This is a genomic window from Exiguobacterium sp. MH3, from assembly GCF_000496635.1.
Taxonomy (GTDB): Bacteria; Bacillota; Bacilli; order Exiguobacteriales; family Exiguobacteriaceae; genus Exiguobacterium_A; species Exiguobacterium_A indicum.
Genome location: NC_022794.1, coordinates 2,885,001 through 2,941,887 on the forward strand (window position 1 = coordinate 2,885,001; position 56,887 = coordinate 2,941,887).

Sequence of the window (56,887 nt, forward strand, 5' to 3'; positions counted from 1 at the left end):
ATTAAAAATGGTGTGTCATGCAGGATTCGAACCTGCGACCCTCTGATTAAAAGTCAGATGCTCTACCAACTGAGCTAATGACACATAAAAACTGGGCTGGAAGGGATCGAACCTTCGCGTGCTGGAATCAAAATCCAGTGCCTTACCACTTGGCTACAGCCCAAAAATGGCGGTCCTGACGGGATTCGAACCCGCGATCTCCTGCGTGACAGGCAGGCATGTTAACCGCTACACCACAGGACCGCAATTTGAAGTTGTAAACAACTCTTTAAAAAGAAATGGTGGAGGATGACGGGATCGAACCGCCGACCCCCTGCTTGTAAGGCAGGTGCTCTCCCAGCTGAGCTAATCCTCCATATGGTGACCCGTACGGGATTCGAACCCGTGTTACCGCCGTGAAAGGGCGGTGTCTTAACCGCTTGACCAACGGGCCATATCGTAATTAATAATTATTCTCAAGAAACATTTTCACATAAGAGGTCTGGCGGAGATGGAGGGATTCGAACCCTCGCACCAGTTTCCCGGCCTACACCCTTAGCAGGGGCGCCCCTTATAGCCACTTGGGTACATCTCCAAAAGAATGGCTCCGCAAGTAGGATTTGAACCTACGACCTACCGGTTAACAGCCGGTTGCTCTACCGCTGAGCTATTGCGGAACGTTACGTTCTGTTCGGAACACTTTTATATAGTAGCAACTTTTTTTCTTTCCGTCAATGCTTTTTTAAAAAAGTTTTTAGCGACGATAAGTTGTTTAGTTGCTGTCGTTTTGACGACTTCTATAATTTATCATGCTCCGAAATGAACGTCAACTACTTTTGTAAAAAATCTTTCCACGACATCGACCACATCGATATCTTTCCGTATTCATGCGTCTTTTCCTTCTATATAACGTGCTGCATTTCTCACATTCATAAAGATAGGATTTTTTTTCGTCTTCTTGTCTTCTCGGACTGTATCGAAGCCCATCGTAGCGCTCTAACCATTCCTTGAAGTCTTGATCTTGATGACGGTGTCCCATTCCTGCTAGATGTAAATGGTAGTGACACAGTTCATGAATCACGATTCCGCGGAAGACTTTCATATCATCGATATATCGTTTATTGAAGTCTAAATGATGATCGCCTAAGAAATAGCGACCACCTGTCGTCTTCAGCCGTGGATTAAAATAAGCTTTATGTCGAAACGGTAAGGAAAATACGTCGAGCGACAGTTGCTCGACGTATCGTTGTAATTGTTCATTCGTCATTTCGGCGGAACCAGTGTCAAACCAATCCGTCCCCGCTCTGGTTCAACATTCGTCACCCATACTGTCACGATATCCCCGACAGCGACGACATCAAGTGGATGCTTGACACGTTTACGACTGAGCTTCGAGATATGAATTAAACCATTCTCTTTCACTCCGATATCAACGAACGCACCAAAATCAAGAACATTCCGGACCGTCCCTTGGAACTCCATCCCGACTTGGATCATATCCATCGATAGAACATCTTGGCGGAGCAACGGTTTATCGAGCGCTTCCCGAGGGTCACGACCCGGACGTTGTAACGCTTCGATGATGTCACGTAATGTCGGCTCTCCGATCTCGAGCGTCTGTGCCATCTCCGGTAATGACAATGTAGACAATTGTTCCCGCACCGCATCCGTTCCAACTTGATCCAGCGTTAAGCCTAGTGTCTTAAATAACTTCTCGACTGTTTTGTACTGTTCCGGATGAATCGGCGTCCGGTCGAGCGGATGCGTACCTTCTAGAATTCGTAGGAATCCTGCTGCCTGTTCGTAGGCTTTTGCACCAAGACGAGGAACTTTCAATAATTCCTGGCGTGTCTTAAACGTCCCAAGTTCCGAGCGGCGTTCAACGATTTTTTTCGCCGTCGCCTTCGTGATTCCTGCGACATAACTCAAAAGCGGTTCTGACGCTGTATTAACATCAACTCCGACTTGGTTGACGACCGTCTCGACGACAAAATCAAGCGTCTCCTTCAGTTTCGTTTGCGAGACATCATGTTGATATTGACCAACGCCAACAGACTGCGGGTCGACTTTGACGAGTTCAGCCAGCGGATCCTGCAGGCGACGCGCAATCGAAATCGCGGATCGTTGTTCAACCTGAAGCTCTGGGAACTCTGTCCGGGCAATCTCTGAAGCGGAATAAATACTTGCCCCTGCCTCGTCGACGATCGTAAAGGCGATATCTTTTTGCCCCTTCATCCAGTCCGCAACGAATGCTTCTGTTTCCCGCGAAGCAGTTCCGTTCCCAATCGCAATCAATTCGATCCCGTATGTATCGACGAGCTGCGAAAGAGTTTGACGTGCTTCTTTCGCTTTTTGTTCTGACATCGTCACGTGGATGACGCCGACTTCCTTCATTTCACCTGTCGGATCGATGACTGCCCACTTACATCCTGTCCGGTAAGCCGGATCCAGTCCCAACATGACTTTCCCTTTCATCGGTGGCTGCATGTAGAGTTGGCGGAGATTCTTACCAAAGACGTCAATCGCTTGGATCTCTGCCTTTTCCGTCAGTTCGTTCCGAATTTCTCGTTCGATGGCAGGGAAGACCGATTTTTTATAGCCCGTCGTGATCGCTGCTTCGACGATATCACGTTTCTTCGGCGCCAGTTGTGCGTATGAACGAAGCAATGTTGGTAAAACCTGCTGTTCCTCTAACACGACTTTCACAGAGACGATTTTCAATGCTTCCGCACGGTTAATCGCAAGAATCCGGTGCGGAACGATCTGTTGGATACGCTCACTGTAGGCATAATACTGTGCAAAGACACCTTTTTCATCGACTGCATCCTTTTTCTGTTTCGTGACGATTTCTGCTGAACGGCGCATTTGCTTACGAATGAACTCACGCACCGTCGCTTGTTCGCCCCACTCCTCGGAAATGATCGATTGTGCCCCAGTAAGCGCTTCTTCCGGATCCAGCCCATTGCTCAAGCGATGGAATGTCGCTTCATCATAAGCAGACTTGTCGCGGAACCAGTCGGCAAGTGGTGCAAGCCCTGCTTCCCGTGCAATTTCCGCCTTTGTCCGACGTTTTGGTCGAAACGGTAAATAGATATCTTCGACTTGTTGTAACGTCGTCGCTTCCTCGAGCGTTCGACGGAGTTCCGGCGTCAATGCACCTTGCTCCTCGATTTTTTCAAGGACGTCACTCCGTCTACTTTCAAGTTGCGTTAATTGTTTATGTCGATCGAGAATCGCTTTGATCGCGACCTCATCGAGTTCACCTGTCTGTTCTTTCCGGTAGCGGGCGATGAACGGAATCGTACCGCCTTCTTCCGTCAATTGTAAGACTGCCTTCACTTGCGCAGGACGTACATTCAATTCACTTGCGATTCTCTTTTCCATCTGCTTCACCTCTCATTCATTATACCGAAGAACGCATGGAAAAGAAAAAAGACTGACACGAGGTCAGTCTTTTGAGAATACTTCATTTGGTTCGACTTTGATCGCTTCACGTAACTTCTGTAAAGCGCGTCGTTGGAGACGGGAAACGTGCATTTGCGAAATGCCGAGTAGTTCGCCCGTTTCTTTTTGACTCATATTACGGTAGTAGGCACATTCGAGAATCGAACGTTCGCGGTCCGTTAAGACAGCAAATGCCTTTTCAAGAATCAGACGCTGATCGACGGAGTCATAGCCGTTTTCTTGATTCCCGACGAGGTCGAGTAACGTAACAGTACTACCTTCCTGATCTGCCTCAATCGAACTATCAACGGATAACGCTTGATAGCTTTTACCCATCTCAAGTGTTTCGAGGACCTCCTCTTCCGATACTTCAAGACGCGCAGCAATCTCATCGATGCGCGGAGAGCGTTGCAACTCCGTCGTCAACTCCTCGACTGCCTTCTTGATTTTCGGTCCGAGTTCCTTGATGCGACGTGGAACGTGAACGCTCCATGTCTTATCGCGGATGAAACGTTTGATTTCACCGATGATCGTCGGAACAGCAAACGACTCAAAACTGCGACCGAATTCCTTATCGAAGCGACGAAGCGCTGCAAGCAACCCAATCATGCCGACCTGAACAAGATCGTCATGAATCGGTCGACCACGCGAGAACTTTCGGGCCAAAGCTTCTACCAAGTCTGAATAACGCTCGAGTAATGCCGCATGCACTTCCTCATCTTGGTCGTCCTGCTGATACAAATCAATCAGTCGAAGTACTTCATCATCACTGTGATGGCGTTGTTGAGACTTTGCTGGCACTTTGACCCACCTCATCTCTATTCATATATTTTGTCATATGGACAGTGACGCCGTTCGCTTTCTCGATCGTTACTTGATCCATCAATGCTTCGATCATCAAGATACCGAGTCCTCCTTCATGCAAGGAATCGAGATCGTGTGCATCCGTAATCGGTTCACTTTGGCGTTTGACCTCATCTTTATCGAACGTAATGCCGTTATCCTTGACGACAATCTCGAGACGATCATCCGGATAGACGTTACATGTCAAGGCGATGCTACCATCTTCTTTTCCTTCGTACGCATGTTGAACAGCGTTCGCACATGCTTCTGAGACAGCGATCTTGATATCTTCGATGTCATCATACGTGTATCCCATCCGGTTGGCGACACCTGAAACCGTCAGACGGGCAATGGCTACATATTCCGGTTTTGCCGGTAATGTCATGTTTAGTTGTTCGTTCTTCATTGCGTTCCACCTCTTACACCACTATCGATTGTAATGATGCTTGAAAGACCTGTAATTTCGAATAGACGACGGATGCGTTCAGAAACGCCGACGAGCGTGAACGATGTACCGTTCTTTTTCGCTGCTTTGAGTGCTCCGACGAACACGCCGAGACCTGTCGAATCCATGTAGTGTACTTCATCCAAATGGACGACGACATCGTTTGTTTCAACTGCCGGGACTAGTTCTTGGCGAAGCTTTGGTGCTGTATACGTATCAATCTCACCTGCGATATAAAGATGCGTCTGACCGTCAAGCTGCTCTGTTTTAATTGTTAAATCCATCTTCAAGTTCCTCCTCAAGGAAAATCTGTCTATGTGGTCTTGCTATTCATCCTACCTCATCCCTTTATAAAAAGGTCACTTGGGTATGTTTCCCCGTAAAGAAAACTTTAAAACCCATTTTATAAAAAAAGAGGTCAAAAAAAGTCGCATACGCTAGTATCGACTCTTCTTGTGTTGCGCTTCTATGTAAGTGCCTAAAAATCAACCAAGCCTAAGCTGATTGCGACGGCACTATTTACTTTCATCATCGTGTCTGGATCTAGATGTGTGACTTTATCCGTTAGACGGCGTTTATCAATTGTACGGATTTGCTCAAGTAAGATGACCGAATCACGTTCTAATCCGTGTCGCTCTCGATATACTTCCACATGGGTCGGTAGTTTGGCTTTGTCGATCTGTGCCGTGATCGCAGCCACGATGACTGTCGGGCTGAATCGGTTACCAATATCATTTTGTAGAACAAGCACGGGACGAACTCCCCCTTGTTCCGATCCGACCACAGGTGACAAATTTGCATAAAACACGTCGCCACGTTTGACTATCAAAGCTTACACCCCGCTTACTTGACGTAGGAGTGAGAACTCCGCCTCCGTTTCAATCTGGAACATTTCGCCAACGATCGATAAATTGATTGCTGCCATTTCTTCGTAACCACGTTTCAATTCCTCACGTAGCTGACGCTTGCGTTCTTCGGTCGTATGGTTCGACTTCATCCCAATCGTCTCCTTCGCTACATTTCGCTCAACAAACTGCATTTCCCGTTGTTGGACCAAGATAATGGCACCTCCAGATTCACTGAAACCTTAACGAACGACTCACTTTCTACTTCAATATATCAGTCGAATTCAGAAAATACAATCAAAATTCAAACAAATAACATATTTTTGCCATCTTATTGATGTCTTGTACGAATCATTGACGCGGCACGCGCTTCGAGAATTGGCAGAGAACTTCATAGTTGATTGTCCCAAGCCAATGGGCTGCTTCCTCGATCGGTGCCCCTTCTCCAATCAGAATGACTTCCGTTCCGATTGGATATTCCCTTGGTAATCGAATCATGAGCCGGTCCATGCAGACTCGACCAACGATTTCACACGGTAGACCGTCCACAATCAATGAGTAGCCTTGGAACTTGCGTGACCAGCCATCCGCGTAACCGATCGGAACAGTACCGATCCATTCATCCGTCGGTGCCGTATAGGTCGCCCCGTAACTGATCGTTTGACCGGGCTCGACTTGTTTGACCTGCATCAGACGACTTTTCAGTGAAAACGCCGGTTTTAAGAACTCGTAATGTCCTGCCATCTCATCCGACGGCATCGCCCCATATAGAGCGATACCGACTCGAACGACGTTAAACGGCGCTTGACCTGCTAGACGAATCGCTGCCGCCGAATTGGCACAGTGGATGTAACGGATATCCGGTACTAGTGCGACATACGATAAAAACGTTTCAAGTTGGCGTTCGAACAATCGGCTGTTCAACTCGTCAGCAGTCGCGAAATGCGTATAGATGCCTTCGAGTTCGACGAGATCATCATCACATTCAGCAAGAATTCGCTTCAACTCATCGACATGTTGCAGTCCGAGTCGTCCCATTCCGGTATCGACCTTGATATGCAGACGAAGATGATCGATTTCTGTCAAATGACGTTTCGCTTCCTGAAGCCAATCGGCTGAAAAGACAGGAACGGCGACATCATAATTCGAAGCGACCGTCGCATGTTCCGGTAGTAAAGCCTCAAGCATCAAGATCGGTGCTTGGATACCCGCTTCTCGCAACTCGATCGCTTCTTCGAGGAGCGCGACAGCGAGTAAGTCGGCTCCGTTCTCAAGAGCGATCTCAGCGACCGTCACTGCCCCGTGACCATAGCCGTCCGCCTTGACGACCGCCATCACCTGTTGTTCGCCCATCCGTGTTTTGATTTCGCGTATATTATGTGCGATCGCTTCCCGATCGATTTCAATCCAAGTTGGTCGGTACATCCCATTCCCTCTTCTCTAATAAGACTTGCGCAGATGCATAATGCTCTGAATGTGTGATCGAGACGTGGATGACGCCATCGAATGGTCCACTCATGATCGGTCGCCCTGTCTCATCGTTTAAAATTTCAACGTCTTGCCAGGAAACTTCTTTTCCGACGCCGGTTCCGAATGCTTTGACGAACGCTTCCTTTGCAGCGAAACGTCCAGCGAGGTACTCGATGCGACGGTGTCCTGAGAGCGATTGAAATCGTTCCTGCTCTATCTGCGTTAAGATTCTTCCGGCAAAACGTGGCTGCCGCTCAAGCGTTTGCTCGATTCGATCCAGTTCCACCAAATCGATGCCAATTCCATAAATCATCCGAGACGCCTCCACAGTTCTATTCTTCGCCATCTTCATATAGAATGAAGATGAAGCGAGGTGTTGTCATGTTTAGTCGAACGGAAAACCTACAAACGTTCACACGTTCTTATCCGGTCGTTTCGTTGTTCATTTTAATCCAAGTCGCCCTGTTTGTCATCGAACAGTTAGGTGCACTCCTTAATCTGACGTTCTCTCCTTTAAGTGCAGGCGCAGCAATCAATCTCTTAATTGGACAAGGTGAATGGTGGCGTGTCGTCACGGCCACGTTCTTGCATTATGATTTTTGGCACATTGCGTTCAACACGTTTGCTCTCGTCATCTTCGCTCCACCGCTTGAGCGGATGATCGGACATGCTCGATTTGCCGCTTTTTACTTGCTCGTCGGTACGCTCGCGAACATCTTGACGTACTTCACGAAAATCAATGAACCGTTTTACGGTCAAGCTGGAGCATCGGGTGCCATTCTTGGTTTGCTTGGGTTTTATGTCTACTTGAGCCGATTCAAGCGGACAGTCATCCTAGCAGACGATACACGTCTTGTGTATATCTTTACTGCGGTCACGGCAGTCTTTACGTTACTTGGCTCAAATGTCGCTGTATTCGGTCACTTGTACGGTTTCGTCCTCGGATTCCTCTTCGGATTCGTCTTTGGTAATCGTGCCGTTCCATTCACACGTCCGTTCCAAACCGGTCGTCGATCGAGCGGTGGACCTGTCTTCGTAAGCGGTTCTGGTCAACTCGGTCGGATCTTCTTCTATATCATCATCGCGTTTGCCGTACTCGGATTATTCTTCCGCTACTTGTAAAATGGCATAAAAAAAGGACTCCGCTACACGCGCGAGTCCTTTTTTTGCTTATTTGCGAAGTACTTCTGCTAAGTCCTTCACGTCGTCAATCAGATTATGGATCGTCTCCTGATTGTCCGTATAGAGTGCTTTTAGTTCTTCAAAGCGCCCTTTTGGATCTTGTTTGACAGCAGACAATTGTGTTCCTGCGCCGCTGAATGTCCGTTTCACTGCTGCAAACTGCGCTTGGCGCGTATCTTTATGCAGTAGTGATAAAGTAGCGCCGACGAGTGCGCCACCGAGTGTTGCTACGACAAAATAGTTCTTTTTCATCTGTTAGTCCCCCTGCATCTCACTCATTTGTTGGTGGTACGATTTGATACCGTTTCATGACGGGAGAAGGCGCGAACGACTTCCCTGCCTCTTCAGCATACTGGTCTACCGTAAGACGTTCAACTGATTTTGCATAACGAGCTCCGTCCCCTGTCTCTTGGAACTGAATCAATAAGGCAAGATCCGTTCCCTTCTCGACACGTCCAATCCGAAATGCCTGGAAGCCACCATATTCTGCTCCGATGACTTTCGGATTCGACATCACTTGATGTACGAATAGATCTCCGCTATTTTGATCTGCCGGAATCGACCAGTAGAAGAGACTGCCTTCGTCCGAAAAATTGCCACGTGATTCGAGCAACGTATAGGTATTGCCACTTTGAAAAGGTGATTTCGAGTCCGTCTCCATCCAGAGGATGGCATCGCCGCTTCCGCTAGCGACACGAATATGAGCATCACGGGAACGAATTTGTTCAACGAACGAACCGCTACCGAATGTAATCGAAAGTTTAGATGGCATCACAGGCCTCCGCAAGTTGAAAGTCTTTTTCCGTCAATCCGTTTTCATCATGAGTCGTCGCTGCAAGTGTGACGTTTTTATAGTCGATCACGATTCGTGGATGATGATTCAAGTTTTCAGCGATACTTCCGACTTCCTGTACGAAATCCAGTGCCGCAGGAAACGATGCAAGTGTATAGGTCCGGACGATTTCATCATCCACGACACTCCAATCTTGCAACCGCTCAAGACGCTCTTCCACTTCATACTCATTCAACCTAGCCATCCCTTTCTCCTCCTCTACTATCATTTTCGTCCTATACCTTATACCCCATTCTTTTACTTCTCTATACCTGTTTGTATCCGATTTCTTCCTTTTGCCTTCTGTGTGAGATAGAGTACAATGTGAAAGAGAACACTAATTCAAAATCGGAAAGGGGCTTACGCATATGCGCGCTCTGATTGTCATTGATTACACGATCGATTTCGTTGCTGACGAAGGAAAGCTGACTTGTGGAAAACCAGGACAAGCGATTGAAGATCGAATTGCTACGTTGATGGAGGAGTTTTCAACGGAAGACTACGTCGTCATCGCTAACGATATTCACGAAGAAGGCGATACATTCCACCCGGAAACCGTCCTCTTCCCGCCACATAATATCCGCGGAACACATGGACGTGATCTGTTCGGGAAAGTCGCAGCCATGGCACGGGTCGCTGATCACGTCATCGACAAGACGCGTTATAGTGCGTTCGCCGGGACGGACCTCGATTTACGCTTGCGTGAACGCGGTATCCACGAAGTCCACCTCGTCGGTGTCTGTACGGACATTTGTGTCCTTCATACAGCTGTCGATGCCTACAATCTCGGATATCGTATCGTCGTTCATGCCGATGCGGTCGCAAGCTTTAACGCGACTGGTCACGAGTGGGCGCTTACACACTTTAAACAATCGATCGGCGCAGAAGTCGTCGGCGAATAAGAAGGGATCTGTCCGTCATGTTACAACGTAATCTTGCACTCCATACCGATCTGTACTTACCACGGTGGATGTATATCTATTGGAAAGAAGGACGTCATAATGAACGTGCCGTCTTTGATGTTTACTACCGTTCGAATCCGTTCGCAGGAGGCTATGTCGTCTTTGCGGGTCTCGAAAATATCATCGAGTATATTCAAACACTCCGTTTCACGGAAGAAGATATCACGTACTTGCAAGAGATGATTGGCTTCCCGGATGAGTTCAAGGATGAACTGCGTCAGTTCAAGTTCAATGGCTCGATTTCAAGTGTCAAAGAAGGCGAGATCGTCTTCCCGAACGAACCACTGATTCGGATCGAGGCACGCATCTTTGAAGCAAAACTCTTACAGACCGCGATTCTGAACATCGCGAACCACGAATCGCTCATCGCGACGAAATACGCACGTATTCGTCAATCGGCTCCCCGTGCGAAGTTCCTCGAAGCTGGTGCCCGTCGCGCGCAAGGCATCGATGCCGCTTACTTCGGTACGCGTGCTTCATACCTGGCTGGTTTTGACGTCACAAGTCTTGCTTCAGCAGGACGCGACTTCGGCATTCCGTGTGGTGGAACGATGGAACATGCCGACATTCAATTCCACGATGACGAATTGACGGCATTCCGGACATTCGCTTCTCATTATCCGGATCAGGCGACATTACTCGTCGATACGTACGATACGCTCAAGAGTGGTCTTCCGAATGCGATCACGGTTGCGAAGGAACTCCAAGCCAAAGGGCATAAACTGCGCGGCATCCGGATCGATTCTGGCGACTTATCCTACCTGTCAAAACGTGCCCGTAACATGCTTGACGAAGCTGGCTTCCCAGAAGTCGACATCGTCTTATCAGGGGACCTCGACGAATACGTCATCCAGGACTTGCGCATCCAAGGTGCCCAAGCCAATACGTTCCTCGTCGGAACACGCGGCATCACGGCTTACGAGCAACCGGCTCTTGGGATGGTCTACAAATTGGTCGCACGTGAAGTAGATGGCGAGCTCGTACCCGTCATTAAAGTATCCTCGTCAAAAGCCAAGACGACGACGCCCCATATCAAGGAAGTCTATCGCATCATCGATCCGGTGACGGATAAGTTCAAAGGCGATTACGTGACGTTGATGGACGAAGATCCGTCAACACTTGAAGCTGTCGATCTCATCGACGTCCGGGACCCATCGTTCCGGAACCGCATCGAACAGTTCAAGGTCGAGCGCTTACTTGAACCGATCTTCAAGGATGGAGAGTTGATCTATACAGTGCCGACGATCGAAGAGAGTCGCCACTTCCACGAAACACAGATTGGTCGTCTGTGGGAAGAGTACAAACGACTGCGCTTGCCAGAGATCTATGCTGTCACATTCAGCGATCGTCTCTGGAAGCTCAAACTCGACATGATTCGGGATACCCGACTGGCAAGTGGGTTAAAATAAGACGCCAAAAAGCGCCGTTCTTCCTCCCTCAGGATGAACGGCGCTTTTTCTCATGTTAATCCTGCTTCGTTTCCGACAGGTGTCATTTCTGTTGGCGCTTGTTCCATCTTCTTACGAAAGTACCATGCGAAGCCAAGTGCACCTCCGATGAAGACGATATACGTGATGCGTTGACCGAATTCAGCTAAGGAATCCGCGTAGAAAATACTGATTAAATGATCACTTCCACTAATGAGTAGCAAACAGGCAATCAGGAGCGCAATGCGATATGCAAGCGTCGGGCGGTCTGTCGGTTCAGCATGCCAATACATGATGATATGGTGGGCAAGTAGAATGATACCCAGGATTCCTAATATTCCAATGAGTACTTGCGGCATAATGAACGATCCTCCTGTTTAGTAGTATCTAGTCTTATTTAAACATAGTTCATACGAATTTCGTCAGGAAAAGTTTCCCGTCTTACATTCCTCACGGTATACTGTAGGAAAATCGTAAGCGATCAAGGGAGGGCATTTTTTCATGAAAACCTTTAAGTTATGCACATTACGCATTTTAATGGATGAGTCAGGACGTGATACGACGATTCCCGTCGCCATTCAGGACGGATTGACGGTCAGTACCGAACAGACGGCACAGTGGGTTGCAGAAATCGTCGTTCCTCCAACGGATCAGCCGATCGTCGATGAATTGTTCACAAAACATTTACGTGCTTTGATTGAAATCACGATCTCACGACCTGATAATGACCCTGCCGCGATGATCGTCACGCCTCTTGAACGGACTGTCTTAAGCGAAAACGTCTCATATGTCTTCACGGGTAAGATGGTCATGATGAAAAATGATTTATCTGAATCGATCTTACGCGAAGTCGTCGAAGATGGATTCGCTGGCGAAGAACTCGTTCAAGAGTATAAGGATCGTCGTTCAAAACGTGGTGCCCATATCACAAGTATCGCTAAAGAAACGTTCAAACAATATTTGACAGAGCATCCGAACACACCCGTCTCTTAAGGTTTTTCGACCTCGTCCGTGATGTGGTCTGCTACGTTGATGCGATCAATCGTATAGTGATCCGTATGATGGATATAATTCGCACACGCGTTTTTCAAAGGTGTCCGGTAACTGAATGTCGCATCAATCGACGATAATGCTGCCTTGATCGTATGCGAGTGACAAACGATTAGAATTCGTTTCCCTTCATACGTGCGTGTCACTTCCTGTAGCGCCTCGAACACGCGATCCTGGATGGCTTGTTCCGTTTCGAGACCCGGCACAAGCGTCGTATCGTTCGCTTGAACAGCTTCGTAAATCGCTGCGACCGGTTCACCGGAAGCGGCTCCAAATTCGCGTTCGACAAGTCGCTCATCTGTCGCTGTGATCGTTAAACCAACAGCACGACCGATGATTTCCGCTGTCTCAACGGCACGCGACAAGGGACTTGCTAACAAGACATCCCACTTTTCATTCGATAGATAAGCGGCGCTGAGTTCCGCTTGTCTTCTTCCTGTTGCATTCAACGGGATATCTTCTCTTCCTTGGATCCGTTCGTTTAAGTTCCAATCCGTCTGACCATGCCGCACTAAACAAATTTCAGTCATGTCTCTGTCTCCCTCATTTAAGAAATATGACTGATTGTATCATGTTTTCCATTCGGAAGTTGTCGCGGTGGCAACAGTAGTACCTGACAGGTGAAATGTTCAATTCGTTCAAGTAATCGCTCGATCTTTAACGGATTTTCTGTCTGAGCGAAACTAGCTAGTGAGTGCGTACCATTCGGAAAGGAAAATAACCGAACATCCGCTCCGACATCTGCTCCTTTCTCAACGAAATGCAAGGCTTGAGAAAACGGAACAATCGGATCTTTTTTACCGTGCAAAAGCATGATTGGTGGGGCATCTGACGATAAATGTGTGACGGGTGAGACGTGCGTCATCAGCTTGCGCCATTCTTCTCGCCCCCCCTTGTAGAACTTAATGTGGGCAATCCAAGTTTGAATGAAATTAAACAACAAAAAGTTCGTCGGTGGATATAAAGCGATCACACCACTGATCAATGGCATGTGCCGCTCATCACGCTCACCGACGAAAGCAGATGGGGCAAGTGCCGTCGTCAGCATGAGTGCAGCTCCGGCTGAGTCTCCCCATACCATCATCCGTCCTCTTAGAATGCGAAGGTCCTCTGCTTCCTTGTTCAAAAAACATAACGCATCCCGTACATCCTCGAGGTTATCCGGAAAATAACTGCCCTCTTCGAACAAACGATACTCAATACTACAGACGGCAACTCCGAGTTCAAGTAGGCGGTCAACGATTGGACTAAAGCAGAATATGTCATCACGCTCCCCACGAACGAATGCACCACCGTGTGCATAGATGGCAACTGGAAACGGTCCTTCCCCCGGCGGATAATAGAGATCGAGCTGTAAGGTGCGGTCCCCCACCTGTTTATAGATGAGTGTCCGCGGTGCAAGTTGTTTTTCTGTGAGTGGCAAGGCGGGTTCGGTCCATCGAAGTAGTGCACCATAATTGTTCCAAATACTCGCTCCCGCTGCTGCCGTCGTCAATAATGCAGCTCCCCCCATTAGCCATGCAGTTTCACGTTTCACTTGATCACCTCCAAAAAGACGTGCCAGTTTCTTCACTTTATTATCCTTCTACCCCGTTTTAAAAGATGTCGAACGCCTCGGTATTCCTACTTGACGCTTCACCAGCGTTCCGCTATAGTGAGAAAGTCCAAATCGGAATTGTTACGTTTTAATAATGGAGGTATCATATAATGAAAAAAATTATTCCTGCTTTAACAATCGCCTTCGCGAGTGCAAGTGTCCTCGCCGCTTGCGGTTCGAATACCGATTCATCGACTTCAGATAAAACCCAGACAGAAGTCTATGCATCGACGTTCGCAACAGCTGCTATTGCCCGCGAAATCGGTGGTGATCAAGTCGACGTCAAGATGATCGTCCCACCTGGAGCAGATCCTCACTCTTACGAGCCGACGTCAAAACAACTCACTGAAATTGCTAAGGGTGACTTGTTCCTCTTAACGGGCACGACGCTCGAGCCATATTCGAAAAAAATTCAGGAGAGTCTAAACGGCACGGACGTCCGCTTCGTCGAGACGAGTAAGGACGTCAACTTACTGGAATCTGATGCTACGCTTCATGCACATGAAGAAGAGGGGCATAGTGAAGACGAACATGCCCACGAAGAAGAAGGGCACGATGATCACGCAACGGATGAACCTGCGCATGAAGAAGAAGGCCATGACCACGGAAAATACGATCCACACGTCTGGCTCGATCCTACCAATGCAAAAGCAATGGCACGCTCGATTACAACTGCTTTATCAAAAGAAGTACCAAAAGACAAAGCGACATTCGAGAAAAACTTAAAAGCGTTCGATCAGCAAGCTGACGCACTAGATAAAGAATTCAAACAAGCCGTCGCTGATGGATCGAAAAAAGAACTTCTCGTTACGCATGCCGCTTACGGTTACCTCGCAGAACGATATGGTTTCACACAACTGCCGATCGCGGGAATTTCTCCTTCCGATGAACCGTCACAAAAGCAACTGGCTGCTTTAGTGAAAGAAGCACGGATGCATGATTTGAAATACGTCGCGTTCGAAGAGACGGTCTCACCGAAGGTCGCACGTGTCATCCAAAAAGAAATCGGAGCTGAATCCGTGACGATTCATAATCTAGAGTCCGTCACGAAAGCACAGCAAAACAGCTCTTATTTTAAATTGATGGAAGAAAACGTCCAGACGTTAAAACAAGCACTTCAGTAAAGTACAGTTGACACGCGTTACTCAATGCGGTACGGTAAGAAACGTGTTTTACAACAATTGAATGACTTCTTTTTATCGCGAGAAACGGAGGGACTGGCCCAATGATGTTTCGGCAGCGGACGATTTGATTCGTACTGTGCCAAATCCAGCAAGCGAAAGCTTGAGAGATAAGAAGAGCGTCTTTATTTCATAAAGACCTCCTTCTTTCTTGCGAAGGGGTCTTTTTTGTATCTTTGAGAAACGAGGTGTCAACAATGAATGAAACGATCACGCCTAACAAATGGGCACTGCTTCCCCTCGTCGTATTCCTGGTCCTCTTCATCGGAGCCGGGATCTTCTATGACGACTTTTACAAATTTCCGATCCTTATCGCCGCATTGATCGCTTTGATCTTTGCTGCAATCACAACGAAAGGATCCATCAATCAAACGGTCGAACGAATCGCAACGGGTGCCGGAAATCCCGATATCATGATCATGGTCTTCATCTTCTTATTAGCCGGTACGTTTTCTGGAACGGCAGAAGCAATCGGTGCCATCGATGCAACCGTCAATGCTGCTTTGACGTTCCTACCTCCGTCATTACTGATGAGTGGTCTGTTCATCATCGCTGCCTTCATCTCGATGGCAATGGGAACATCGACTGGAACGATTGCTGCACTCGCGCCGATCGCCTTCGGTATTCATGAAGCGACAGGCATCAACGTTGCGATCGCAGCAGCGTCAGTCGTTGGTGGTTCGATGTTCGGCGATAACCTGTCGTTCATCTCGGATACAACGATCGCTGCCGTCCGTACCCAAAAAACGAACATGCGCGATAAGTTCCGGACGAACTTCATGATCGTTCTCCCAGCTGCTATCTTGACGATCATCTTACTTGCGTTCGTTTCTGGCTCTGGCGATGCGGTAACGGCCAAAGCATTCGAGTTCTACAAGCTGATTCCATATCTCGCTGTCATCGTCCTTGCGCTATTTGGTGTCAACGTCATCCTTGTCCTCGTCGGTGGTACATTGCTCACTGGTATCATCGGTATGATTGACGGTAGCTTCGGCTTAAGCGGTTTCGTCCTCTCGATGTCAAAAGGAATGATGGGCATGGCGGAGATTTCCATCTTGACACTCCTCATGGGTGGTCTCGTCAGCTTGATCACGTTCAACGGTGGAATCGTCTACTTGAAAGAGACGTTGACGCGCAAGATTTCTCAGCGTCGCGGTGCCGAATTCAGTATGGCAGCACTCGTCAGTGCGACGAATCTCGCAACGGCGAACAATACGATCTCGATTCTCGTCGCTGGACCACTGGCGGCTGAAATCGCTGATACGTACGAGATTGATCGTAAGAAATCAGCGAGTATTCTCGATATCTTCTCTTGTGGTATCCAAGGCATCATTCCGTATGGCGCGCAACTCTTGATTGCAGCAGAATTGACGAAAACGGCTTCACCGGAACTGATTCCGTATCTGTTCTATCCGTTCCTGCTCTTCGTCTGTGGATCGATTGCCATCTTCTTTGGATTGCCACGCATGAAGAAGACAGCGACGAAGCAAGAAAGAATTTCTTCGTAACCATAAAACAGGTCCAATCGCGTCGACGATTGGATCTGTTTTATTATTTTTTCTGCTTCGCTTGTCGTTCTAAGATTAAGTAAGCGATTGCCGGAAGCGGGAATTGAACGAGTCCAGCACCTCCCCAAACCCATGGATTACGTCCTGACTTTCGCGCACTAAGAAACAGACCCACTGCCTGCGTTACTAACAAGGCGCCAATACTAAGCCAAGTACATTTGGATAGCTTTTTATTCTTTTGAGCCATCTTTTCTCCCCCTCTTTTAACACACGATTAAATCTCATGATTCTTTTCTATTTTACCTTATTTCATTCCTCCATGAGCATGGAAACGGACGTCTTCGTTCGTTCATGCTAAACTAAACGAGCAAATCTAAACTACGTTTTATGAGGAGGAGTAACACATGCAATACGCAAAACTTTCAAACGGTATTACGATTCCCCAAATCGGATTCGGTGTCTGGCAAGTAGATGAAGAGACAGAAGCACCTGCTGCTGTCGCTGAAGCACTACGTGTCGGCTATCGTCACATCGATACAGCTGCTGTCTACAAAAACGAGCGCGGTGTCGCAAAAGGAATCAAGGAAAGCGGCGTGAAACGTGAGGATCTCTTCTTAACGTCAAAAGTCTGGAACGATGATATTCGTGCCGGTCGGACGAAGGAAGCATTCGCAGAATCGCTCGAACGTCTCGAAACAGATTATCTTGACCTCTATCTCATCCATTGGCCGGTCGAAGGCTATATCGAAGCGTGGAAAGCAATGGTTGAATTGTACGAAGAAGGCAAGATCAAAGCGATCGGTGTCTCGAACTTCAAGGAACATCACCTCGATACATTGGCAGAAGAGGGATTGATGGCTCCAATGATCAACCAAGTCGAATTGCATCCACAATTGCCGCAACACGAACTACACGAATACTTGCAAGATCACAATATCCAAGTCGAAGCATGGAGCCCACTCATGCAAGGGAAATTCCTCGAAATCAATGATTTCAAGGAAATCGCAGAGAAGCACGGCAAGACACCTTCACAAGTCGTCTTACGTTGGCATCTCGACAACGGCATCGTTGCTCTTCCAAAATCCGTTACCCCAGCACGCATTGCGGAAAACTTCGACGTCTTTGATTTCCAACTCGATGCTGATGATCTTGAGAAAATTGACCGCATCGCAACGGATGTCCGCCTCGGACCAGATCCGGACGAAATCGATTTTTAATCTAAAGGTTATCGTAAAAAAAGAACGGCTTCCATGTGAAGACGTCTTGCTTCATCTGAACGACGAGAGACCCGTTTCCAGTCTACGACTTGGAAGCGGGTCTCTTTTTTTATGATTGAAGCTGATCAGACATAATAGATTAAAATCGTATCTTCCGCTTCTTCTGCCTTTTGAAAATAGGCGCGTAAATCGGCGAACTGTTCCCAGACATCCTCGAATTCGCCTGGTGTTCCGGCTTCATCATGAATCGAAGCGAGTGCCCGTTGATCAAAATTCCGCATCACCTCAGCTGAGATGATGAGGAGTGGTAAGGGAAGAATACCGACAATCGCCGCTTTCTCTTCGTTGACGATCAACTCTTCGCCAACGATCGCTCGTCCCAGGTTGTAATGTGTGTCTTGATCAATATAGATATCGATTTGATTCATCAAATGATAGATGGCGTTCGTCTGTTCGAGAGCGAATAATTGTTCGTGATCGGGTTGTGTCTCATGAATGAATAAAATCCAGTCCATGATGATGTGGGGATCGTTTCCGAACGACTCCCAGACCGCATCCGTGACGCGGACGAAATGTACGTTTTCCATTCTCCCCCTCCCTTCTGTACTCTGTATTCCCTTTTTAAATTCGTTCTATACAAAAAAAGAGCCAGATTTCTCTGACTCCCTTTTCCTTAGATTGCTTTTTCGTCTTCTTTTGATTCCTGCCATGCTTCAAGCGTATCTTTCCCTGGCAAGTTCGGAATCGAGTCCGCATAAAACCGTGGCTCTTTCCCTGCTTTTCGTTGTGTCATGTAATCATCTAGGGCAAGCTTCGCAATCTTTGCGAGACGGAAAATCGCATACAGATTGACGATCGCCATGAGTCCCATGAAGATGTCTGCTAACGCCCACACGAGACTAGCCGACTCGACAAGTGAACCGAAGACGATCATGACGAGGACGAGTACGCGGTATGCCATCATGACTTGTTTATTTTCACGGATGAAGTTGATGTTCGATTCACCGTAGTAGTAGTTTCCGACGACGGAACTAAACGCAAATAGGAAGATGGCGAGTGCCATGAATCCTGTCGCAAATGATCCAACTTGTGATGCAAGTGCGCCCTGTGCTAAATCAATACCAGCTAAGGCATCTCCATTCGCATCTTTTGTCGGAACCCCACTGACGAGAACGATCATCGCTGTCGCCGAACAGACCATCAATGTATCGACGAAGACCGCGAATGATTGAATCAAGCCTTGTTTGACCGGGTGAGAGACTTCCGCTGTTGCTGCTGCGTTAGGTGCCGAACCCATACCGGCTTCGTTCGAGAACAAACCGCGACGAATACCATTCAGAACGGCCGCCCCGATTGCTCCCCCTGCTAATGTCTTAAACTCGAATAATCCTTCTTGGAAAATCAATTTAAAGACACTTGGTAATACTTCAAGATTCGTCACCATGATATAGAGGGCGATTAAGATATAACCACCTGCCATGATCGGAACCATGAATGAAGCGACTGTCGCAATACTGCGGACACCACCAAAAATGATCAGTGCCGTCAAGACGACTAATCCGACCGTAATCCATATCTTATCCACGCCATATTGACTTTGTAGAGAAAGCGAGATCGTATTCGATTGGACAGAGTTAAAGACAAAACCAAATGAGATCGTGATCAGAACACTAAAGACAATTCCTAACCACCGTTGTCCAAGCGCTTTTTCCATGTAATAGGCTGGACCACCACGCCATTCTTTTCCGTCACGTACCTTGTAAATCTGAGCAAGCGTACTTTCGACGAATGCTGACGCCGATCCAATCAAGGCAATTAACCACATCCAGAAGACTGCACCCGGACCGCCGAGTGCGATTGCAGCCGCCACACCCGCGATGTTTCCGGTACCGACACGTGCTGCCGTACTGATCGCAAATGCTTGGAATGGCGATACGCCATCTTTCCCTTTATCCGTTCCTTGGAACAATAAGCGAATCATCTCCGGGATCATCCGAAATTGAACGAACCGCATCCGGAATGTAAAATAAATGCCTAATCCAACGAGTAAAATAATCAATACATTCGTCCATAAGTAATCATTTGCTCGATTTACTAGTTTCATCACTTCTTTTTCCATCAAATCTCCTCACTTCCATCCATCTTTTCTCTCTATTTGTATGTAAGTTTTTTTCACATGTGATTTATCATACGCAATTTTTTTTGAAAAATCAAACTCATCTATACCTTAGGACGCAAAAAAAGTGTCAAACCTCACATTAGATGTCAGGTTTGACACGTTCACATAAACAGTTTTTAGATTAGATGAACAGATTCAGATTGGCACCGTCCGTTGCACCAAGATAACTCGCGACACCACCATAATCGATATCATCCAGTAATTCCTCTTTCTTGATGCCCATGATATCCATCGACATCGTGCAGGCGATCATACGGACACCCGCTGCTTGCGCTTTTGCCATCATCGTCTCGAGTGCATCGACTTGTTTATCCTTCATGACTTTTTTCATCATTTTTTGACCGGCGCCTGCCATGTTCATGTTCGAGAGCGGCAGCTCCCCGGCATGTTTCGGCATCATCATGCCCATCATCCGCTCAATGCCGGCTTTCTCGACTGCCGGTGCGTCTGGTTTTCGAATGATATTCAAGCCCCAGAACGTAAAGAACATCGTCACTTGTTTCCCCATCGCTTGTGCACCTTGCGCAATGACGAAAGAGGCAAGTGCTTTATCGAGATCACCACTGAAGACGACCATCGTCGCATCATCTGCCGGATTGACTTGAACCGGTGCTGCAGCAGGTGTCTCCCCTTGCCCTTTTTCAAGCAAGACCTCGACGACTCCCTGGTTCATTTCAGCTGAATGGACCGTGTGACCTAGTTTTTTCGCCCATGCTTGAACATCCGGCAAGAATCCTGGGTCTGACGCCTTGACGAAAATTTGCTCGCCGTCCGTCATCTGATCGATTTTTGTTTTCAGCTCTAAGATTGGACCTGGGCACTGTAAGCCGCACGTATCGAGCAGCGTCACTTGTTCCGGTGTAGTCTTCGTTTTCGGCTCACGCTTCGTTACCGTCACAGCTGTCTCCTCCTTCACTTGGCTTCGCGCTTCTTGATCACGATGGACGACCGACCATGTTTTGTAGCCGCCGCTTAAGTTTTTCACATCATAACCGTGTTGTTGCAACAGTTGGCTCGCAACATATCCGCGTAATCCGACTTGGCATGTCACATAGATCGTTTGATCCTTCGGCAGATCAGTCAACTTCTCACGTAACGTCGGTAACGAGATATTGACCGATCCCGGAATCGCGCCTAACTCGTTTTCCGATGGTTCACGGACATCGAGTAATAAGCCGCCATTGGCGACGATCGCGTCAATTTCGTGCCAATGAACGTTCGCACTGTCACCAAGAACGATGTTCGACGCAATATATCCTGCCATGTTGACCGGATCTTTCGCTGAACTATACGGCGGTGCATATGATAGTTCAAGATCTGGTAGATCAAGCACTGTCAATCCACCTTTGATCGCTGTCGCGAGGACATCGATCCGTTTCTCAACTCCTGTCATACCGATTGCCTGCGCTCCGTAGATCGTTCCTTCGATTGGATCAAATAGTAACTTCATCGAAATTGGACTCGCCCCTGGGTAGTACCCCGCATGCGATCCCGGGTGGAGATGCACGGCTTCGTAACGTAGACCGAGCTGACGTAACCGTTTTTCGTTGTTGCCGGTCGAAGCGACCGTCAAATCAAAGACTTTTGCTACCGCTGTTCCGAGTGTGCCGCTATACCGGACGTCGCGTCCGGCGATGATGTCAGCAACGAGGCGTCCTTGACGGTTTGCCGGCCACGCGAGTGGAACATGTGTCGCTTCCTTCGTGATATAGTCTTTGACTTCAATCGCGTCACCAATCGCAAAGATCGATGGATCAGATGTCCGCAGTTGATCGTCGACTTGAATCGTCTGTTTGATGCCAAGTGTTAAACCAGCATCTGCTGCGAGCGTGCTCTCCGGTGCGACACCAATTGATAAGATATTCATCTCTGTTTCGATCACGCGTCCGCTTGTCAGGACGACGCGGCGACCTGCCTCTTCAAAACGAGCGACACCATCTTCTAGAATCAACTCGACGCCTTTTGCACGAAGATGTTCATGAACGATGGCTGCCATTTCCGGGTCGACCGGAGCCATGACTTGATCCGCCATCTCGACGAGGGTGACGTGCGCCCCACGTTCGACGAGGTTTTCTGCCATTTCGAGACCGATGAATCCTCCACCGATGACGACTGCCCGCTCTGGACGCGTCGTATCGACGTATTCCCGCATCCGGTCCGTATCCGGAATGTTCCGTAATGTAAAGACGTTTGTTGCGTCATCGAGTCCTGGAATGTTTGGACGAATCGGTTTTGCACCTGGAGAAAGAATCAGATGGTCGTACGATTCATCGTATTCTTCACCCGTTTCGACATTGCGGATCGTGACCGTCTTCGCTTCACGGTTGATCCGAATCGCTTCCGACAAGTTACGGACATCTAAATTAAACCGCGCGTGCATGCCTTCTGGCGTTTGGACGAGTAATTTATTGCGATCCTTGATGACGTCTCCGATGTAGTAAGGCAGTCCGCAGTTCGCGAACGAAATCTCTTTTCCACGCTCGAGTAAAATGATTTCAGCCGTTTCGTCAATCCGGCGCAGTCGCGCTGCTGCCGTGGCGCCGCCTGCGACGCCGCCTACGATGATCGTTTTCATCTGATGATTCCTCCTTGAATTTCTATCTGTCACCTAATATACCCTGTTAGGTATGTCATTTCAAGTCAATTGCTCGTAGATTCACAAACAAGACATATCTCTGCTCTTTTGTATTTTCTTCCTACTCTTAACGGACATTAGTTGCAATTCCTTCTGAAATGCTTGAAACTGAATTTATAGTATATAAAGGGGGATTTTGCAATGGACCAGGAACGTAACTCGAACGAATCAAACGAGAACAATAAAGTGACACCGATTCACCAAGATCGTCAACCCGAAACAAACGAACAAGGAATCGCGCCACAACAGCAACAACACTTGGAAGCATTCCAAGCTTTCCTCGTTGAAAAAGGCATTCCAATGGAAGCACGTGAGAATGAGACACACGTCTTCTTCATGACACAAGAAAAAACACCTGCAGGAGCAGAACCGATGATGATGATCGTCTTCAGTAAGACGACGACAGATGTCGAATTATTCGCTCGTACGGTGACACACGTACCAGACGGTGTCGAGGATCTCCCGATTCTGAACGCCATCAATGACTTCAACCAAGAATTCAAATACTTCCGCGTCGTTCTCGACAGCGACCGTGATGTCACGATCGCATCAACGATCGATCTTGATCATGGCTTCAACCCAGCTGCGATCTTCGGACATTCTGTCATGATGTTCCAAGCATCAGACGAAGTCTACACGTATTTGACAAAACTGTACGAACAGTTCTAATTTCTCATTTTAAAACGGCTTTGGAGCCCTGCTCCGAAGCCGTTTTTTTCTTTAAAGTTCAATTGACAATGAGAATTATTCTCGCTATAGTTAGATTTGTGAAAACGACTACATGACGGAAAACGTCTTATTAATTCTTCTGGGGGAATCACGATTATGAAAAAACGTTTAAAAGTAGCTTCTATCTTCATGGTAGCCGGTATCTTAGCTGCCTGCGGTTCGAATGAAACGGATACGACTGCACCGAAAAAAGAGAAAACGGAACAGTCGACCGAAACTAAATCAGCAGATGCGGGGATCGCTGCAACGACACTGACAGATGAATTGACGATCTTCAGCTCAATCAAAACAGAACTCGACAAAGCAAAAGAAGGACAAGCGATCGATTGGAAGATGGTCACGACAAGTTATGAATCGAAACTAAAAGGTGGTGTCGAGACGACAGCACCAGAAATCGAACAAGTCATCCAGTCTGCTTTAGCAGGTGTGGAAGCGAAGGATCTCGATGAGAACATCGCGCGTCAACTCGTGGATAAAGGTCTACAATCGTATTTCTATAAATTACAAAAAGCAACACAAGCAAAAGCTGAAGAAGCACTCGTAGCTGGTAAACCGGAAGCTGCAACGGAAGCACTCAAGGACGTGGAAGCGATGGCGAAGACCGTCTTCATTCCGACAGCTGAAAAACGGGACGCGAGCTACGGCTTCAAAAACGAAGACGCCATCGCTCAAGCGATCACATCAGGTCTTGCAGCTCAGCAAGAAGCCATCGACGCGAAAGAAATCGGTGACTTCAATGTTGCGAAACAAGTGACGGATAAATCGATTTATCGTTCCTTCTATTTAGCTGCACTCGGTTATGCACAAAAAATCGAGGATGGCATCAAAGCCGGTACGGACGAAAAAGAATTACAAATGGAACAAGCAGAAGGATATGGCTTCCTCCTCGCGATCGAAGAATCATTAGCGGGCGGAGACGAAGAGGCTGTCAAAACACTGAAAGAGCGCTATGATTTCTCAAAAACAAAGCCAGCTGACGTTTCTTACAAAGAAATCGAAGGATTGTTCGCAAAAGCGTTGACTGAAAAAGTCGACGGGTATCATGAAGAGGCACAAGAAGCGATCGAGAAGAAAGACGTCGATACAGCACGTGCAGAAGCAATGGAAGCGAACATGTTCGTCGTTGCGATGAAACCGACGCTTGAGAATCGTCTCGGCAAGGACAAAGCAGCGCAAGTCGCAAAAGATGCAAACGAATGGTTCGCACTCGTCGAAAAAGGCGACGTCAAGGCTGAAACGACAGGTGAACGGATCACAGACGCACTCGAACCACTTAACTAAGAAGGAAATGGAAACGGAGGAATAAGATGAATATCGGAATCACAGGAGGTGCCGGCTTCATTGGCGCCGCCCTCGCCCTCCGGCTCCAGCAGCACCATACCGTCCATGTACTTGATGCTTTCACGGACTACTATGATGTTCAGTTAAAAGAAGAACGAGCAGCTGCATTAAGACGTGCCGGTGTTAACGTTACGATCGGTGACGTTCATCACGATCTCGACGCCTGGATGGAGACATCGTTCGACGCCGTCTTTCATCTCGCAGCTCTTCCAGGTGTTCCGCGTTCGCTCGAGGAACCGCATCACTATATTCGTGAGGACATCGATATGACGGTGACCTTGTTAGAAGCCGCAAAAAGACATGGCATGCCGCATGTCTTTTTCGCGTCTTCTTCTTCCGTTTACGGGGAACAGACTGGTCCGCTGAAAGAAGATCAGGCAACGGGACACGTCGCCAGTCCTTATGCGGCAGCCAAGTATAGTGCCGAAAGCTTTTGTCATGCTTATGCTCATTTATATGATGTAAACGTGACGCTGTTTCGCTTCTTTACGGTCTACGGTCCTTCGGGTCGTCCTGATATGGCGCTGTTTCGATTCATCGAACAGGCATTACGCGGAGAGGCACTCACCGTCTTCGGTGATCCGATCCGTGACTTCACGTATATCGATGACATCACCCGTGGAATGGAACAGGCGTTGCTGGCTCGTGCAGTAGGGACGTATAACCTCGGCGCGAATCAGCCGGTCTCCGTCCGCACTCTAGCTGAACGGATCGGTCAACGGTTTGATGTGCCCGTGCAAACTCAAACTGCACGACGTGGGGACGTGACGATGACATGGAGTGATACGACGGCTGCAAAAGAAGCATTCGGTTACCAACCGTCAATCGAGATCGATGTTGGACTGGAGCAGGTGATCGCGTGGCATCAAAACCGCTGATTCGAACGTTTCTGTATCTGACGCTTACCGGGCTTGTCATCTTTTTACTGCTCCGTTTTTTCCTGGAGTTACCGGTCTCGTATCGGTACATTGAAGCTTTATTCAAGAGTCCCTGGACGATCCTTGCAACCTTGACGTATGCGATCGCCTTTTATTTACGCGCGGTCGCCTGGCGCCGCGCCGATGCCAAACGTGCACCGACTGCTGTATACCTGTCGAGCCTGTATCTCGGACTGACGATCAATCATCTCTCACCGGTCAAACTGGGAGAGATGATCCGACTCGTGACGGCGAGAGCCGTCGGAAGTCCATGGAAACAGACGAGCGCGATCTTCGTCTTACAACGAAGTATTGACTTGATCGTTCTGTGTACCTTCATTCTGATCGGTTGGTTGTTTCACCCAATCGTCTTGCTCGTCGCGCTCCTTGCGACCGCGTTATTGCTCGTGTTACGCCGACATGTCCCGCATCTCCCATCGCTCGTTCTGTTCGGAACGCTCGCTTGGGCAGTCGAGGCACTCGCCGTCTTCCTCCTCTTGCACGGAGCAGGTATCGATGTGTCCTTCCCGACGACATTGATTGCGATGAGTGCCGGTGTCCTGTCCGGTGTGATTCAGTTCACGCCGGGTGGTCTCGGTACGTATGAACTCGCGATGGGTACGGTGTTACGGCAAGCCGGTGTTGCCCATGCGTACGACGTTGCCTTGATGACGCACTTCTTTAAATATGCCTTTGCTTTTCTCATTCCGCTGTACGTTCTCATTCGGCATCCGGCTACGCTTCGGTTGTTGATTCGTCAGCTCAAATACACTGATTGGAAAGGAGGAAGACGATGAAAAGCGCTTCTCGCTTTGAAAAAGTCGCAGCACGCGCCTGGAACTTACTCAATGAAGGAAAACCCTTCACACCCATTTTTACGATCGGCGTCTTCTTGACGTACGCCTTATGGACGCAGATGCCACTCGCAGAAGCTGGTCTTGGTTTCATCGTGACGCTTCCTTTGTTCATCTTGCTTTGGCGTTATGATTTTCCGTTATTTTTACGAAATTACCTTTGGATCCCGGTCATCGTTTGGCTGTTCCTTCGGGGTACGAATGCAGATTACTTACCTTTGTTCGCCTATGGCGCAGGTCTTTATTTCTTCTTCACGATTTTTTTCTGGGGAACGATCTATTATCATCTCCGGATCGGAACGCGCTGGACAAACTTCACGCGTTTTTGGAAACTCGTTCTGAAGAATAGTGATTCGACAAGTGGTAACGCGCAGGAGCAACTGCCTAAGGTTGCTCTGTTGCTCATGTACTGGTGGACGGCAAGTGACGCGTCGACACTCGACATGACGTTCATCTGGTTCCCAATTGGTCTATTCGTCTTTGCATGGATCCTGCATCACTACCTGTTCGACTGGAAACCGAAGTTGCCCGAGGCAATGACGGTAGATGCCAATCTTCCGACTTCAGAAAAAGTCTATGTCCTGATTGTCGACGGGATGCGTAAAGATCGCTACATGGCAGCAAACACGCCGTTCCTCGAACGATTGCGTCAGGAAGGAACGGAATATACGAACATGGAGACGGTTTACCCTGCCCGGACCGTCGTCTGCTTCAGTTCGATGTTCACCGGTGCTCGCCCGGAAGATCATGGCATTCATTCGAACATGGTCTGGAATACGACCGGCGTTAAAACGGATACCGTCTTCGATCGCCTCCGTGCCGTTGACAAGTCAGGAAAAATCCTTGGTATCGCACACCTTGTCGATGCGTTCGGTTCAACCGACGTGCGGACCGTCACAGCAGTCATGCATAACGATGTTGCAGATCGAAATATCGTAGAACGTGCCAAACAAATCGTCCATGAAGAGGATCCGGATCTGCTCGCGATTCAGTTGATCGGAACGGATCAAACGGGACACAGTCGAGGCACTCTCTATTCCGAGTATGTCGAAAAAATCGAGGAAGCGGATGCGCTCCTTTCCGAGTTTTGTGAGGAGCTCGATCGCCTTGGTAAACTCGAGGATGCGACACTCATCGTCATGGCGGATCACGGTCAAGCGGACGGAATCGGTGGACACGGTCACTTGGATGAAGGCGAACGGTTCGTTCCGTTCTGGATGTATGGTAAGAACGTTCATGCCGGTCTGAAAGTGGATACGCATCGCCATATCCTGTCACTCGGACCAACGATCACAAAAGTCCTAGGGGCAGACATTCCGCACGATAGCCGTGGTGTGCTATTGACAGAAGCGTTCAAGGAGGCGAAGTCTAATTGAAAATCATCGTCTTTTTACCGGCCTACAATGAGGAAGTGTCGCTCCCACTCGTCTTAAAACGGATCCCGGACATGATCGACGGTATTCCGGTCGAGACCCTCGTCATCGATGATGGTTCGACTGATGCGACGAGTACGATCGCGCGTCAACACGGCGCACATGTCTATCGGTTCGAACAAAATCAAGGACTCGGCGCTGCAGTCCGGGAAGGACTCCGGCAATCCTACGAACTTGACGCGGATGTTGCTGTCATGATCGATGCGGATAACGAATATCCGGCCGATCAAATCCCGGATATCGTGCGACCGATCTTACACAATCAGGCCGACTACGTATTCGGTTCCCGCTTTCTCGGTACCGTCGACGGGATGCGACTCTATCGCTATATCGGGAATCATGTCTTCACGTGGTTGCAATGCCTTTTATTGAAACGTAAAATCCATGATGGTCAAAGTGGAATGCGTGCTTTTTCACGCGCAGCGTGTCACCATGCTGAGATTATTCACGATTATAACTATGCCCAAGTCTTAACTCTCAATCTCGTCCGAAAAGGCTTCCGCCTGCACGAAGTCCCGATCCGTTATCGGGTCCGGGAAGCAGGAAAGTCTTTTATCCGTCTTAATTATGTCCAACGTGTCCTCCCAGCGATTTACCGGGAGTGGCGACGACCGATCACACAGCTTAGCGTTGAAGAACGCATGGAACGAAAGGAGCACCTCGGATGAAACGCCTTCTTTTGCTACCGCTCCTCCTGCTCTCACTGTTCGTGAGCACTTCCACGGTTTCCGCTTATAGTTACGGAGACCCAGGAAAGGAAGCTTTTGCGGAAGCGTATAAACAATTTGAAGAACAACTCGATGCTAAGGATTACGCGCTTGCGAAAGAGACGCTTGCCGCCTATGATAAAGAATTCAAACTGTATTTCCCTGAGGCGAAAGCGAAGATCGACACGGCTCTCGAACAAGAAGATGCAGAGGCTGCAAAACAAGCGTACCGCGTCGCTCTCCGTCAAAATATCGAACGTCGCCTGCACTTTGCTGAAGAGCAGTTCGAGGACTTCGGTCAAGCGAAACTCTTACTCGCGAAAGCCCGCGGGACATACGATGTGCTCGCACCTTACGTCAAGGAAAGCAAGGATGCACAAACATCCGATGACGTGTATACTGCATTTGATGAATCATTAAAGGCACTCGGAAACCCTGGTCTGTTTGGGGTCGGGAAAAAAGCGAGTGATGAAGAATCCTTCAAAGAAAACATTACGATGATCGAAGATACGTTGACTCCTCTTTTTGTCCTGCCGGGTGAAGAAAAAACAGGCGTCTTCACGGAAGAAGACTCCTTCCTCGGTCAAACGTTCGGAACGGACGCGATTTGGAAATTGATTGCGCTCGGACTCGTCATCGTACTCATCGTCATCGTCGTCATTGGTCAATGGAAGAAGAAACGCCGCTCATAAGGAGGAAGACAGATGGATTTTCAAGCGTTTTTGATTACGCTTCGGGAGTGTCTCGAGGCTGTTCTCATCGTTGGGTTGATCTTGGGTTATCTCGATCGATTGAACGCTCCACAATATAAAAAGTGGGTCTACGCAGGTGTGGGGTTGGCACTTCTCGCTAGCCTTGGTGTCGCGTTCCTGTTCCAAGTCGTCTTTACGAGTTTTGCGAGCTTCGGAAGCGATACGTATCTCCGTCTCGGCATCATGATGGTCTCCGTCCTGCTCTTGACACACATGGTCCTCTGGATGGGGAAGGAAGCGAAAGAGAATCAAAAAGCCTCCCAAGCGAAGGTCGCCGCTGCCGTCTCGACGGGTAGTGCCATCACGATGATCATCCACTCCTTCCTCGTCATCGTTCGAGAAGGAATTGAGACAGTCTTCTTCTTCGCTGCCATCTCAGGTGGGGAAATCGAAAAAGTACTGACGAGTTACGGTGCGGTTTCCGGTCTGTTACTTGCCTTGATCTTCGGATATTTATTCGTTTCCGGTTCAATGAAGATTCCCGTCAAACGCTTCTTCCAAGTAACGGGCGTACTCATTCTATTCATCGCAGCCGGTATGCTCGTCCAAACGATTGGACGCTTCCAAGATCTTGGTTTGCTCGGTAGTCTCTTGATGAATGCTGACGGCACACCAGCTGCTGTATATAACATCGTTGGCTTCATGCCGGAGCACTACATCGATCAGGTACAATACTTGCGTGATACAGGAAACTCGACATTGATCAGTGGACAGATCGGAACGTTCATGGCCGCGATGTTCGGATACAGCCATAACCCATCGCTCGAACAAGTCGTCGCTTGGTGGGGCTACTTCGCCTTTGCCGGTTGGATGTTGCTCCGTCAAAACAAACCATCGAAGTCATCAAAGTCCTTACAGGAGGTTTCTTGACCGTCCGAAGCGATCGTTCACGTCCGCGTGGACGATCGCTTTTTTGGATCACGCTTCTATTCATCGGTGGCTGGATTGGTTTACGGATCATTTACGTCAGTCCCTTCATCGCGAGCTACGATATTGCGAACTTCACGTTAGCTGTGACCGATTATGATTTGGCTGATTTACGTCCGCACTTTCCGGGTTATCCCTTTTTCATCTTATTTGCCAACCTGTTTCTGCCACTGATGATACCTGTCAAAGCGCTCGGACTCGTCTCCACACTAGGACTGGCAAGTGCGCTCTTGCCACTTTACTCGCTCTTTCGCCGTCATGCGTATGATACGACTCGGCTGATCGCTGCCTTTACCGTTCTCTCCACTGCCTCACTCGTGACGTTCGCTGTGACAGGGATGTCGGATGGGCTCGCCCTCGGACTACTCGTCTGGTACGGCTGGAGCATCGAACGCGCACGGCATCAGATTCGTCGCTGGCTCCCGTATCTTCTGTTTGGTTTACTGATGGCGACTCGACTGTCCTATGCGCCGTTTGGTTTCATGTTGCTTGTCCTGCTGTGGCAGGTACGAAAGGATTACTGGCAACTCTTATCCGAGTGCGCCCTTCTTGTTCTCGCACAACTGGCTTGGTTGCTACCGGTCGCTTTTTCTGTCGGTGGACCCTACTCGTTTCTTCAATTATCACTCCGCTTCGTCAGCGGTCATTTTTCCGATTGGGGTGGTTCTGTTCAGACCGATGATGCTTCCATCGTTCAACGATTTGCCCAGACGCTTCAGCAACTCTTCTGGCATGGGATCGGCTATGGCACGTGGATCGGACTAGTGTCTGGACTGCTACTATTCTTACGCAGACGTTGGACGGTCGATGTCGCTTGGGGAGCGACGGCTGGACTCTATTTCGTCTGGGTCTGGCTAGGACAAAATATCGATAAACCCCGTCACGTCTTACCGCTTGTCCTGTTGCTACTCATCTGGTTGATCCGTCAGCTTCCGTTGCGGATGTATCTTCCTTTTTTAGTCGTTCAGTTGACGATCGGTAGCCTCGCGTTGAACGAACAAGCAACGCGTCCTCCGGCGACGATTGAATTAGCGCGTTACGTAGCGACTCTTCCAATCGGCGCGACAGTCTTTACCGACGAGGAAGCTCGCCAATTCCAGTCCGAACGACCGGATGCCGCGATCGTTCCGATCGGGTCAATCAGTAAATGGAATGCAGAACCAAAATCCGATCAGAGTTACATGACTGGTCGATTGCTCGAGCGCCTTCACGCTCAAGGCGTGCGACCAAAAGTCGAACTGGTCGTCCACTTCACGAGTGATACCCGATACGAACCAGAAGACGCGCAAGCGATGCTATATCAACTAACGCCACCTTGATGGCACGACTGCATGTATACGAAAAACCATGTCGATTCCCGAATGACACAGTGGAAATCGACATGGTTTTTTCATTGCTGCGTATCGTAACGACGTTCCATATAATCAAAGGTACCGCCGCTGATTTCAATCGTCCGAATCGGTTCGAAGCCGAGACGGCGATACAATCGCTGTGCCCCTGCATTCGTTTGATCAGCGTTTAAGGTAAATGCTCGTAGTCCCCGTTTCTCGCCCTCTTCCGCCGCTGCTTGTAACAGTTCCGTACCAATTCCCTTTCCACCATGACGCGCATCAACCGATAAAGTATCCAGGTAATAGACCGGTCCTTCCGTCTCAACATCGATTTGGATATCTTGACCCGTCCAGCGCTTCAGTTGGTCTTTGATCGGTTCGTCGAGTCGTTTCGCATCCGTCCCTGCATAAGCAATGACGATACCCGCTACTTCATCCTCGATGATTTTTACGAGGATGTTTTCATGACTCAATCGGTTTCCTGTTTCAGCGACGAAGTACGCGAGTCGATCTAGAACCTCCTCCCGCTTTGTCGTTCCCGTCAGTGTCTCAGCGATCTCATGAATCGCTTGCTCAATCAACGGGGCAATCTGTTGTGCTTCAGAAGCATGTGCTTGTCGAATCATCTCATCCTTCTCCTTTCGTTTTTTCTAATCAATAAACCTGAAAAATCGGACTCGACGATGTCGAATCCGATACATGATTTTTTTAGACATTCATCCATTTCACTGCGTGACTTTTTGTACGACAGGTGCCGGTACGATGACAGGCTCCCGTGTCATGACAGCAACGACACGTCCAGCGATCGCTACAGCCAGTAACGTATATAACGTTAAGCTGAGCGGCAGATAGACGAGTGAGATGACTAACACGATGGCATCGAGTCCGAACAAGATCGTCCCGATCGATAGACCTGTCAGTTTGCTGAGTCCCATCGATAGCAAATCGTCTCCACCTGTTGCCGCTCCACTTTTCAAAACAAGTCCGAGACCATATCCGGTCACGATTCCGCTAGCGATCGCTGCGATGAGCGTCGCTGGCCAAGCCTGTTCTGGAAAGTGGAACAAATCGAGTCGGTGCCACATCTCATAAAAGATTGATAACGCACCTGCTGAAAGTAACGCTTCACTGACGAAACGTTTTCCTCTGAAGTACAAGGCACCAATGAAAAATGGAATATCGAGCACGATCATTGAGATCGAAGGATTGATATCAAAAAAGTATCGACCGAGCAACGATAATCCGATGAAGCCGCCTTCTGCTAATCCGAACTGTTCATTCAATGTGTAGTAACCGAACGCCATGATGAGCGTACCGGTTAAGATGGTTGCGATTCGTTTCATGTTTTATTGTCCTCTCCCGTTTACATCGTGGGAGAGGTTTTATACGTCCCGTTTGGGTATTCATCTATTTTCGCTCTCCCTGATTTTTATAAGCCATTACCGTCTTGTTCGTTTTGACCGGTACTGCTAAAAATCAGGTAAGCTGAATAGATGATTGGTCCTCTCGGTATCCATCGGTTTCCACCCCTTCATTAAAAATCTACATTCATTATAACCCGAATTTCAGTAACTAAAACAGTTTTACGCATTCTTCACATAATCCAAACACTTTTGCTCACTAATTCACAATTTAGACAAGATTATGCTCAATATTGAACAAACTACTTGAAAACGACCTTGTGAAGGATTACACTAAGTATATCAAACGAATGTGATATTTATCACAAACAAAAACACAAAGGAGACTTTACCCATGAAAGTAGCAGTCATCGGATGTACACACGCAGGAACAGCAGCAGTCAAAGAACTCGCTTCGCAACAAGACGTCGAGATTACCGTTTATGAGCGGAATGACAATGTATCGTTTCTCTCTTGTGGAATCGCGCTTCACGTCGGTGGTGTCGTCAAACATGCGGAATCACTTTTCTACTCATCACCAAGTGAACTCGCTGAACTCGGCGCTGAGATGCGTCTGAAACATGATGTGCTTGAAATCGATAGTGAACGCCAAACGATCGTTGCGAAAAACCTCATGACTGGTGAAGTCGTTTACGATACGTACGATAAACTCATCATGACGACAGGATCATGGCCAATCATTCCGATGCTTCCTGGCATCGAGTTGAATCAAATCGAGCTCTGTAAAAACTATCACCATGCTCAAACAATCATTGAAAAAGCGACAGAAGCACAACGGATCACAGTCGTTGGTGCAGGGTATATCGGTGCTGAACTCGTCGAAGCGTTTGAAGCATACGGAAAAGACGTCACGTTCATTGATAGTGCGGATCGCATTCTCAACAAATACCTCGACCGCTCATTCACTGACGTCATCGAACGTGAATTGACAGACCGTGGTATTCGTCTCGAACTCGGGCAAACCGTCCAAAGCTTCAAAGGGGAAAACGGCGCTGTGACAAACGTCGTCACAGACAAAGGAACGTTCGAAACGGATCTCGTCATTCTCTGTGTCGGTTTCCGCCCAAGTACGGAACTCTTAAAAGGACAGGTCGACATGCTACCGAACGGTGCCATCATCGTTGACGATTATATGCGCACAAGCAACCCGAACATCTTTGCTGCTGGTGACAGCTGTGCCGTCTATTATAATCCAGCTCGGACACATGCCTATATTCCACTCGCAACGAATGCTGTCCGGATGGGAACATTGATCGGTAAAAACTTGCGCGCACCAAAAATTCGCTACCAAGGAACACAAGGCACATCAGGTCTTCGCTTATATGATTTGAATATCGCATCGACTGGTTTGACAGAAGAAGCGGCACCCTTGTTCGGACTTGAAGTGAGTAGCACAACAGTCACAGATGCGTATCGCCCAGAGTTCATGCCAACAGCAGAAGACGTCCAATTGAAGCTCGTCTTCGAGACAGCAACCCATCGTGTCGTCGGTGCACAAATCATCTCAAAAGTTGATTTGACACAAGCGATGAACACACTTTCTGTCGCCATTCAAAATGATATGACACTTGAAGAACTCGCTTTCGTCGACTTCTTCTTCCAACCGCACTATAACAAACCATGGAACTTGCTGAACCAAGCAGCTCTGCAAGCAATGAATGAGCGTCAATCCGCTCGTGTCTAAGCGCATTACACGATAAATCAAACAAGCAACGGATCACCGTTGCTTGTTTTAGACTGAAGACAAAGCGCAATTTTTCTCTAACGAGAAGGATTGCGCTTTTTTGTTCGTCTCGAATCGTTTTCCTGGGACAAGCATCGCGCCGCTTCGCTTCACTGCAGGGTCGCTCCTGCTTGTTTTTTCCTAGGAAGCGATTTCGAATGAAAACCCCAGTTATGTCGTCTTTTTCTCCGATTCAGTCTCAAATAGATGCTGCCAGTCTTGATACGGCATCGTGCCGTTCACCGTTTTCATGTCAAAGCGTAACGGTGCAATCAATTCGAGCGAATTGCCATCCGGATCCTCGAAGTAGATCGCCGCGTGCGCATGTGGATGGTTATCGAGAACAAGCGGTTGATCGGCTGCCGCTACACCAAACGCAGATCGAACGGTAATGCCCCTCTCCTTTAACCAGTCCTGTGCTTTATCGATATTTTCTTGCTCCATCCGAAACGCAACATGTCGAATCGACGGATGATACGGTAACTCAGCTTGACCAGCTTTCCATAGCCCCAACCAACTCTTACCGTGCTCGATCCAAAAGAAAGCGACGCGTTCATTTCGGAACGCACATGCAAGTCCCAATTTTTCATAAAAGGCAATCGATCGTTCGAGTTCTTTAACCGGTAAATGAGCTTCATACAGTCCAGCAATCATCTTCTTCACACTCCTCTTTTTCTAGTGTAAACCATCAATTTCCAAATTTGCTACCATCAGAAACGTTTAATCCGACCTGTTGAGGGAACATACACCCTATACCAAAACCAACTTTCAGGAGGAATGTTTACATGGCTGCATCGAAAAATCCGTTAACCCAATACTTCAATGACGATTTCCCAAAACAATATCAGGACGCACCAGCGGTTCAAGCAAAAATGGAACCTGTTCCCGATTGTGGAGAAGAGAGTTATAAAGGCTCTGGCAAATTGATCGGCAAAAAAGCACTGATTACGGGTGGCGACTCCGGCATCGGCCGAGCAGCAGCAATCGCCTACGCTCGTGAAGGGGCTGACATCGTGCTCAACTACTTACCAGAAGAACAACAGGATGCTGAAGAGGTCAAAGCACTCGTTGAAGCAGCGGGACAAAAAGCATATCTCTTACCTGGTGATTTAAGTGATGAATCGTTCTGTGGACAACTCGTCAAAGAAGCACACGAATCGCTCGGCGGGCTCGACATTTTGGCACTTGTCGCTGGTAAACAACAAGCCGTCGAAGATATTCTCGACCTGTCGACGGAGCAACTACGCAAAACATACGAAATCAACGTCTTTTCCCTCTTCTGGGTCGTCAAAGCAGCCTTGCCACTCTTGAAAGAAGGAGCTTCGATCATCACGACGACATCCGTTCAAGGATATAACCCAAGCGCGAACCTCTTGGATTATGCTTCGACGAAGTTTGCTATCAACGGTTTCACACGTGGACTCGCTAAACAAGTCGCGCCAAAAGGAATCCGTGTCAACTCCGTCGCACCTGGTCCGATTTGGACACCGCTTCAGATTTCAGGTGGTCAACCGAGCGAGAACATTCCAGAGTTCGGGCAGGAAACACCACTGAAACGCAGTGGTCAACCGGTCGAACTATCAGATGTCTATGTCTTCCTCGCTTCAGACGCTGCGAGCTATGTCACGGCGCAAATCTATGGTGTCACAGGCGGAATTGAATTGGCATAAGGATTGAATTTCGACAGGATAGCTTCGGCTATCCTGTTTTCGCTTGTCTTAACGGGATATCAGTTGCATCACCGGGTACCATTTAGTCTAATGAAAGTAATAACGATGAAGGAGTGAATCAGATGACTGAAAAAGAAAAGATGATTCAAGGGGAACTCTACTTAGCACAAGATCCGGAACTCGTAGCTGACCGTATCCGGGCACAATCGCTCTGTTATGAGTTCAATCAATTGAGTGTCCATGATGGGACTAAACGGAAGGCACTTCTTCAACAATTATTCCAGACGGAGCAAGCCGACTTTTACATTGAACCGACCTTTAAATGTGACTATGGCTACAACATTACGTTAGGGGCTCGCTTTTATGCCAACTACGACTGTGTCTTGCTCGATATTTGTCCGATCACGATTGGCGACAACTGCATGCTTGCTCCAGGAGTACATATCTATACTGCGACCCATCCACTCGATCCTGTCGAGCGCAACAGCGGTTATGAATTCGGAAAACCGGTCGCTATCGGAAATAATGTCTGGATCGGTGGACGCGCGGTCATCAATCCCGGTGTGACGATCGGAGATAATGCTGTCATCGCCTCAGGAAGTGTCGTCGTTAAGGATGTACCGGCAAACAGCGTCGTCGGTGGAAATCCGGCTCGAATCATCAAGACGATCTAATTCTCATCAAATTCTAATCTGTTCCTCAGCTTCCTTTCACGTGGTCTGGTTATTCTATGTATAAGAACAACAGCCACTACTAAAGGAGGACATCATCATGACTGAAAAACGAACAAATAAAGGGAATAAACGTTTCAAAAAAGGAATCGCTACACTTGCCGTAACGGGTACAGTCTTAACAGGAGCCGGCGCGTTCCTCCTCTTTACAGGTCCAGGACACTCTCTCGTCAACTCGACGGTCACCACTTCACAGCAGGCAGAGCAAAAAGTCGAAGCTGCTTCGCGCCAAGTCGAACAAAAGCTTCCAGCTTCGATGCGTGACGATCAGGAACTCGAAGGCACATTACAGAAACTATCGGATCGTTCAATGACGATCGACGTCAACGGTGACACTCAGACGTATGACTTTGCTTCGTCAGTCGAACGCGAAGCCGTGCAAGAAGGCGATTGGGTCAAAATCGATCTGAATGCGAATCAGCAAATCACGGAACTGGAGCGAGAAGATCAAGACGATCGGAATGACCGAGAAGACGATGGCAATCGCTCAGATGATTCATCAGACGATGCGAATGAACGATACGGCATCCTTCGTGCCCTATCACAAAGTGAATTGACACTCGAACAAGATGGGCAAGAGACGGTTTACGCGATTGCGGATCGTGCGGAACGTGATGCTGCGAAATCTGGGGATATCGTAAAAATCGAATTGAATGCAGACGGTCAAGTCCGTGAAATCGACAGCGAAGATGACGACGAGGATCGTAATGCTACACGCGACGAAGACCCTGACGATGCACGGGAACAAGAAGTCCGCGGCACGCTCGCTAAAATAACGAATCAAGAGATCATCATCGAACAAAACGGTGCACAAAAGTCATACTCTCGTGCATCAAACATGGAACAAGATGATGACGTCCGAGTCGGTGGTTCCGTCAAACTTGAGTTGAACGCGTCAGACGAAGTAACAGAAATCGATGAATAATCATTAAAGGAGGATGTTTATGCCAACCACCATCTTAATCGTTGAGGACGATGCGAAAATCGCACGCCTCCTTGAACTCGAACTCCAATATGCCGGGTACGCGACACGTGTCGCCTCTAACGGAAAAGATGGTCTCGCTGCCGCTGAGCATTCGGTTGATCTCGTCTTACTCGACGTGATGATGCCGGAGCTGAGCGGCTTCGAGGTGTTGCGCAGGCTCCGCGGAAAAGGCATTCATGTCCCCGTCATTATGCTAACGGCACGTGGAGAAGTTTACGATAAAGTCGCAGGACTCGATCTTGGTGCGAATGATTATGTGACGAAACCGTTCGAGATGGAGGAACTACTTGCCCGGATCCGGGCGTTACTCCGCACTCCGGCTTCAACGAATAACGCATCGCGCACGTTACAGTTCGCTGATCTTGTACTCGACCTTGATCGACACGAAGCATTTCGCGATGAATTGCGACTCGATTTGACACCACGTGAGTTCGAACTCCTGACGTATTTACTCGAAAACAAGGAACATGTCCTGACACGCGAACAAATCTTAAATCGCGTCTGGGGGTACGATTACTTCGGCGAGACGAATATCGTCGACGTCTACATTCGTTACCTTCGGAAAAAAGTCGATGCCCACCCTCCTGCTTTGATTCAGACCGTTCGTGGGGTTGGTTATGTGCTGAGGGAGGCGAACCCATGAAGCTTCGAACGAAACTTGCTTTATCCGTCACCGCCTTTACGACACTTTTATTGTTGCTTTCGTTCATCGTCGTGACCTTCGTCGTCCGCAATCATTTGATTGAATCGCGTTATACCCAACTGGAACAGGCGGAGGAATTGATGGAGGATGATTCATCAGTCCGGGCATTGTTGACGCTTCATGAGGATTCCGTCGTCTTATCGAACGAAGATGGACGATGGGTCATTTCAAATGATGAAGATGATGACGACTCGTCTACCGTTAACGGAGATGTACAAGCAAGTGACCTACCCGGTATCCCGCGTTCGAACGAACCTTTCAAATCTGGTGATTGGTTCGGTATCGTCTATCAGGATCAAGCCTATTTGTTCGAAGATGAAAGCGTCGATGATACGGTCTCGACACTCGTCTTGACCTTCACCATCGTGTTGGTCGTCGGAATCGTCATCGCGTTCATCAGTAGCTTCTGGATTGCATATCAGACGCTCCGCCCGCTCAGGCAACTGAATGATACGATGCAACGGATCTCGTCTTCTGGAACGCTTGAGACTGTGCAGACCGAACGCGATGATGAAATCGGTCGCCTCGGTCATGTCTTCAATCAGATGATTGGGCGTGTCGATCAGACAATGGAACAACAACGGCAGTTCGTCGCCGATGTCTCGCATGAGATGAAGACACCGCTGACCGTCATCGAAGGGTATGCGCAATTATTGAAGCGATGGGGCAAAACGAAGCCGGACGTCCTCGATGAATCGATTGAAAATATCTTACAGGAGACGCATGCGATGCGGACGACCTTGATCGAGCCCATGCTCGAACTGTCTCGTCTCGGTTATGAAGAAACGTCTGTCGAAGAGATTGACTTAGCCGAGCTTGGGAGCGAACTCGCCGATCGGATGTATCACGCGACAGGGACAATCATCCCTGTTGATGCCTCTGGAACGATCCGGGCGAATCGCGAAGCGGTGCTACGCATCTTGACGATTTATATCGATAACGCCCTGAAATATGCCACTTCTCCTGAATTACATCTGCGCAAGGAGCGACTTGCTGTCCTTGACCGCGGGACATCTCTAACGAACGAAGAACGTGCCCGGTTATTTGACCGGTTTTACCGACTTGATGCAGCACGCGATCGTTCAGGAAGTGGGCTCGGATTGTCGATTGCCGCTGCACTTGCGACGACTCACCATTTTCAGGTCGGTAGTGAAGCGCGTCAGCCAGATGGCAGTTGTTTCTATCTGATTCCCGAGCAGTCTAAATGAAACTTTTTCTACATTTGTGTCGTACACTTAAGGAAGAACGTCACATGATGAAAGAAGGAATTTCACGATGGCTAAAAAACGTTGGGGTGGACTTGCTGTTGCCGGCGCCTTTCTCTTAACGAAAGGAAAGGTCATCCTTGCCTTATTAAAATTTTCGAAGTTTGGAGGCACTCTGATTTCGTTCGGAGTTTCGCTTCTCTTTTACGCTCAAGTATTTGGCGTCTGGTTCGGAGTAGGATTACTCTATCTCCTATTCATTCATGAGATGGGACATCTACTCGCTGCGAAACGACTCGGTTTTAAAACGGGTCCCGCGATTTTCGTACCGTTCATGGGAGCCGTCATCGGAATCAAAGATACGTTCCGGACACCAAAACAAGAAGCGATTCTTGCGTACGGTGGACCACTTGCGGGTCTTGTGTCCCTGATTCCGCTTGCGATCGGATACGCTGTGACCGGAAATGACTTTTGGCTCGTCATCTTCCATCTCGGGGCTTTGTTGAATCTCTTTAACCTACTTCCCGTTAGTCCGCTTGATGGTGGACGGATTCTTGCGGGACTTCCGATCATCGTTTGGGTTGCGGGTCTTGCTGCCTTGATTGCTTACGGCATCACGAACTTCAGCTTGATTCTGCTCTTGATCGCTTTCTTCGGCGGTAGTGCTGTCTGGAAACGGTATAAGTTCGCAAAACAATATGAAGCGAACCGATCGACCTTGATGTTATACCGTGCTGCACGCGAACGTGTCTTACGCGCAAAAGCGGAACAAGAACGTGCAAACGCGGAAGTCGCTCTTGCACCGGAAGTGGAGGAAGAACAAACGGTCGAAAGTACGTACGACCCGATTGCTTGGTCACTTCGTCTCGATTTACAAGATTTGCGACAAGCGAGTCCGGAAGAGGCACGTCAGGAAGCGGACGATCTGTTACGGTATCAATATGATGCTGCGAACGACTACGATGCGTTGTTGCGACGAATCGATCAGCGGATTGAGCCGCTCCGACTCGCTGAAGAGTCCGTCCAGTATCACCAGATGCCGAAAAAACAACAAACGATCACGCTCCTTGCTTACTTGGCGCTCGGTGCCATTTTATTCATTGCTTTCGAGTACTCGAAAGGGTACTTGCCTACACCATCTTAAAACGAGTTCCATCGGATGCGCTTGATTGCGCATCCTTTTTTTATAAGACGAACACATTGACTAGAGTGATTTCTTGCATCTCTTCATAGAAGCGACTACTCTGAGTAAAACCCTACTTACCACTTGTCTAAAAAAGGAGGCTCTCCTTCCATGAATAAAAACACTGCCCGTTTGGGTGAAGCACCTATCAACCAGCTCTTACTTAGTCTCTCCTTGCCGGCAATGGTCGGGATGCTCGTCACGGCACTCTATAATATCGTCGATACGATTTTCGTCGCTCAAGGCATCGGTACGGCTGCCGTTGCCGCTGTCGGAATCGCTTTCCCCGTCCAGCTCGTGTTGATGGCAATCGCCAACTCGATTGGGATCGGGGGGGCTGCGATTGCGTCACAACGGCTTGGTCAAAAACAGACGGATGGTGCCAGTCGTGCTTATGCGAACGTCTTGATAGCAGTTTTCTTCATCAGTATGCTCGCCATCATCAGTGCTTTCATCTTCGTCGAACCGTTACTTCGTCTCTTTGGAGCGACAGATGAAATCATGCCGTATAGCATCGATTTCTTACGCGTCCTCTTGATCGGATCTCCTTTCTTCATGTTGACGATGGCGTCGAGTGCAATGTTACGCGCAGAAGGACGCGCGAACTATCAGATGCGCGTCATGCTGACGACGGTTGCCATCAACATCGTCCTGACACCTCTGTTCATCTTTGGTCTTGATTGGGGCATCCAAGGTGCTGCACTCGGAACAGTCGTTGCGCAAATCGTCGGTGCTGCACTTGTTTTCCGATTCTTCTTTACGAAACGTCGGCAAACGGGGTTAACACTCGATCGGAATGCTTTCAAACCCGATTTCCGTTTAACGTTTCGGATGATGCAAATCGGATCATCGTCGTTCATCATGCAAGTCTCCCAATCGATTTTGTTCATCACCGTCAACCACATGCTCGTCCGGTACGGTGGTACGACGGAACTAGCGACGTTTGCGGTCATCAATAAGTTCATGGCGCTCGTCGGTATGCCAATCATGGGGATCGTGCAAGGGATGCAACCGATCGTCGGGTATAATTTCGGTTCTCGGCAATTTAGCCGGATGTCGCTTGCCATCAAGTTGGCAATCCGTTACGGCTTATCGTTATCGATCAGCTTGTGGTTACTGATTCAATTGTTCCCTCGCTTCTGGGTCGGCTTGTTCACGGAAGAAGCAGCACTGCTGCAGGAAGGCTCGAGTGCGATGCGCATCTTATTCGCTTTATCGTTCGTCTATGGGATTCAAATGATTGTCAACGGGATGTATCAATCGCTCGCCAAAGCGAAAGTCGCTTTATTCTTATCCTTGTCACGCCAAACGTTATATACGATTCCACTCGTTTTGATCTTACCCCTGTTCTTCGGTGTCAATGGTGTCTGGTTCGCTTTCCCGATTGCTGATGCGATGGCTGTCTTGACGGCCCTTGTCTTCGCCTATAAAGATCGCGTTCTATTATTTAAACCGGAGGAGTACGTCGCAGAGGAACAAAAAGTCGCCACCGCGAAGTGACTGGAATGGATATCAGATCATCTGCCTTGCAGATGGTCTTTTTTAATGGACTTCTATAATACGAACATGTATTCTGTTACTAGTGAATGACAGAAAGGAGTCTGCTGCATGTATACATTAGCGATTGACTTTGAAACGGCAAATCGGAATAGCCGAAGCATTTGTGCGTTTGGTTGGTCCGTTCTCTCCAACGGTCGCGTCACGGAGAGTAAACAGGTCTTAATCAATCCAGAAGAGAACTTCGATGCTGGAAACATCCGGGTCCATGGAATTCGTCCGAGTGATGTCTTCGATGCACCGACGTTACCTGAAGCGATGGAAACACAGGGCTTATACGATTTAATCGCAGGCGCTCAACTGGTCGTTGCCCACAATGCATCATTTGATATGGGGGCGCTCCAGAAAGCGATTCAAAAATACGATATGTACCAGATGCCCGCTTTCACCTACGGCTGCACGGTCAAATTATCCCGCAAACTGTATCCGTGGTTGCCGAACCATCGATTGAATACGATGGCTGAATTCCTCAACGTCTCTTTCCAGCACCATGACGCGAAAGAGGATGCCTACGTCTGTGCCTTGCTCCTAAACGATATGTTGGAACGAACGAATCTACAGGATCCGGTCTCCTTGCATACGTTTTGTGGCGTTCGGATGGGACAGGTTGCCTATTAATAAACAAAAAAATTGTAGACAACAGGGCTGACTCCAAAAAATGACGCATCTTTTCACGCCCTTTCCTCAGGCGAGACACAAGCCAGTTTTCCCGCTCTATTCGAGCAGGAAACGGGTCTCGTTTGTCTCTGACAGCGCATAAATGCGCTTTTTCCTGTAGGAGTGGCGTGTAACGCGTTATTCTTTTTTATCTAGAAGAAGGATCCGAGACGCGTTTTGTTCACTCGACATCGCTTCCTAGGGAAAAACAAGCAAGAGCGACCCTGCAGCGAAGCGAAGCGGCGCGATGCTTGTCCCAGGAAAACGATGCGAGACGAACAAAAAAGCGCAATCCTTCTCGTTAGAGAAAAATTGCACTTTACCTTCAGTTTCAAAGCACTCTAGACACGAGATCTAGAGTGTTTTTTGATGCTGTTCTATTATTTGCTTGTTTGTTTGATCGGGAACCAGCCTGGACGACTTGTGATGCCTGCCCATAATGCATCTGGAACGACGAGTTCTGCTTGTGCTTCTGGATCAAGTTCTGTCCGGATTGACGCAAGGTCACCCGCTTCGACTTTCTCAACCCACTTCGGTTCCATGATCAGTTCACGACCGAGAGCGATCATTGGAACGACAGCCAAACCTTGTTCGACTTCGTCCGCTGTGTGCAGCGATCCGACACCGATGACAGGTACTTGTTCGCCAACACGTTCTTGGACGAGCGTGATTGGTGATGTCGTTGCATTTTCGTCACGAATCGAACCTGCGAAGAAGTCCATCACGGAAACGTGCAAGTAATCGAGGTCTTTTTTCGCCAGCTCATCGACGAGGCGCATCGTATCATCGAGTGTGATTCCTGGATTTTCGATCTCTTCTGGAGAGAAACGGTATCCGACGATGAACGAAGGATCCTGTTTCGCGACAGCTTCGACTGCATCCACGACCGCTAATGGGAAGGCGAGACGTTTTTCTAAGCTACCGCCCCATTTGTCTTCGCGACGGTTTGAGTGTGGTGAGAAGAATTGTTGAATCAAGTACGTGTTCGCACCATGAATCTCAACACCGTCAAATCCAGCTTCCATCGCACGACGTGTCGCCTGACCGAATGCTTCAATGATTGCTTCAACTTCTTCCGCCTCTAGCGCACGAGGTGTCATTGCTCCTTCACGTACAGGTGCGACAGCACTTGCACTGACTGTTTGCCCACCGACGAGTTCTGGTGGTGCCATACGACCAGCGTGGAAAATTTGTAAGATCGCTTTTGCGCCTTTATCTTGAATCGTTTTTGCGAGTCGCTTCAGACTTGGAACGAGATCGTCACGATGCGCACCGAACTCATTCGGGAATCCTTGACCGTCTGCTGTGACATTCGCACATGCTGTAATGACCGCACTGACGCCGCCTGAACGTTCTGCATAGTACGCGAGTTCCGCATCCGATACTTCGCCGTTCTCTTGTGCTGCATAGTTCGTCATCGGTGCCATCAAGACGCGGTTTTTCAGCGTCACACCGTTTGGTAATGTAAATGGTTCAAACATTGCTTGAGTTGCCATGAGTGAAGTGCCTCCTCTAATTTCTTGAATTGAATATCGACAGTATACGCTCGTCTTCCTCCGAATAGCTACTGATGTGCTTACGCGATGTGTCACTTGCGAATCGCTTTACGACGACCACCCGGCCACCACCAGTTCCAGTGACCAAATAGTTTCATCAGTGCGGGGACGAGTAGCATCCGGACGATTGTGGCATCAATAAAAATCGCAAGCGCGATACCGACGCCAAGTTGTTTAATTGGACTGACGCCCGTGAAGGCAAACGCCCCTGTGACGACGATCATGATCAAGGCAGCAGACGTAATGATCTTACTCGTCTTCGCAAGCCCCATCTCGGTCGCATAATCGTTATCGCCTGTCTCGTCATAATATTCTTCCATTCGCGAGACGAGGAACACTTCATAATCCATCGATAAACCAAAGACGAGTGAGAAGATGAAGACCGGTGTCAAAATGCCGATCGTCTCCTGCGGAAGAACTGCGCCGGACTCAAACAAGATGACGAGTAATCCGAATGTCGCTCCTAGACTAAGCAAATTCATTAGAATCGCCTTGATTGGAATCAAGATGGACCGAAACGCAATCAGCAGAATGATGAATGTCGCCAAAACGACGACACCGACTGCTAGTGGGAGTTTCGATTCAATGGCATCATAAATTTCCTGATTGAAGGCTGCCGGTCCCCCGACAAGATAACCGTCCGCCTGCATCTTTCGCACCCAGTCTTGCGAAGCAGCATCGCCGGGATCTCCTTTTAAGTTAACATCAATTCGTGCTTGGTCGTTCTCTGATAGAAATGCCGTCAAAGCTTCGCGCCCGGCCGGAACAGCGAGTAACTGTTCGAGCGGAATCTGTTGCTGTTCGGCGATCGTTGCGGCGGATACGACGGAGCGTACATCGGGATCCGACTCGAGTCGAATCGTCACATCTTCGATTTTTTCTCGTCCCACCTCTGAGGAAGCATCAGCAGACAAGATGAGGACGGCATCCGTTCCATCGTTCCCGAATGTTTTTTCCCACGACTCAAAAGCGAGACGCGACGGATAGGATTCCGGTAAAGCGGTCGCTTGCGGAATATTCAACGACAAGTCACGTAACGGCAATAAACAAGGTAAAAGAAGCAATAAAGATAGAATCGTTACTGCGACCGGGCGCTTCATGACGAAACGAGCGAGGCGGCGCCAACGATCTTCACTACGACCTGCTCGTTGCCGGAAGAGTCGCCCTTTTTCTAGCACCTTCCCGAAAACGATCAATAGTGCCGGTAACAATGTCAATGCACTGATGACGGCCCCAAGGACCGAAACGAGCGTCCCGATCGCGACAGCACGGAAGACATCAACATCAATCAATAACAATCCGGCAAGTCCGACGAATACACAGATTCCAGAAAATAAAATCGAGCGTCCTGCCGTCTCGACCGAACGAATCGCCGCCTTCCGAATATCTTGCCCGTCCTGCCGTTCTTCGCGGAATCGATTGACGTATAGCAATGAAAAATCAATTCCGAGTGCTAGGGAAATCATCGCAACCGCATTTAAGACGAAAATCGATAACTCTTGTTGTCCGGCAACGAAATAAAGAACACCGGCACCAAAGACAAAAGTGACGAGTCCCATGATCAACGGTAAGATGGCGGCAACGGGTGTACCGAAAACAAGTAGTAAGACGATCAAGGCTGCCGGAATTCCGATCAACTCAGCTCGGATGAGGTCATTTTTTGACGCTGTATTCAAATCATCGACGACGACTGGTTCACCCGTTAGTCGAATCGTCCCGGTATCATCCAGTTGACGCGTGACCGCAGCTGCCCATTTCGCATCAAGTGTTGGTACACCGACCGTCACGTATCCCTTATCGTCACGAATCGCTCGCGGATTTTCGACGGGACCAATGACGTTCCCGACGCCATTAATATCACGGAAGCGCTCGACATGTTGCATCATCGTTTGTCGTAGATTCTCTTGATTTTCAAATAGAACGATGATCGTATGCGGATCCTGACCGAAGTCTTGATCGAGTACTGTCTCGACGCGTTGAAAATCACCGTCACGCGTAAATCCGTTTCCTTCTAGCCGATCGGGTAGTTGATAAGCGAAATATCCAAGCACGACGAGCAGGATTGCCCAAACAATCAACACTCCTCGAAAATACGTACTCATCAGATGACCAAGCCGTTGCATGATGCGTCCCCTTTCTGTATAAACGTACAAAAAACATCCTTCTTGCTGAAAAGCGAAAAGGATGTTTCATTACGTCTTTTGAAAAATTTGAACCCATGTGTTGCCGAATGTCGCCGATGTCGACACGATCGCAAGACGTCGCGCCTCTTCATCGAGTAACACACTTTTGAGTAAAACGGAGGAATGGCATCCCTCGAACTTATATTTCAGCTGACTCTTCTCATACAAGTAAAAGCGAGATGAATCGGTGATCGAAAACAATTGGTGCCGGTGGTCAACGAGCGAGTACTCCGCGTAATCCGAAAAAGGAATAATCGATTCCTGATTCGTCGCGGCATCCCAAATCACATACCGTTTTTGTAGATCATCATAGGAGATGATCGTCGTAGGTGCGATGAACCGTTCGAACGTCAAACGTGTATCATATCCTCGCTCAATCAAGCGTCCGAACAACGGTGCCTCTTCATAGTTTGAGTACCGCCAGTCCCCTGTTTGAACGTTCACGCAGACAACATCCGTTTCTGCCGAATATAGGAAGATCTCATCGTCTTGCCACAAGAATAAATTACTGAACCACGCTTCGGAAAAAGCAGCGGGTCGCTTGATATAATCTAAATGCCCTTGCTCTAAATCTAGTAAACCAAAATAAGCTGACTCTTCAAATACGATGAACAATCGCCCACCGCCTGGCTCAATGTACCAGGAGAATGGAACATACGCACATGCTGTTTCCCATAGTGGTCTTAAATCCGCATCACATTTCATAAATCCGTGGCGATCTCGAAAAAGAAGCAAATCCTCCCCGATTCGATCGAACAGTGAGACGGATTCATGGAGTAACAGCTCTGCAGCAGGTTTATACATATGCATCACTTCCTACTTCATACGGTATCAACCTTCTCAGTTTCTCGCTACTATTGATGCGCTCGACTTGCACCTCCTGTTATACTAGCCTCATGGAAAAAGGAGGACGAACACGATGAAACCTTTACAATTATCAGCAGAGACGGCTGTCGAACTCGCAAAACGTCTGAACGTACCACTTGAACAACTGATGCATATGCCGCGCCATATCTTGATTCAAAAGCTCGTCGAACTCGAGCAAGAACAAGCGAAAACGGAATCTGATTCGTCTAGCGAATCGGAATCTTGAGTAAAAAGCCTCTTTTCCAATGATGGAAGGAGGCTTTAATCTTCGTTTAAGATTGTGGATGATAGTCGGATTTACCGTAACGGAAGACATTGATGATTGCTTTTCCGTCACTCGGATAACCATTCGGATGATCGATCGGGAAGAGGGAGAAAAAGACGAAATAAAACGAGAAATACGCAAATTGGTACGTAAAAATCGATGCCTCGAACACGCCGGCATAAATAAGACCATTTACGACTAAGATACTCACTAAGTTCGCGATCGATCCACCAGCGTAGACCATGATATTAGCAAACTTCGTTTCGTGACGTAGTGCCTCATATTGACACCATCCATCCCAAAAATAGATACGATTTAAACGAATCGGTCCGACACGGAGTAACGATTTTCCAGAACCGATATTGATCTCCATGTTTCCACCGAACAATCGGGCAAAAAAGTAATGCCCCATCTCATGAATCAATGTCACGATAGGCAACAATAAAAAGAACGACAAAAAGAATTTCCATAAATCCTCGAAACCAAACATACGCCGTACATCCTTTCATAAAAACAACATCCCATATACTACTTAAGAGGTTTTTTCCCGAAAGGTGACGCTTCAAACAAGGTTTCGATGAATTCAGGCAAGTCAATTTCATGACAGGCTGACATCGGACTGTCATCCACGTAAAAAAGGACGAAGCCATCTTGCGCTCCGTCCTTTTTGATTTAATCGGTTTTCTTACGACGTTTGTTCGCTGCGTACAACAATCCGATGATCGTCAAGGCTGCACCACCTGCTACCGCATATTTCTTGTAATCCGCTTTTCGTTCGGCGATAACCGTCGTCGTCAATGCTTGGACGACCAACTGTTTCTCTTCATGCAGTCGTGGTGCGTGCAACTTAACGGCACCCGACTCCACCAACACCTCGAATTCACCGTTTGGCAATTCAATCGTGATATCCTCTTCCGTCGCATTATGGTAGACACGCTGCCGTTCGATGTATCCTTCATAGGTTCGTTTCAGTTCAAAGGCAATGACACCTTCCCCTTCTTCGAGGAAACGAAGATGCTTCTTGATCATCGCTGCGTTTGCGAGACGAAACATCGGATACTGACGACGGAGGGCAATCAATCCTTTGACGTACTCGACGGCCGGACGCTCTGTTTCCGCCCGTTCATAATCGAGACGATTAACGACCTCTCCGGCATTGAAGCTGTCACGAATTCCGTCCTTCGTCCGGAAGAACTCTTGTCCGGCATGGAGGAACGGAATGCCTTGCCCCGTCAAGATGATGGCATTCGCGAGCATTTGCCGTTTCCGACGAGTCTCTTCCGTATCCTCAGGGCGAGACACCGTTAACTTATCCCAAATCGTCAAATCATCGTGCGCTTCGACATACGAGACAACCTGATTTGGCTCATCGGCAAATCCTTGTGAAGAGACGTTACCGGCGATTCCCCGTTTGACTTCACTCGTCCGGTCGAATGCCCCACTGATGAAACCGCGGTCTTCCGGCGTTTGGACGTCGCCTTTGACCCCGTCCCGTAAACCGTTATTGAAGTGAGCGATTCCTGGCATCTTCGGTGCGTTGAAATAGTTCGCTTTTTCTTCCGGATCAAGTGGCGTATCGAGATCCCAGCCTTCACCGATGATCAGAATCGATGGATCGATCCGATCAAGTGCATGACGTACCTGATTCATCGTCTCGACATCATGCAGTCCCATCAAATCGAATCGGAAACCATCCAGATGGTACTCTTTCGCCCAGTACGTCACACAATCGAGAATGAACTTCCGCATCATCAGACGTTCAGATGCGGTATCATTCCCACAGAAACTACCGTTTGACAAGCTACCATCCGCCTCTTGACGATAGAAGTAGCCAGGAACGAATTGACCGAGCGGAACCGTTGCTGCATCATACGTATGATTGAAGACGACGTCCATGATGACACGGATCCCGCGATCATGTAACGCTTGTACTAATTGCTTTAACTCAAGGATCCGCGTTCGTGGATCATCTGGATTCGATGAGTACGAACCTTCCGGCGCAAAGTAGTTCACCGGATCATACCCCCAGTTATAGTTATCCGGGTCGTTCGGCGCTGTCTCATTGACTGAGCCAAAATCATAGATCGGCAGTAACTGGACATGCGTCACACCAAGATCCGCTAAATAATCAAGTCCTGTCAATCCGCCATTTGGTGTCCGTGTCCCTGCTTCCGTCAGCCCAGCGAACGTACCACGTGCGACGACACCACTAGCCGGATGACTCGTTGCATCGCGTACATGTAATTCATACACAACTGCGTCTTGCGAAGAATGGAACAGTGGGCGTTCTTCGATCCATCGTTCAGGTGTCACACTTGTCGGGTCAATTAACGCACCGCGTTTTCCGTTCGTTCCGACGGCTTTCGCATACGGATCGACCGCCTCGACTTTTTGTCCGTTGATGCTCGCTTGAAACGTATAGAAATAACCTTCATATGCTGCTCGATCGAGTTCAACGACGTACGTTCCCCGTTCGCCTGCCATCATCTCGACCTCTTCGACTTTTCGTGCGCGTAGTGTCTTGTAGAGACGAATCACGACACGTTCTGCCGTCGGCGCCCATAAGCGCACGCGAATCGCCGTCTCTGAGAAGGTCGCTCCTAAATCATTTCCACTATAGGCAAATCGCTCATCCAGTTCTTGCGGTGTGAGCGTCAACATGTCTGCTGTTTGTTTCAAAGCTAAGCACCCCTTTCATTTCATGGTTTTTATTATAACAAAATTTCAAAGCAGTGGACGCTTCCGGTATTCCTCTCTAAAATAGAGAGTGGAATGAAAGGGGAGATTAACATGGCAGCAAAAGATAATTCATTTGATATCGTGTCACAAATCAACATCGAGGAAGTCAAGAACGCCGTCCAGATCGCATTGAAGGAAATCACGAACCGCTTCGACTTCAAAGGTTCAAAGAGCGACATGAAGCTCGAAAAAGAGGATTTGATTCTAATCTCAGATGACGATTTCAAACTCGATCAAGTCAAAGATGTCTTAACAGCAAAATTGATCAAGCGCGAAGTTCCGACCAAAAACCTGCAGTACGAAAAAGTCGAACAGGCTGCTGGGAATACGGTTCGCCAACGTGTCATCCTTAAGAGCGGGATTGATCGTGACGATGCGAAAAAGATCAACAATGCCGTCAAGGAATCGAAATTAAAAGTGAAGACACAAATCCAAGATGATCAAATCCGTGTCACAGGTAAATCACGTGACGACCTACAACAAGTCATGCAAATCGTTCGTGAACTTCCGTTATCGGTCGATGTTCAGTTCATTAACTTCCGTTAATCCACTCACGTCAAATTAGCTGAACGTTTTTGTTCAGTCCATCAAACAAAAAGGGGAGGTGCTTTCTGGATTGTATCCAAAAAGTACCTCCCTTCATTTATATCGTTGCTTACTGCGCTGTATAACCACCATCGAGAACGACAGCTTGACCCGTGACACCTGCCGCTTTGTCACTTGCAAGGAAAATAGCGTAATCCGCGATTTCTTTGACTTGGAGTAACCGTTGTTGCGGAACAAGTGGATAGATGACCTCTTCTAGTACACGTTCGAGCGGTACATTCCGTGTTTCAGCGAGCGAAGACAATTGGTTTTGGACGAGTGGTGTATCGACATATCCTGGGCAAATCGCGTTGACCGTGATACCCGAAGTTGCCCCTTCTAATGCTGCGACTTTCGTTAAACCGATGACGCCGTGTTTCGCACTGTTATAAGCAGCTTTCCCTGCAAAACCAATCAATCCGTTGATCGATGACATGTTCAAGATCCGTCCAGAGCCTTGTTTTTTCATGATCGGGAAGACATATTTCGTATAGAGGAATGGTGCACGAAGCATGATGCTTTGAAGCAAGTCGAATTTCTCAGTCGAGAACTCTTCGATTGGTGAGACGTGTTGCATTCCCGCGTTGTTGATGACGATATCAATCGTTCCGTAATGTGCGACCGTCTGATCGATACTTGATTTGATTGCCTCTTCACTTGTCACATCACCTGCGACAGCAAACGCATCGAAGCCTTTTTCACGAAGCGTTTCAGCAGAGCGTTTTGCAGCTTCTTCCTGAAGATCGACGATGACGACCTTCGCACCTTCTTGAGCGAATTCTTCAGCGATCTCAAGACCGATTCCGCTTGCTGCTCCTGTAATTAACGCGACTTTTCCTTCGAGTTGTTTCATCATGATGGATTCCTTCTTTCTTTATCTTTACGTGTTCGGTCTCTTTACTGTACGCTGATTGAAAGAATAATAAAAATGAATACTTGTTATGACATCTATAACTCAAAAGAATAGGAGAATACTAATGGATTTCCGCCAACTGGAATACTTTACGGAAGTGGCACGCTTCAAAAGCTTCACTCGTGCCGCTGAACATCTCCACGTCACGCAACCGACGCTTAGTAAAATGGTCCGTCACTTAGAAGAAGAACTTGAGATGGAATTGTTCGACCGGAGCAAACGACAAATCGTCCTGACGGATGCCGGCGAGACCTTATTGATTGAAGGTGAAAAGATTCTGCGACAGTTATCTGATCTGCCTTCTCATCTCTATGATGTCATGCATCTGACGAAGGGAACGATTCGTCTCGGCGTACCCCCACTAATTGGTTCGCTGTTTTTCCCAGGTCTACTGCGTCGCTTCGAAGAGATGTATCCGATGATTCAAATCGAATTAATCGAAGCCGGTGGACATGCGTTAGAAAAAGCGGTCGTCGCCGGTGAAGTCGATTTGATCGCAACGGTGCTGCCTTCGGATGATCATTTAACGACACACCCCTTCATTGAAGAAGAACTCCATTTATTCTTACCGAGTGATCATCCACTCGCTGATCGGTCGATGATTGCGTTAGAAGAAGTTTCCGACATGCCGTTCGTCTTGTTCAACGAAACGTTCTCACTCCACGATGTTGTCTTGAACGCCTGCCAAGATGCCGGATTTACGCCTAACGTGTCTCGGGTGAGCTCGCAGTGGGACTTCTTATGTTTACTTGTCGCAGAAGGAAATACCGTGACCGTCCTTCCGCGTTCGATCGCGGATCGCTTTTCGATTCGTGGCGTCAAAACGATCCCACTTGAAACACGAGTCCCGTGGCACTTAGGAATCGCCGTTCCAACCGGTCGCTACCAATCGTACGTGACGCGGAAATGGATTCAATTCGTCAGCGATATGTATTCCAAATAAGCATACCTTTCATAAAAACCATGTATTTGTAGAATGGAAATTCTTCCTTTACGATGAGAACATCGTTAAAAAAGAAAGGAAGTCCTTTACCATGGCAACTCATTTTGAATCACGTCACGAAACAGGCGTTAAAAAACTCAGCGAATTCACAGACGCAAACGCTGCACAATCGACGCATGACAAAATCTCTGAATCCCTGAAAGATATCGCTCCAGCAGTCGGTGAGTGGATCACGGATTTCGCATACGGTGAAGTTTACAGCCGTGATGGTCTCGTCAATCGTGACCGCGCAATCGTGACGATTGCTTCCCTCGTCACACAAGGTACAGAACCACAGCTCGCTCTCCACATCAATACTGGATTGACAGCTGGTTTGACAGGAAACGAAATCGTCGAAGCTATCATGCATCTTGTTCCTTACACTGGATTCCCACGTGTCTTGAACGCACTCGAAGTCGCAAAAGTCGTCTTCGCAGAACGTGGCGTCACAGTCGAAACAGAATAAGATACGCATGACTTGATTGAAAAAAGATGGGCATGACGCATTTTCGGGTATCTCCTTAACAAAGGAGTGGTCGATCATGCGTTATGCCCTTTTTGCGGATCTTCACAGTTCAGTAGCCGACACATCGGCTGTCCTAGCTGACATACGGCGGATCGCTCCCGATGCGCATTTGTTTTGTCTCGGTGATGTTCATGAATGCCATGTCGGTAAAAAGCGAGCGAAGCGCTATTCTTTTGAATCGCTCTCCCTCGTCGTGACGCTCGATGATGATTTTATAGAGCTGATTGATTTTAAGACGTTACTGGGTAATCAAGAAGAGCGCATCCTGTCTCTCGTTCCACCACATCTGTCTCCTGTCATCGATGCATTACGCGATTGCCCTCGAAAACAACGGATCGAGGGGGCGTTATTGATTCATGGAGATCAACTCAGTTGGTCGCGGGATTTTCTACCCGACCTGTCACAACAACGCGAACCGTTACTCTTTTTTGGTCATAGTCATATCAGAGGTTTGTTTCGAAATGGTATCGCCAAATCGAGCCCACTAGGTCAAACTTTATCCATCAAAGGAAAACGATATGCCGTCAATCTGGGTCCCGTCGTCTTCGAACGAGAATGGTGTCTTTACGATTCAGAGCAACAAACGATCGTATTCTATCAGGCGAAGTAAGAGGATACGACAAAAGCCGTCGGGCACAGGGCTCGACGGCTTTTGTTCATGCATCTTATTGATCAGAGATAACGGACAAGCGATGCCTTGACGACATCCACTTGTGTGAAGTTCATCTCTTCCGCGAATGTTTCGATGACTTGACGGACATCCCCTTGACGACGTACGAAGCTTGTCGGGACTGGTGTCGTACCGACAAGTTGCTCATGCAGACTCGTCAATCGATGATCATCGATGATCGTCGTCATCAAATCAAGGAACAGGAGAACATGCAGACGGTTCAAATAATCCCATGGTTTGTCTTCCGAACGGAATTCATTACGAGCGAGCCATTTTTTCAATCCGATCGCATCGATTTGACTCAACGTCTCTGTCGTACGTGCCGACTTCCAAAGCGTCAACAGTTCACCCAGTTTTTTTCGTGTCTGTTTCTTACGCATGAAGAATTCAAAATTATCTTTCGTCCGTAATGCGTCTCCTTCAATCGGAGCAATCAAATCGGCTTCCGGCGCCGTCACGAAATCGTGAACGAAATCGACAGACTCTCCCGGTAACCAAGCAGCGACTTTCCCGTGAAAATCAGCTATAAAGGCGACCGTTTCTGCCAAAGGCTCCTGCTTCATCTGTGAAGCAGCTTGCTGTAATCGTTCTTTCGTCTCAGTCTTCATAATCTACCTCTTCTTATTCGTGGATTGGTCTTACATTTCTTCTGGAGCGCCGACACCGAGTAAACGAAGACCCTCTGTCAAGACGATCGTGACCGACTTGACGAGTGCAAGACGCGATTGTTTTGCTGCGTCATCTTCGAGAACACGGACGTGTCCGTAGTATTTATTGAAGCTTTGTGCAAGATCTAAGACGTAGCGGCTGATGATTGATGGCTCGCGACGTGTGAACGCGCGATCGATGACCGTCGAGAATTGGTTTAGCATCGAGACGACACCCCATGCATGATCATCGGCACTACCAGCGAATGGTGTGCCATCATAGCCACCTTTACGGAGCAACGAGTGCGCACGGGCATTCGTGTACTGGACATACGGTCCTGTTTCGCCTTCGAATTTCAACATCTGCTCAAGATCGAACTCGATGTTGTTCATCCGTTCGTTCTTCAAGTCGTGGAAGATGACGGCGCCGACACCGACTTGACGAGCCGTGGCTTCGGCATTCGCTAAGTTCGGATTTTTTTCCGCGATGTTTTGCTTCGCAACGTCGATCGCTTCTTGTAGTACTTCTTCAAGTAAGACGATCCGACCTTTACGCGTCGACATTTTCTTTCCGTCCTTCATGATCAGACCGAACGGCACATGGTGCATTCCGTCGACGTTCTCAAATCCAAGTTTCTTCAAGACTGCGAACAATTGCTTGAAGTGAAGCGCTTGTTCCCCACCGACGACGTAGAACGCTTGCTCAAAGCGGTACGTTTCGAGACGATAGACAGCAGCTGCTAAGTCACGTGTCGCATAAAGCGTTGCGCCATCTTTCTTTTTAATCAAAGCAGGTGGCATACCTTCTGCTTCGAGGTCGACGACCATTGCCCCTTCTGATTCGACGAGGAGATCTTTTTCTTCGAGCAAATCGATGACGTGTTGCATCTTATCGTTGTAGAAGGCTTCTCCGTTCAAGCTATCGAATTTAACACCGAGCATCTCATAGACACGGTTAAACTCGACGAGTGAGACTTCACGGAACCACGTCCAAAGCGTCGTTGCCTGCTCATCACCTTGTTCGAGTTTTTTGAACCAGAGACGTCCTTCATCCTCAAGTGCCGGATTTGTTTCCGCTTCTTCGTGGAACCGGACGTATAATTTCAACAATTCCTTGATTGGTTCTGCACGGACCGCTTCTTCCTCACCCCACATCGTGTAAGCCACCATCAATTTCCCGAACTGTGTTCCCCAGTCCCCTAAGTGGTTGACACCGACGACGTCGTACCCTTTTTTACGTGAGATTTGGTTGAGCGCGTTCCCGATGACCGTCGAACGCAAGTGCCCCATCGAGAAGGGTTTCGCGATGTTTGGTGATGAAAAATCAGTGAC

Annotated in this window: 60 protein-coding genes, 7 tRNA genes and 1 riboswitch (1 of these 68 running past the window's edge); of the genes, 30 read left to right on the plus strand and 37 right to left on the minus strand. The window is 48.3% G+C overall.

Going from position 1 to position 56,887, the window contains the following annotated elements:
• Positions 1–8: 8 nt before the first annotated feature.
• The 16 genes from U719_RS14950 to acpS form a co-directional block, all read right to left on the minus strand.
• A tRNA-Lys gene (locus U719_RS14950) sits at positions 9–84 on the minus strand.
• A 7-nt stretch (positions 85–91) separates the two neighbouring features.
• Positions 92–163, minus strand: a tRNA-Gln gene (locus tag U719_RS14955).
• Positions 164–167: 4 nt separating this feature from the next.
• A tRNA-Asp gene (locus tag U719_RS14960) sits at positions 168–243 on the minus strand.
• A 36-nt stretch (positions 244–279) separates the two neighbouring features.
• Positions 280–355, minus strand: a tRNA-Val gene (locus tag U719_RS14965).
• A gap of 3 nt (positions 356–358) precedes the next feature.
• Positions 359–433 (minus strand) — tRNA-Glu (locus U719_RS14970).
• Positions 434–482: 49 nt separating this feature from the next.
• Positions 483–574: transfer RNA gene (locus U719_RS14975), tRNA-Ser, on the minus strand.
• 7 nt (positions 575–581) lie between these two features.
• Positions 582–656: transfer RNA gene (locus tag U719_RS14980), tRNA-Asn, on the minus strand.
• A 149-nt stretch (positions 657–805) separates the two neighbouring features.
• Positions 806–1,246, minus strand: a complete 441-nt coding sequence (locus U719_RS14985) for a SprT family protein (protein WP_023469618.1) — start codon at positions 1,244–1,246, stop codon at positions 806–808.
• Positions 1,243–3,363 carry a Tex family protein gene (locus U719_RS14990; protein WP_023469619.1) on the minus strand — a complete coding sequence of 707 codons (2,121 nt, stop codon included), beginning with the start codon at positions 3,361–3,363 and terminating at the stop codon, positions 1,243–1,245. Before U719_RS14990 ends, U719_RS14985 begins: the two co-directional genes overlap by 4 nt.
• Before the next feature lie 63 nt (positions 3,364–3,426).
• Positions 3,427–4,224 (minus strand): RNA polymerase sigma factor SigB, encoded by a 798-nt coding sequence (gene sigB, locus U719_RS14995; protein ID WP_023469620.1) that lies wholly within the window; start codon positions 4,222–4,224, stop codon positions 3,427–3,429.
• A complete protein-coding gene (gene rsbW / locus U719_RS15000) occupies positions 4,190–4,672 on the minus strand; it encodes an anti-sigma B factor RsbW (RefSeq protein WP_023469621.1) in 483 nt (160 codons plus the stop codon). The genes sigB and rsbW overlap by 35 nt, the downstream gene beginning before the upstream one ends.
• Positions 4,669–4,995, minus strand: a complete 327-nt coding sequence (locus U719_RS15005; RefSeq protein WP_023469622.1) for an STAS domain-containing protein — start codon at positions 4,993–4,995, stop codon at positions 4,669–4,671. Before U719_RS15005 ends, rsbW begins: the two co-directional genes overlap by 4 nt.
• Before the next feature lie 194 nt (positions 4,996–5,189).
• Positions 5,190–5,540 carry a type II toxin-antitoxin system PemK/MazF family toxin gene (locus U719_RS15010; protein WP_023469623.1) on the minus strand — a complete coding sequence of 117 codons (351 nt, stop codon included), beginning with the start codon at positions 5,538–5,540 and terminating at the stop codon, positions 5,190–5,192.
• Between the two features lie 3 nt (positions 5,541–5,543).
• Positions 5,544–5,768 carry a hypothetical protein gene (locus U719_RS15015; protein WP_023469624.1) on the minus strand — a complete coding sequence of 75 codons (225 nt, stop codon included), beginning with the start codon at positions 5,766–5,768 and terminating at the stop codon, positions 5,544–5,546.
• A 139-nt stretch (positions 5,769–5,907) separates the two neighbouring features.
• Positions 5,908–6,981: an alanine racemase gene (gene alr / locus U719_RS15020; protein WP_023469625.1), complete on the minus strand. Its 1,074-nt coding sequence runs from the start codon at positions 6,979–6,981 to the stop codon at positions 5,908–5,910.
• The gene (acpS, locus tag U719_RS15025; RefSeq protein ID WP_023469626.1) at positions 6,959–7,339 is read right to left on the minus strand and encodes a holo-ACP synthase; all 381 of its coding nucleotides are present in this window, start codon (positions 7,337–7,339) and stop codon (positions 6,959–6,961) included. Before acpS ends, alr begins: the two co-directional genes overlap by 23 nt.
• A gap of 68 nt (positions 7,340–7,407) precedes the next feature.
• On the opposite strand from acpS, the gene U719_RS15030 reads away from it, so the two are divergent.
• Positions 7,408–8,148 (plus strand): rhomboid family intramembrane serine protease, encoded by a 741-nt coding sequence (locus U719_RS15030; protein WP_023469627.1) that lies wholly within the window; start codon positions 7,408–7,410, stop codon positions 8,146–8,148.
• Positions 8,149–8,196: 48 nt separating this feature from the next.
• Here U719_RS15030 and U719_RS15035 read toward each other — a convergent pair whose 3' ends face one another.
• The 3 genes from U719_RS15035 to U719_RS15045 are packed head-to-tail and all read right to left on the minus strand — an operon-like array spanning position 8,197 to position 9,245.
• Entirely contained in the window at positions 8,197–8,460 is a 264-nt protein-coding gene (locus U719_RS15035; protein WP_023469628.1) for a hypothetical protein, read from the minus strand.
• A gap of 19 nt (positions 8,461–8,479) precedes the next feature.
• A complete protein-coding gene (locus U719_RS15040; protein WP_023469629.1) occupies positions 8,480–8,980 on the minus strand; it encodes a hypothetical protein in 501 nt (166 codons plus the stop codon).
• The gene (locus U719_RS15045; protein ID WP_023469630.1) at positions 8,970–9,245 is read right to left on the minus strand and encodes a 4a-hydroxytetrahydrobiopterin dehydratase; all 276 of its coding nucleotides are present in this window, start codon (positions 9,243–9,245) and stop codon (positions 8,970–8,972) included. Before U719_RS15045 ends, U719_RS15040 begins: the two co-directional genes overlap by 11 nt.
• Positions 9,246–9,408: 163 nt before the next feature.
• Between U719_RS15045 and U719_RS15050 the strand changes: the two genes are divergently transcribed.
• Together U719_RS15050 and U719_RS15055 are read left to right on the plus strand one after the other, a co-directional pair.
• Complete coding sequence (locus U719_RS15050; protein WP_023469631.1) at positions 9,409–9,942, plus strand: cysteine hydrolase family protein; 534 nt, start codon at positions 9,409–9,411, stop codon at positions 9,940–9,942.
• Positions 9,943–9,959: 17 nt separating this feature from the next.
• Complete coding sequence (locus tag U719_RS15055) at positions 9,960–11,411, plus strand: nicotinate phosphoribosyltransferase (protein ID WP_023469632.1); 1,452 nt, start codon at positions 9,960–9,962, stop codon at positions 11,409–11,411.
• 50 nt (positions 11,412–11,461) lie between these two features.
• On the opposite strand, the gene U719_RS15060 is transcribed toward U719_RS15055, so the two are convergent.
• A complete protein-coding gene (locus tag U719_RS15060) occupies positions 11,462–11,788 on the minus strand; it encodes a hypothetical protein (RefSeq protein WP_023469633.1) in 327 nt (108 codons plus the stop codon).
• Positions 11,789–11,930: 142 nt separating this feature from the next.
• On the opposite strand from U719_RS15060, the gene U719_RS15065 reads away from it, so the two are divergent.
• Complete coding sequence (locus U719_RS15065; protein ID WP_023469634.1) at positions 11,931–12,422, plus strand: YwpF family protein; 492 nt, start codon at positions 11,931–11,933, stop codon at positions 12,420–12,422.
• Here U719_RS15065 and U719_RS15070 read toward each other — a convergent pair.
• Positions 12,419–13,009 (minus strand): histidine phosphatase family protein, encoded by a 591-nt coding sequence (locus U719_RS15070; protein ID WP_023469635.1) that lies wholly within the window; start codon positions 13,007–13,009, stop codon positions 12,419–12,421. The genes U719_RS15065 and U719_RS15070 overlap by 4 nt on opposite strands.
• 17 nt (positions 13,010–13,026) lie before the next feature.
• A complete protein-coding gene (locus U719_RS15075) occupies positions 13,027–14,016 on the minus strand; it encodes an alpha/beta hydrolase (RefSeq protein WP_051353637.1) in 990 nt (329 codons plus the stop codon).
• A 170-nt stretch (positions 14,017–14,186) separates the two neighbouring features.
• Between U719_RS15075 and U719_RS15080 the strand changes: the two genes are divergently transcribed.
• Positions 14,187–15,200 carry a metal ABC transporter solute-binding protein, Zn/Mn family gene (locus U719_RS15080; RefSeq protein ID WP_023469637.1) on the plus strand — a complete coding sequence of 338 codons (1,014 nt, stop codon included), beginning with the start codon at positions 14,187–14,189 and terminating at the stop codon, positions 15,198–15,200.
• 69 nt (positions 15,201–15,269) lie between these two features.
• A riboswitch (SAM riboswitch) is annotated at positions 15,270–15,374 on the plus strand.
• Between the two features lie 80 nt (positions 15,375–15,454).
• Positions 15,455–16,765 carry a Na+/H+ antiporter NhaC family protein gene (locus U719_RS15085; protein WP_023469638.1) on the plus strand — a complete coding sequence of 437 codons (1,311 nt, stop codon included), beginning with the start codon at positions 15,455–15,457 and terminating at the stop codon, positions 16,763–16,765.
• 43 nt (positions 16,766–16,808) lie between these two features.
• Here the strand turns inward: U719_RS15085 and U719_RS15090 are convergent, their stop codons facing one another.
• Positions 16,809–17,012, minus strand: a complete 204-nt coding sequence (locus U719_RS15090) for a hypothetical protein (RefSeq protein ID WP_023469639.1) — start codon at positions 17,010–17,012, stop codon at positions 16,809–16,811.
• Positions 17,013–17,169: 157 nt separating this feature from the next.
• Between U719_RS15090 and U719_RS15095 the strand changes: the two genes are divergently transcribed.
• Entirely contained in the window at positions 17,170–17,982 is an 813-nt protein-coding gene (locus U719_RS15095; RefSeq protein ID WP_023469640.1) for an aldo/keto reductase, read from the plus strand.
• Between the two features lie 125 nt (positions 17,983–18,107).
• Here the strand turns inward: U719_RS15095 and U719_RS15100 are convergent, their stop codons facing one another.
• From U719_RS15100 to U719_RS15110, 3 genes are all read right to left on the minus strand, one after another.
• Positions 18,108–18,569, minus strand: coding sequence for a hypothetical protein (locus U719_RS15100; protein WP_023469641.1), 462 nt, complete (start codon positions 18,567–18,569; stop codon positions 18,108–18,110).
• An 86-nt stretch (positions 18,570–18,655) separates the two neighbouring features.
• Positions 18,656–20,101 (minus strand): sodium:alanine symporter family protein, encoded by a 1,446-nt coding sequence (locus U719_RS15105; RefSeq protein ID WP_023469642.1) that lies wholly within the window; start codon positions 20,099–20,101, stop codon positions 18,656–18,658.
• A gap of 181 nt (positions 20,102–20,282) precedes the next feature.
• Complete coding sequence (locus tag U719_RS15110; RefSeq protein WP_023469643.1) at positions 20,283–22,736, minus strand: CoA-disulfide reductase; 2,454 nt, start codon at positions 22,734–22,736, stop codon at positions 20,283–20,285.
• A 201-nt stretch (positions 22,737–22,937) separates the two neighbouring features.
• Here U719_RS15110 and U719_RS15115 point away from each other — a divergent pair, with 201 nt between their 5' ends.
• The 9 genes from U719_RS15115 (at position 22,938) to U719_RS15155 (ending at position 31,775) form a co-directional block, all read left to right on the plus strand.
• Positions 22,938–23,465 (plus strand): YbjN domain-containing protein, encoded by a 528-nt coding sequence (locus tag U719_RS15115; RefSeq protein ID WP_023469644.1) that lies wholly within the window; start codon positions 22,938–22,940, stop codon positions 23,463–23,465.
• Between the two features lie 156 nt (positions 23,466–23,621).
• Positions 23,622–24,806, plus strand: a complete 1,185-nt coding sequence (locus U719_RS15120; protein WP_023469645.1) for a hypothetical protein — start codon at positions 23,622–23,624, stop codon at positions 24,804–24,806.
• A gap of 26 nt (positions 24,807–24,832) precedes the next feature.
• The gene (locus U719_RS15125) at positions 24,833–25,744 is read left to right on the plus strand and encodes an NAD-dependent epimerase/dehydratase family protein (RefSeq protein ID WP_023469646.1); all 912 of its coding nucleotides are present in this window, start codon (positions 24,833–24,835) and stop codon (positions 25,742–25,744) included.
• Complete coding sequence (locus U719_RS15130; protein WP_023469647.1) at positions 25,726–26,580, plus strand: lysylphosphatidylglycerol synthase transmembrane domain-containing protein; 855 nt, start codon at positions 25,726–25,728, stop codon at positions 26,578–26,580. The genes U719_RS15125 and U719_RS15130 overlap by 19 nt, the downstream gene beginning before the upstream one ends.
• Positions 26,577–28,013 (plus strand): alkaline phosphatase family protein, encoded by a 1,437-nt coding sequence (locus tag U719_RS15135; RefSeq protein WP_023469648.1) that lies wholly within the window; start codon positions 26,577–26,579, stop codon positions 28,011–28,013. The genes U719_RS15130 and U719_RS15135 overlap by 4 nt, the downstream gene beginning before the upstream one ends.
• Positions 28,010–28,738 carry a glycosyltransferase family 2 protein gene (locus U719_RS15140; protein WP_023469649.1) on the plus strand — a complete coding sequence of 243 codons (729 nt, stop codon included), beginning with the start codon at positions 28,010–28,012 and terminating at the stop codon, positions 28,736–28,738. The genes U719_RS15135 and U719_RS15140 overlap by 4 nt, the downstream gene beginning before the upstream one ends.
• Positions 28,735–29,469 carry a hypothetical protein gene (locus U719_RS15145; RefSeq protein WP_023469650.1) on the plus strand — a complete coding sequence of 245 codons (735 nt, stop codon included), beginning with the start codon at positions 28,735–28,737 and terminating at the stop codon, positions 29,467–29,469. Before U719_RS15140 ends, U719_RS15145 begins: the two co-directional genes overlap by 4 nt.
• A 12-nt stretch (positions 29,470–29,481) precedes the next feature.
• On the plus strand, positions 29,482–30,399 hold the full coding sequence (locus tag U719_RS15150) for an FTR1 family protein (protein WP_023469651.1): 918 nt from the start codon (positions 29,482–29,484) through the stop codon (positions 30,397–30,399).
• Positions 30,396–31,775 carry a hypothetical protein gene (locus U719_RS15155; RefSeq protein WP_023469652.1) on the plus strand — a complete coding sequence of 460 codons (1,380 nt, stop codon included), beginning with the start codon at positions 30,396–30,398 and terminating at the stop codon, positions 31,773–31,775. The genes U719_RS15150 and U719_RS15155 overlap by 4 nt, the downstream gene beginning before the upstream one ends.
• Before the next feature lie 71 nt (positions 31,776–31,846).
• Here the strand turns inward: U719_RS15155 and U719_RS15160 are convergent, their stop codons facing one another.
• Positions 31,847–32,413 (minus strand): GNAT family N-acetyltransferase, encoded by a 567-nt coding sequence (locus U719_RS15160; protein ID WP_023469653.1) that lies wholly within the window; start codon positions 32,411–32,413, stop codon positions 31,847–31,849.
• Between the two features lie 99 nt (positions 32,414–32,512).
• Positions 32,513–33,130: a YitT family protein gene (locus U719_RS15165; protein WP_023469654.1), complete on the minus strand. Its 618-nt coding sequence runs from the start codon at positions 33,128–33,130 to the stop codon at positions 32,513–32,515.
• Positions 33,131–33,542: 412 nt separating this feature from the next.
• Here U719_RS15165 and U719_RS15170 point away from each other — a divergent pair, with 412 nt between their 5' ends.
• Entirely contained in the window at positions 33,543–34,892 is a 1,350-nt protein-coding gene (locus U719_RS15170; RefSeq protein ID WP_023469655.1) for an FAD-dependent oxidoreductase, read from the plus strand.
• 210 nt (positions 34,893–35,102) lie between these two features.
• Here U719_RS15170 and U719_RS15175 read toward each other — a convergent pair whose 3' ends face one another.
• The gene (locus U719_RS15175; protein WP_023469657.1) at positions 35,103–35,585 is read right to left on the minus strand and encodes a VOC family protein; all 483 of its coding nucleotides are present in this window, start codon (positions 35,583–35,585) and stop codon (positions 35,103–35,105) included.
• A 131-nt stretch (positions 35,586–35,716) separates the two neighbouring features.
• On the opposite strand from U719_RS15175, the gene U719_RS15180 reads away from it, so the two are divergent.
• From U719_RS15180 to U719_RS15215, 8 genes are all read left to right on the plus strand, one after another.
• Entirely contained in the window at positions 35,717–36,601 is an 885-nt protein-coding gene (locus tag U719_RS15180; RefSeq protein ID WP_023469658.1) for an SDR family oxidoreductase, read from the plus strand.
• Positions 36,602–36,723: 122 nt separating this feature from the next.
• Positions 36,724–37,275 (plus strand): maltose acetyltransferase domain-containing protein, encoded by a 552-nt coding sequence (locus U719_RS15185; protein WP_023469659.1) that lies wholly within the window; start codon positions 36,724–36,726, stop codon positions 37,273–37,275.
• A gap of 97 nt (positions 37,276–37,372) precedes the next feature.
• On the plus strand, positions 37,373–38,257 hold the full coding sequence (locus tag U719_RS15190; RefSeq protein ID WP_041255226.1) for a hypothetical protein: 885 nt from the start codon (positions 37,373–37,375) through the stop codon (positions 38,255–38,257).
• A gap of 19 nt (positions 38,258–38,276) precedes the next feature.
• Positions 38,277–38,960 carry a response regulator transcription factor gene (locus U719_RS15195; protein ID WP_023469660.1) on the plus strand — a complete coding sequence of 228 codons (684 nt, stop codon included), beginning with the start codon at positions 38,277–38,279 and terminating at the stop codon, positions 38,958–38,960.
• On the plus strand, positions 38,957–40,228 hold the full coding sequence (locus U719_RS15200) for a cell wall metabolism sensor histidine kinase WalK (RefSeq protein ID WP_023469661.1): 1,272 nt from the start codon (positions 38,957–38,959) through the stop codon (positions 40,226–40,228). Before U719_RS15195 ends, U719_RS15200 begins: the two co-directional genes overlap by 4 nt.
• Before the next feature lie 67 nt (positions 40,229–40,295).
• Positions 40,296–41,369, plus strand: a complete 1,074-nt coding sequence (locus tag U719_RS15205; protein ID WP_023469662.1) for a site-2 protease family protein — start codon at positions 40,296–40,298, stop codon at positions 41,367–41,369.
• Positions 41,370–41,519: 150 nt separating this feature from the next.
• Entirely contained in the window at positions 41,520–42,908 is a 1,389-nt protein-coding gene (locus U719_RS15210) for an MATE family efflux transporter (protein ID WP_023469663.1), read from the plus strand.
• A 108-nt stretch (positions 42,909–43,016) separates the two neighbouring features.
• Positions 43,017–43,583: a 3'-5' exonuclease gene (locus tag U719_RS15215; RefSeq protein WP_023469664.1), complete on the plus strand. Its 567-nt coding sequence runs from the start codon at positions 43,017–43,019 to the stop codon at positions 43,581–43,583.
• 419 nt (positions 43,584–44,002) lie between these two features.
• Here U719_RS15215 and U719_RS15220 read toward each other — a convergent pair whose 3' ends face one another.
• From U719_RS15220 to U719_RS15230, 3 genes are all read right to left on the minus strand, one after another.
• On the minus strand, positions 44,003–45,118 hold the full coding sequence (locus U719_RS15220) for an NADH-dependent flavin oxidoreductase (protein ID WP_023469665.1): 1,116 nt from the start codon (positions 45,116–45,118) through the stop codon (positions 44,003–44,005).
• Between the two features lie 92 nt (positions 45,119–45,210).
• Positions 45,211–47,301: an MMPL family transporter gene (locus tag U719_RS15225; protein ID WP_023469666.1), complete on the minus strand. Its 2,091-nt coding sequence runs from the start codon at positions 47,299–47,301 to the stop codon at positions 45,211–45,213.
• 69 nt (positions 47,302–47,370) lie between these two features.
• A complete protein-coding gene (locus U719_RS15230) occupies positions 47,371–48,165 on the minus strand; it encodes a hypothetical protein (protein ID WP_023469667.1) in 795 nt (264 codons plus the stop codon).
• 115 nt (positions 48,166–48,280) lie between these two features.
• On the opposite strand from U719_RS15230, the gene U719_RS16700 reads away from it, so the two are divergent.
• A complete protein-coding gene (locus tag U719_RS16700) occupies positions 48,281–48,454 on the plus strand; it encodes a YycC family protein (RefSeq protein ID WP_023469668.1) in 174 nt (57 codons plus the stop codon).
• 46 nt (positions 48,455–48,500) lie between these two features.
• Here U719_RS16700 and U719_RS15235 read toward each other — a convergent pair whose 3' ends face one another.
• Both U719_RS15235 and pulA read right to left on the minus strand, forming a co-directional pair.
• The gene (locus tag U719_RS15235; RefSeq protein ID WP_023469669.1) at positions 48,501–48,983 is read right to left on the minus strand and encodes a site-2 protease family protein; all 483 of its coding nucleotides are present in this window, start codon (positions 48,981–48,983) and stop codon (positions 48,501–48,503) included.
• Positions 48,984–49,165: 182 nt separating this feature from the next.
• The gene (gene pulA, locus U719_RS15240) at positions 49,166–51,172 is read right to left on the minus strand and encodes a type I pullulanase (protein ID WP_023469670.1); all 2,007 of its coding nucleotides are present in this window, start codon (positions 51,170–51,172) and stop codon (positions 49,166–49,168) included.
• Positions 51,173–51,283: 111 nt separating this feature from the next.
• Between pulA and U719_RS15245 the strand changes: the two genes are divergently transcribed.
• Positions 51,284–51,778 carry a YajQ family cyclic di-GMP-binding protein gene (locus U719_RS15245; protein WP_023469671.1) on the plus strand — a complete coding sequence of 165 codons (495 nt, stop codon included), beginning with the start codon at positions 51,284–51,286 and terminating at the stop codon, positions 51,776–51,778.
• Between the two features lie 109 nt (positions 51,779–51,887).
• Here the strand turns inward: U719_RS15245 and U719_RS15250 are convergent, their stop codons facing one another.
• A complete protein-coding gene (locus tag U719_RS15250) occupies positions 51,888–52,673 on the minus strand; it encodes a 3-hydroxybutyrate dehydrogenase (RefSeq protein ID WP_023469672.1) in 786 nt (261 codons plus the stop codon).
• Positions 52,674–52,794: 121 nt separating this feature from the next.
• Here U719_RS15250 and U719_RS15255 point away from each other — a divergent pair, with 121 nt between their 5' ends.
• From U719_RS15255 to U719_RS15265, 3 genes are all read left to right on the plus strand, one after another.
• A complete protein-coding gene (locus U719_RS15255) occupies positions 52,795–53,673 on the plus strand; it encodes a LysR family transcriptional regulator (protein ID WP_023469673.1) in 879 nt (292 codons plus the stop codon).
• 91 nt (positions 53,674–53,764) lie between these two features.
• Positions 53,765–54,178 carry a carboxymuconolactone decarboxylase family protein gene (locus U719_RS15260; RefSeq protein ID WP_023469674.1) on the plus strand — a complete coding sequence of 138 codons (414 nt, stop codon included), beginning with the start codon at positions 53,765–53,767 and terminating at the stop codon, positions 54,176–54,178.
• A gap of 76 nt (positions 54,179–54,254) precedes the next feature.
• Complete coding sequence (locus U719_RS15265) at positions 54,255–54,848, plus strand: metallophosphoesterase (RefSeq protein ID WP_023469675.1); 594 nt, start codon at positions 54,255–54,257, stop codon at positions 54,846–54,848.
• 62 nt (positions 54,849–54,910) lie between these two features.
• Here the strand turns inward: U719_RS15265 and U719_RS15270 are convergent, their stop codons facing one another.
• Together U719_RS15270 and argS are read right to left on the minus strand one after the other, a co-directional pair.
• Positions 54,911–55,516, minus strand: a complete 606-nt coding sequence (locus tag U719_RS15270) for a hypothetical protein (protein WP_023469676.1) — start codon at positions 55,514–55,516, stop codon at positions 54,911–54,913.
• 30 nt (positions 55,517–55,546) lie between these two features.
• Positions 55,547–56,887, minus strand: partial view of an arginine--tRNA ligase gene (argS, locus tag U719_RS15275; protein ID WP_023469677.1) — the 3' portion only. 342 nt of this gene lie beyond the right edge of the window; 1,341 of the gene's 1,683 nt are visible here — the last part of the coding sequence; its start codon lies off the right edge, out of view; its stop codon occupies positions 55,547–55,549.

What these genes read in the sequence shown, in the direction of transcription:
- U719_RS15050 (WP_023469631.1), top strand. Translation starts at nt 9,409, where the DNA reads ATGCGCGCTCTGATTGTCATTGATTACACGATCGATTTCGTTGCTGAC.
- U719_RS15030 (WP_023469627.1), top strand. Translation starts at nt 7,408, where the DNA reads ATGTTTAGTCGAACGGAAAACCTACAAACGTTCACACGTTCTTATCCG.
- U719_RS15100 (WP_023469641.1), bottom strand. Translation starts at nt 18,569, where the DNA reads ATGGAAAACGTACATTTCGTCCGCGTCACGGATGCGGTCTGGGAGTCG.
- acpS (WP_023469626.1), bottom strand. Translation starts at nt 7,339, where the DNA reads ATGATTTATGGAATTGGCATCGATTTGGTGGAACTGGATCGAATCGAG.
- U719_RS15145 (WP_023469650.1), top strand. Translation starts at nt 28,735, where the DNA reads ATGAAACGCCTTCTTTTGCTACCGCTCCTCCTGCTCTCACTGTTCGTG.
- U719_RS14990 (WP_023469619.1), bottom strand. Translation starts at nt 3,363, where the DNA reads ATGGAAAAGAGAATCGCAAGTGAATTGAATGTACGTCCTGCGCAAGTG.
- U719_RS15220 (WP_023469665.1), bottom strand. Translation starts at nt 45,118, where the DNA reads ATGGCAACTCAAGCAATGTTTGAACCATTTACATTACCAAACGGTGTG.
- U719_RS15250 (WP_023469672.1), bottom strand. Translation starts at nt 52,673, where the DNA reads ATGATGAAACAACTCGAAGGAAAAGTCGCGTTAATTACAGGAGCAGCA.
- U719_RS15235 (WP_023469669.1), bottom strand. Translation starts at nt 48,983, where the DNA reads ATGTTTGGTTTCGAGGATTTATGGAAATTCTTTTTGTCGTTCTTTTTA.
- U719_RS15160 (WP_023469653.1), bottom strand. Translation starts at nt 32,413, where the DNA reads ATGATTCGACAAGCACATGCTTCTGAAGCACAACAGATTGCCCCGTTG.
- U719_RS15040 (WP_023469629.1), bottom strand. Translation starts at nt 8,980, where the DNA reads ATGCCATCTAAACTTTCGATTACATTCGGTAGCGGTTCGTTCGTTGAA.
- U719_RS15270 (WP_023469676.1), bottom strand. Translation starts at nt 55,516, where the DNA reads ATGAAGACTGAGACGAAAGAACGATTACAGCAAGCTGCTTCACAGATG.
- U719_RS16700 (WP_023469668.1), top strand. Translation starts at nt 48,281, where the DNA reads ATGAAACCTTTACAATTATCAGCAGAGACGGCTGTCGAACTCGCAAAA.
- U719_RS15110 (WP_023469643.1), bottom strand. Translation starts at nt 22,736, where the DNA reads ATGAAAACGATCATCGTAGGCGGCGTCGCAGGCGGCGCCACGGCAGCA.
- alr (WP_023469625.1), bottom strand. Translation starts at nt 6,981, where the DNA reads ATGTACCGACCAACTTGGATTGAAATCGATCGGGAAGCGATCGCACAT.
- U719_RS15070 (WP_023469635.1), bottom strand. Translation starts at nt 13,009, where the DNA reads ATGACTGAAATTTGTTTAGTGCGGCATGGTCAGACGGATTGGAACTTA.
- U719_RS15255 (WP_023469673.1), top strand. Translation starts at nt 52,795, where the DNA reads ATGGATTTCCGCCAACTGGAATACTTTACGGAAGTGGCACGCTTCAAA.
- U719_RS15185 (WP_023469659.1), top strand. Translation starts at nt 36,724, where the DNA reads ATGACTGAAAAAGAAAAGATGATTCAAGGGGAACTCTACTTAGCACAA.
- U719_RS15170 (WP_023469655.1), top strand. Translation starts at nt 33,543, where the DNA reads ATGAAAGTAGCAGTCATCGGATGTACACACGCAGGAACAGCAGCAGTC.
- U719_RS15210 (WP_023469663.1), top strand. Translation starts at nt 41,520, where the DNA reads ATGAATAAAAACACTGCCCGTTTGGGTGAAGCACCTATCAACCAGCTC.
- U719_RS15190 (WP_041255226.1), top strand. Translation starts at nt 37,373, where the DNA reads ATGACTGAAAAACGAACAAATAAAGGGAATAAACGTTTCAAAAAAGGA.
- U719_RS15180 (WP_023469658.1), top strand. Translation starts at nt 35,717, where the DNA reads ATGGCTGCATCGAAAAATCCGTTAACCCAATACTTCAATGACGATTTC.
- U719_RS15055 (WP_023469632.1), top strand. Translation starts at nt 9,960, where the DNA reads ATGTTACAACGTAATCTTGCACTCCATACCGATCTGTACTTACCACGG.
- U719_RS15125 (WP_023469646.1), top strand. Translation starts at nt 24,833, where the DNA reads ATGAATATCGGAATCACAGGAGGTGCCGGCTTCATTGGCGCCGCCCTC.
- U719_RS15135 (WP_023469648.1), top strand. Translation starts at nt 26,577, where the DNA reads ATGAAAAGCGCTTCTCGCTTTGAAAAAGTCGCAGCACGCGCCTGGAAC.
- U719_RS15165 (WP_023469654.1), bottom strand. Translation starts at nt 33,130, where the DNA reads ATGAAACGAATCGCAACCATCTTAACCGGTACGCTCATCATGGCGTTC.
- U719_RS15230 (WP_023469667.1), bottom strand. Translation starts at nt 48,165, where the DNA reads ATGTATAAACCTGCTGCAGAGCTGTTACTCCATGAATCCGTCTCACTG.
- U719_RS15245 (WP_023469671.1), top strand. Translation starts at nt 51,284, where the DNA reads ATGGCAGCAAAAGATAATTCATTTGATATCGTGTCACAAATCAACATC.
- U719_RS15080 (WP_023469637.1), top strand. Translation starts at nt 14,187, where the DNA reads ATGAAAAAAATTATTCCTGCTTTAACAATCGCCTTCGCGAGTGCAAGT.
- U719_RS15005 (WP_023469622.1), bottom strand. Translation starts at nt 4,995, where the DNA reads ATGGATTTAACAATTAAAACAGAGCAGCTTGACGGTCAGACGCATCTT.
- U719_RS15260 (WP_023469674.1), top strand. Translation starts at nt 53,765, where the DNA reads ATGGCAACTCATTTTGAATCACGTCACGAAACAGGCGTTAAAAAACTC.
- U719_RS15115 (WP_023469644.1), top strand. Translation starts at nt 22,938, where the DNA reads ATGGACCAGGAACGTAACTCGAACGAATCAAACGAGAACAATAAAGTG.
- U719_RS14985 (WP_023469618.1), bottom strand. Translation starts at nt 1,246, where the DNA reads ATGACGAATGAACAATTACAACGATACGTCGAGCAACTGTCGCTCGAC.
- U719_RS15105 (WP_023469642.1), bottom strand. Translation starts at nt 20,101, where the DNA reads ATGGAAAAAGAAGTGATGAAACTAGTAAATCGAGCAAATGATTACTTA.
- U719_RS15065 (WP_023469634.1), top strand. Translation starts at nt 11,931, where the DNA reads ATGAAAACCTTTAAGTTATGCACATTACGCATTTTAATGGATGAGTCA.
- U719_RS15205 (WP_023469662.1), top strand. Translation starts at nt 40,296, where the DNA reads ATGGCTAAAAAACGTTGGGGTGGACTTGCTGTTGCCGGCGCCTTTCTC.
- U719_RS15035 (WP_023469628.1), bottom strand. Translation starts at nt 8,460, where the DNA reads ATGAAAAAGAACTATTTTGTCGTAGCAACACTCGGTGGCGCACTCGTC.
- U719_RS15265 (WP_023469675.1), top strand. Translation starts at nt 54,255, where the DNA reads ATGCGTTATGCCCTTTTTGCGGATCTTCACAGTTCAGTAGCCGACACA.
- U719_RS15090 (WP_023469639.1), bottom strand. Translation starts at nt 17,012, where the DNA reads ATGGCTCAAAAGAATAAAAAGCTATCCAAATGTACTTGGCTTAGTATT.
- U719_RS15095 (WP_023469640.1), top strand. Translation starts at nt 17,170, where the DNA reads ATGCAATACGCAAAACTTTCAAACGGTATTACGATTCCCCAAATCGGA.
- U719_RS15060 (WP_023469633.1), bottom strand. Translation starts at nt 11,788, where the DNA reads ATGCCGCAAGTACTCATTGGAATATTAGGAATCCTGGGTATCATTCTA.
- U719_RS15200 (WP_023469661.1), top strand. Translation starts at nt 38,957, where the DNA reads ATGAAGCTTCGAACGAAACTTGCTTTATCCGTCACCGCCTTTACGACA.
- U719_RS15215 (WP_023469664.1), top strand. Translation starts at nt 43,017, where the DNA reads ATGTATACATTAGCGATTGACTTTGAAACGGCAAATCGGAATAGCCGA.
- U719_RS15045 (WP_023469630.1), bottom strand. Translation starts at nt 9,245, where the DNA reads ATGGCTAGGTTGAATGAGTATGAAGTGGAAGAGCGTCTTGAGCGGTTG.
- U719_RS15175 (WP_023469657.1), bottom strand. Translation starts at nt 35,585, where the DNA reads ATGATTGCTGGACTGTATGAAGCTCATTTACCGGTTAAAGAACTCGAA.
- U719_RS15195 (WP_023469660.1), top strand. Translation starts at nt 38,277, where the DNA reads ATGCCAACCACCATCTTAATCGTTGAGGACGATGCGAAAATCGCACGC.
- U719_RS15085 (WP_023469638.1), top strand. Translation starts at nt 15,455, where the DNA reads ATGAATGAAACGATCACGCCTAACAAATGGGCACTGCTTCCCCTCGTC.
- U719_RS15150 (WP_023469651.1), top strand. Translation starts at nt 29,482, where the DNA reads ATGGATTTTCAAGCGTTTTTGATTACGCTTCGGGAGTGTCTCGAGGCT.
- U719_RS15225 (WP_023469666.1), bottom strand. Translation starts at nt 47,301, where the DNA reads ATGCAACGGCTTGGTCATCTGATGAGTACGTATTTTCGAGGAGTGTTG.
- U719_RS15120 (WP_023469645.1), top strand. Translation starts at nt 23,622, where the DNA reads ATGAAAAAACGTTTAAAAGTAGCTTCTATCTTCATGGTAGCCGGTATC.
- rsbW (WP_023469621.1), bottom strand. Translation starts at nt 4,672, where the DNA reads ATGAAGAACGAACAACTAAACATGACATTACCGGCAAAACCGGAATAT.